The sequence below is a fragment of the Plantibacter sp. MMLR14_011 genome, assembly GCF_001865025.1.
GTDB lineage: Bacteria > Actinomycetota > Actinomycetes > Actinomycetales > Microbacteriaceae > Plantibacter > Plantibacter flavus_A.
This window is the reverse complement of the sequence record NZ_MJGW01000008.1, coordinates 57672-114266: the sequence shown is the minus strand read 5'-3', so window position 1 is coordinate 114266 and position 56595 is coordinate 57672. Positions and strand designations below refer to the sequence as shown.

The window sequence follows — 56595 nt, the reverse complement described above, 5'->3', positions numbered from 1 at the left end:
GCGGTGGTGATCCTGCAGCACGAGATCAGCACCATCACCCAGGCGCTCGCCTCGGTGGACCTCCCCATCGTCTTCGTCGGCCGCCCGATGGGTGAGCACACGGAGGACGTCACCTTCGTCGACTCCGACAACTACGCCGGCGGTCGGCTCGCCGCGGAACACCTGATCGCGCTCGGCCGCACGCGGATCGGCGTCATCTCGGGCCCCGCCGACATGGCCGCGTCCAGCGACCGTGTCCGAGGCTGGCGAGACGTCCTCACCGAACGCGGCCTCGACACCCGTGCGGTCGCCCGAGGTGACTTCACCATGCCGAGCGGGTCGTCGGCCATGGCTCGGTTGCTCTCCCGGTACCCGGACCTCGACGCCGTCTTCGCGGGCTCGGACCTCATGGCGGTCGGAGCGATGCGCGTCCTCGAGGCCAGTGGCCGCACGGTCCCGGACGACATCGCGCTCGTCGGGTTCGACGACACGGTCGTCGCGGCAACCGCGGAGCCACCGCTGACCTCGGTCCGTCAGCCGTTGGAGCAGATGGGCAGGGTCGCCGCGGAACTCGTCATGGAGCTCATCGCCGGCCGGACGACCGCTCCGCGCTGGCTCGACACCACGCTCGTCGTCCGGGACTCAGCCTGAACTTCGGCCCACCGGCCGTCACACCCGCCTCACCGACCGCTTCGGAGGAACCATGTCCGACCGCTCAGCGACGCTCGAACACCGCGTCGTCCATCTGCAGTGCGACGGCGTCTCCGTCGTCCTCGTCCAGCACGGGACCCGCCTCCCGACGATCGCGCACTGGGGTGCCGCCGTCGATGCCGACGACCTCGAGTGGCTTGCCGCGGCCACAGCCACCGTGCGCGGCGACCTCGTCGACGGATCGGACGCGCCGTACGAGCCGAGCCTGCTGCCCGAGCACGCGTCGGGCTGGTCGGGTCTCCCCGGCCTCCGGGCGCATCGCGCCGGGACGGCCTGGTCGTCGCGCTTCGACGTGGTCTCGGTCAAGGTCGACAGAGCGGCCCTCCCGGACGGAGAGGTGCGGCAGTGCGGCGCCGCGCTGGTCGAGGTGACCGCGGTCGACGACCAGACGGGCATCGCTCTCCTCGTGGCGATCGAACTGACACCGAGTGGCCTGCTGCGCACGCGCGTGACGGTCACGAACCGGGGCGACGACCTCCTGGAGATCGAGGGTGTCGTGCCGGCCCTCCCGATCCCGACGTCGGCTCGGGAGATCCTCGACTTCGCCGGTCGGTGGGGCAACGAGAAGCTGCCGCAGCGGCGTCCGGTCACGACCGGGACGCACCTCCGCGAGTCGCGGCACGGTCGCCCCGGTCTCGACGCCACCGGGGTCACCGCGATCGGAACACCGGGGTTCGACAGCCGGACCGGTGACGTCTGGCTGTGCCACGTCGGTTGGAGCGGCAACCACACAATCGGCGTCGAACGCACCGACGGACACCTCGCGTTCCGTGGCGGCGAGCTGCTCCTGCCGGGCGAGGTCCGACTCGGCCCGGGCGAGGACCATCGGACTCCATGGGTGTACGGGGCCTACGGTGTCGGCCTCGATGCCGCCTCGTCGCGGTACCACCGCTGGCTGCGTTCGACCTCGCGGGCGGCTCGGCGTCCGCGCCCGGTCACCCTGAACGTCTGGGAGGCGGTGCTGTTCGATCACGACCTGGAGGTCCTCACCGAGTTGGCGACCCGGGCCGCGGCCATCGGCGTCGAGCGCTACGTGCTCGACGACGGATGGTTCCGCGGACGTCACGACGACACCCGCGGCCTCGGTGACTGGACACCGGACCCCGAGCGTTGGCCGGACGGTCTCGCGCCGCTCGCCGACCGGGTGCGATCGCTCGGCATGGAGTTCGGGCTGTGGTTCGAACCCGAGATGATCAACGAGGACTCCGACCTCGCACGCGAGCACCCGGACTGGATCCTGCGGGCGAGGGACGAGCTCCCGTCGCCCGTCCGGCACCAGCAGGTGCTCGATCTCGGCAATCCGGCGGCCTTCGACCACATCCTGCAGGCCATCGACACACTGGTCGGCGAGCTCGGGATCGCGTACCTGAAATGGGACCACAACCGCGACCTCGTCGATGCCGGACATCCGTCGACCGGGCGGCCAGCCGTGCACGACCAGACCGAAGCCCTCTACCGGCTGCTCGACGAGCTCCGATCGCGGCACCCGCACCTCGAGATCGAGAGCTGCGCGTCGGGCGGAGGCCGCGTCGACCTCGGTGTCCTCGAGCGGTCCGATCGCGTCCACACCTCCGACAACCACGACCCGATCGAGCGGGCCCGGATGCTCCGGTGGACGGGGCTCCTCGTCCCGCCCGAGATGCTGGGATCGCACGTGGCCTCGGCCAGATCGGCCACGACCGGACGCACGCACACGCTCCACACCCGGTGCGCGGTCGCCCTCCTCGGGCACTTCGGTGTGGAGTGGGACCTGCGCGAGCTCGACGATGCGGATCGGACGACCCTCGCCGGATGGATCACCGTGTTCACGCGTCATCGCGGACTCATCGCCACCGGCCGCGTCGTCGGCGACGGTGGGTGGGACGACGACGCTCCGACCCTGCGCGGGGTCGTCGCGGAGGACGGCACCACCGCGCTGTACACCCTCGTGACTCCCCCGCGGTCGGCCGACTCCCGTCGTCGGGTCCGCCTTCCCGGACTCCGCCCGGACGGTCACTACCGCCTCGCCGTCGCGCAGGACGACTCCCTCGGCCCCCGCTGGGTGATCCCCCAGTGGCTCCGGGATGCGCCGCCACTCGACGCCGACCCGGCCACGCTCGCGGCGGCGCCCGTGCTGAGCGGTGGCCAGCTGGCCGTGATCGGCCTCGACCTCCCCACCTTCCAGCCCGACCGCGCGATCACGATCCTCGTGACCGCCGACTGACCCACGACCCGCTGCACAGAACAGGACCACATCACCCATGGACTCCACTGCGACCGTCACCGTCGACCTCGACCGGCCAGGACCCACGATCAGCCGACACGTCTACGGCCACTTCGCGGAACACCTCGGACGCGGGATCTACGACGGCTTCTGGGTCGGCGAGGACTCGCCCGTGCCGAACATCGGCGGCATCCGGCTCGACGTCGTGGAGGCGCTCCGCGAACTGCGCATCCCGAACCTCCGCTGGCCGGGCGGCTGCTTCGCGGACCGCTACCACTGGACGAGCGGCATCGGACCTCGCGAGGACCGCCCGAAGCTCGTCAACACGCAATGGGGCGGGACGAGCGAGACCAACGCGTTCGGCACCCACGAGTTCATGGAGCTGTGCGAGCTCCTCGGTGCCGACGCCTACGTCTCGGGCAACCTCGGTTCAGGCACGGTGCAGGAGATGGCCGACTGGATCGAGTACCTGACCGGTGCCGGGGAGACCCCGATGGCCGAGTTGCGTCGCGCGAACGGCCGGGAGGAGCCCTGGGACGTCCCGTTCTGGGGGCTGGGAAACGAGCCCTGGGGGTGCGGTGGCAACCTGCGGGCCGGCGCGTACGCGGACCTGGCACGCCGATTCGGTACCTTCTGCGAGAGCGGCGGGAAGGTCCCGCTCTACCGGGTCGCCGCCGGCGCCGACGGGTTCGACGTGGCCTGGACCAAGACGCTGATGGAGGTCGTCGCCGACGTGGCCACCCACCCGTTCTCGGCGACCCCCTGGGAAGCCGTCTCGGTGCATTACTACACGATCGGCGGCAGCTGGAAGGCGAAGGGCAGCGCGACCGGGTTCGACGCCGCGGAGTACTGGAGCACGATCACCGCAGCACAGGGCGTCGAGCAGCTGCTGTCGTCGCACGCCGCCGTCATGGACGTGTACGACCCGGAGGAACGGTTCGGCATGGTGCTCGACGAGTGGGGCACCTGGTGGGACGTCGAGCCGGGCACGCACCCCGGGCATCTGTTCCAGCAGAACACCATCCGCGACGCCATGGTCGCCGCCTGGCACTTCGACGTGTTCCACCGATTCGCGGGCCGGCTGCGCATGGCCAACATCGCGCAGACGGTCAACGTCCTGCAGGCGATGCTCCTGACCGATCCCGACGGCGGCGAGATGGTCCGGACGCCCACCTTCCACGTCTTCGAGATGAACAGCCCGCACCAGGACGCCACGTCCCTCCCGACGCACGTGGTCGGACCGGTCCGCGACGCCGACGCCGCACACGCGGGTGGCATCCCGACCGTCTCCGCGTCGGCGAGCGTCAAGGACGGCGTCCTCCATTGCTCGTTGACGAACGTCGCCCTCGATGCTCCACTCGTCATCGAGGTCGACGTCCGTGGCGGGTCCGTGGTCGAGCCGCACGGCCGGCTGCTCACCGCTGCGCGGCCCGACGCCCACAACCGTCCCGGTGAGACCGACGCCGTGTCACCGCGACCGCTCACCGGTCTCGACGTCACACCGACGGGTCTTCGCGTCACGCTCCCACCGCACTCGTTCGCAACCATCACGGCTCAGGTCGTCGCGCCATGAGCGAGGTGGAGATCGCAGTCACCGAGGTGCGTGCAGCACGTCGGGCGCGGGCGGACCGCCCGCCGATGGGCTGGAACAGTTGGGACTGCTTCGGAGGGTCCGTCACGGAGGCCGAGGTGCTCGCCAACGCCGCGTTCCTTGCCGAGCACCTGCTGCCCGTCGGCTGGGACACGGTGGTCGTCGACATCCAGTGGTACGAACCGGCGCCCGGCGCCGGCGACTACGAGCGCGTCTCCCAGCCGACGCTCGACGCTTGGGGCCGACCGCAACCCGCGCCGAACCGGTTCCCGTCTGCGGCGTCGGGCGGCTTCCGCGCGCTCGCCGACCGCGTGCACGCGCTCGGGCTCCGCTTCGGGGTGCACCTCATGCGTGGCGTGCCGCGTCTGGCCGTCGACCTCGACCTACCGATCCTCGGTTCGACCGCCCGCTGCGGGGAGATCGCCGATCCGTCCAACGTCTGCCCGTGGAACCCCGACAACGTCGGCGTCGACATGACGACCCCGGGCGCCCAGGCCTACTACGACTCGGTCATGGCACAGCTCGCGGACTGGGGTGTCGACCTCATCAAGCTCGACGACGTGCTCTATCCTCCGATCCAGACCGCCGAGATCGAGGCCATCTCGCGGGCGATCGACGCGACCGGTCGACCGATGGTGCTCAGCCTGTCCCCGGGGAAGCGACTCTCGACCGAGCACCTCGACACCCTTCGATCGACGGCGCAGCTGTGGCGGATCTCCGACGACCTCTGGGACGACTGGTCGGCGGTGCTCGAACAGTTCCAGCGCCTGGCCCGCTGGGCACCCCTCCAGCGTCCGGGGGCGTGGGCCGATGCCGACATGCTCCCGCTCGGGCGGATCGGCATCCGGGCCCACGTCGGTTCGGACCGGCTGAGTCGCCTCACCCTGGACGAACAACGGACGCTCATGACCCTCTGGTGCATCGGCCGGTCGCCGCTCTTCTTCGGCGGCCACCTCCCGGACACCCCGGCGCACACGCTCGCGCTCCTGACCAACCCGGACGTGCTCGCACTGCTCGGCAGCGACGGGAGCCGGGAGATCATCCGCGACGGCGACCTCGTCGTCTGGGCGGCGGAGCTCGGCGAGACCCGGTGGCGCGCGGTGTTCTGGCTCGGCGATGCGGACACCGAGCTGCGGGTGCACCTGGCCGATCTCGGTTGCGCCGATCGATCGGCCGTCACCGAGCTGTGGAGTGGTCGGCCGTTGCCGGTCGTCGACGGCGCCGTCGACACGTCCCTGCCCGCGCACGGTGCCGTGCTGCTCCGACTCGACCACTGATGGATCACCGACAGCAGCGCGTCGAGCGTCATCGAATCGAACTCGACGGACCGGCCACCCGGTTCGTCGATCGGTTCCTCATCGGGAACGGGACGTTGGGCGCGGCGCTCGACATGGCCTGGGTCCTCTGCCTGGCCGCACGACTCCGTGATCCAGGGCTCGCGTCCGAGGCGCTCGACACGCTGCTCGGTCCGCTGTCATCGGCCTCGCTGCTCGACCTGCACCCGATGGGCGACCTCGACGACGTGTTCCAGATCGACGGCAACCTGGGTGGGACGGCCGGTGTCGTCGAGCTGCTCGTCCAGGGGCACGGCGGTGTCCTGTCGCTGCTGCCGACCCTCCCGGCCGAGTGGTCGGCGGGACGGTTCCGAGGGTTCCGGGTCCGTGGTGGACACGTCGTGGATGTCGAGTGGAGCCGTCATCGCCCCGTCGCGGCGACCCTGATTCTCACGGCCGGCGGCGTGCTCGTCGAGCTGCCGGACGACGGCTCGATGATGACCGTCGCGGGCCCTGGCGGCGCACTGCCGACACGGCTGGAGGACGGCGCGCCGGCCGGGCGGCGGCGGATCAGGCTCGACGAGCCCGGTGTCCACCGGCTCGAGTTCGCGCGTCCACCCGGCGATCCGGAAGACTGACCGCCTCCTCCGGACGTCGGCTACTCGGCCTGTGCCTCGGCCTTCGCCGCTGCGATGGCGGCGTGCACTTCGGACATGTCGAGACCGCGCACCTGCGAGATGAGGTCCTCGAGTGCCGGCGCGGGGAGGGCGCCGGCCTGCGAGAAGACGAGCACGCCGTCGCGGAACGCCATGAGCGTGGGGATCGACGTGATCTGCATGCCGCTCGCGAGCTCCTGGTTCGCCTCGGTGTCGACCTTGGTGAACACGACGTCCTGGTGCTGCTCGCTCGACTGTTCGAAGACGGGGCCGAAAGCCTTGCACGGGCCGCACCACTCGGCCCAGAAGTCGACCAGGACGATGCCTTCGGCCGACACGGTGTCCTCGAAGTTCGAGATGGTCAGTTCCTGCGTGGTCATCGTGTGCCCTTCGGATCGGTGGTCGGACGCGTCGCCTCCGACTGACGAGCCTACCGGCGGACGACCGGTCGTCCTCCCCTTGTGCCGTGCCGCGGTCAGCGCCCGGGCGGCAGATCCGGGAGAAGGAGGAGCCGGCGCTGCATCCGCGACATGATCAGGAGCACCCCGCCGAGGACCGCGAACAGGACGCCGCCACCGGCGACGATGCCGCCGATGATCCCTCCGAGGAAGCCGTAGCTGTCGCCGCTGCTGTTGACGAGGATGACCACGCCGACGGCCAAGGCGAGCACACCGATCCCGAGGACGGCCCAGGACATGACGAGATAGATGCGGAACGCGCGCGCTCCATGGAACGTCGGCCGGATGCCGTACTGGGTTCCGACGTACTGGGCCCAGCGTGAGCCGGTCCACCACCTCGTCCCCCGCGGCGACACGGAGTACCAACCGGCACCGGGACCGTCCTGCTCACCCGGCAATGGACGGACCACGTCGATGACCACCGGGGCGGCGACCGGCTGCGGGATCCGCCGCACCGCCGTCGTCTGGGCGGCGATACCGAACCAGAGCAGCGTCAGGAGGAGCATCGGGAATCCGTTGACCGACAGGTGGCTGGACAGCGCGCCGAGGCTGAACTGCGCGATCGCGAGCACGAGGAAGACCGAGCCGAACACCCAGGCCAAGCTCGGTTGCTCGGTGGTCGCCCAATCGGTCCCGGGCTTCCCGTTCTTGACCCTGAGCCCCGTCCAGTGCGAGCCGTCCCACCATCGGAGCTGATCCGGCCCCGTCGGATACCAGCCCAGCTGCGGTCCGGACGGCAGCTGCGACGGCGACGCCATGGGAGTCGGTGCCAGCAGTGTGACCGGCACCTCCTGCTTCACCGGTGGCGCGGCATCGGCCTCCTGAGCAGTCCACTGCGTTCCATCCCACCAGCGCAACTTGCCCGGCGTCCCCGCCTCGTACCATCCCGGTGCAGCGGTCATCGCTGCTCCTTCCCCCGAAGATCACGCTCATGACGTCCATGCAGCGACCCCAGTGTCCCGTCTGCGAGCCATCGCGGCAAGCCACCGTTGTCGAACATCGTGCGAGCCAGGTAGGTTGACGGCGACGTGATGAAGGGACCACCGTGGCCAGACGCAAGACGCCGGAGCAGATCGCCGACGAGGAACGTCGCTACGAGCTCGCGCGATCGGCGAGCACGTTCGAGGAGTTCTCCGTCCTCGCGAACGACCCCAATCAGGCGATCCGCGCCGCTGCGGCCCACAACCCGGCAGCCGACCCAGCGGCGTTGGAGCTCTTCCTCGAGGACCGCTTCTGGGGTGCGCGCATCGAGATCGCGCTGCACCCGAACACCACGGACGAGCTTCTGATCCGCCTCCTCGAAGCCGATCCGCGCAAGCGTGGCGTCGTCCACCACGAGGCGGAACGCCGGCTGGCGGCGAAGGGCTTCCGCTTCGACGACGACGGCCTCCCGCTGATCGGCGACGCCGGCACGAGCGCTCGTTGAGCCCGTACAGCCAGGTCGACTGGGACGCGAGCCCCGAGCATCCGTCATCAGTCGCCGAACCGTATCTGATGGGCACCGGCGTCGTCACCGACGAGGACACCGGGAGTCGACCGCTCTCGCCACCGCATCGTCATCCGGACGCCATGCTCGCCTGGTGCTACCGCGGCACCGTGTGGGTGCACCTCCCGAACGCGATGTGGCGCCTCGCACCGGGTCAGGGCGTGTGGATCCCGGCACACACGCCGCACACGGCGCACCACGAGCGCGACTCCACCGGGTGCTACACCTACCTCCCCGCCGCCTCGCTGATCGCGCCCGTCGAGACCGTCACCCAGGTCCTGGTCCCGCGTGCGGTGCAGGAGATGTTGCTCCACCTCGGGATCAACGACATGCCGACCGACCTCCGGGTCCGTGCGCAGGCGGTCCTCATCGAGATGCTGCAGCAGCCCGCGCCGGAGACGGCGGACGGCTGGGGCGAGATCCCGATGCCGTCCGACGATCGTGTCCGTCCGCTCGTCCGTGCGATCCTCGCCGACCCGGGTGACCTCCGGGGCGCGCGCGAGCTGTTCGACGTGCACGGCCTCCACGAGCGCACCGTGCTGCGGATCTTCCAGCATGACACCGGGATGAGCTTCGCCCGGTGGCGAACGGGCGTCCGGATGACGCTCGCGGCGCGGCTGATCATCGACGGCATGCCGATCGGCGCTGCAGCGCACCGGTGCGGGTACGCGTCCTCGAGCGCCTTCTCCGCGAGCTTCCGAGCCCGGTTCGGTATGACCCCGCGGGAGTACGTGGAACGGGTGCAGGCGGACCCCGCCCACCAGCTCTACTGGCGCTGATCCACCCGGGCACGCATCGTCCTGTCGGATCGGCGACAGAACTCGTCGGTTCCTCGACACTGTCACGCCGTGAAGCACCCTACGATCGTTCTGTTAGGACATGCTTACCTAACTTCCGGATCGCCAGCGGTGATCCCACTCCCCCCCCTCTTCAAAGGAGCCCCATGCCGCACGCTTTCGCGCGCCCGAACGTCCGCCGAGGATCCACCCTCCTCGCCGCCGTCATCGCCACTGCTCTCGCTCTCGCCGGATGTTCGGCCGCCACCGGCGACACCGGATCGACGACGGCATCGACCGACGGCGTCGTCATCGAACACGCCCACGGTGAGACCGTCATCCCGCAGAAGCCGGAACGGATCGTGGCCCTCGGGTGGATGACGCCCGACATCGTCGCCGCCCTCGGCACCAACCCCGTCGGCATCGAAGAGGTCTGGGGAGCCGGTGAGAGCGGCTACCAGCCCTGGTTCGAAGACTACGTCTCCGAGGCGTACGGCGAGATGCCCGAGATCATCCCCTTCACGGACGACGGCCCGAACTACGAGGCGATCAAATCCCTGAAGCCCGACCTGATCCTCAGCCTCTACTCCGGTGTCACCGACATCGAATACGAGCGGCTCACCGAGATCGCCCCGACCGTCCCCTACATCGAGGGACCCTGGAACCCGGGCACCTGGGAGGGCATGACCCGCACCGTCGGGAAGGCGATGTCGGAGGAGACCAAGGCCGAGGAGCTCATCGGCGAGACCGAGGATCTCATCACCTCCCTCGCCGACGCACACCCCGAGTTCGACGACAAGAGCTTCGTCTGGGGCCTCACCCTGAACGAGGGCGGGACGGACCTCGGCGTCTACCTCGAGTACGACCCGCGGGTCCGCATCACCGAAGCACTCGGCTTCACCTCGACCTCGGCGATGGACGGCTTCCTCGCGAGCGCCGAGGGCGACAACTGGTACACCGGCGTCAGCCTCGAGCAGCTCTACGACGTGGACGCCGACCTGTTCGCCGCATGGGGCGGAAGCGCCGAGGAAGGGACGTACACGGTCGAGAACGCCGTGGTGTCGCGCTGGGCGCCGATCGCCGCCGGGTCCTACGTGATCTACGCCGACGCCGCCAAGGCCTCTGCGATCAGCGCGCCGACCGTCCTGTCCCTGCAGTACGTCCTGCCCGGCTACGTCGACGACCTCGCAGCGGCCCTGCAGGGCGAGCCGACCATCGACGGCAAGTGACGTCGGAGATGTCCCGGTCCGCCGCCCCGTCAGCAGCGCCGGCTGCGGGCGGGGCGGCGGACGTCCCGACGCCCGGTGGGGCCGGACGCGCGGACGTTTCGCCCCACCGCACCGGGACCCTCGCCGTCGGGCTCCTCGTCGCCACCGTGGTGCTGATCGCCGCAGCCGTCGCCTCACTCGCCATCGGCAATCGGGCCATCGACCCCCTGACCGTCGTCCGCGCGCTCGTCGCCTACGACGACGCGAACCCCCTGCACCTCATGGTCATGGAGCTGCGCGTCCCACGGACGCTGCTCGGCATCCTGGTCGGTGCGGCGCTCGCCGTCTGCGGCGGGCTCATCCAGGCCTTCACCCGCAACCCGCTCGCCGACCCGGGCATCCTCGGGGTGAACGCCGGTGCGTCGTTCGCCGTGACCTTCGCGGTCGGTGTCCTGGGACTGACGACTCCCGGCACCTACGTCCCGTTCGCCCTGGCGGGTGCGTTCATCCTCACGGTGATCGTCTACACGCTCGGATCCGTCGGGGCTTCGGGTGCGACCCCGATGAAACTGACCCTCGCGGGGGTCGCCCTCGGTGCCGCCTGCACCGGTTTCACCACCGCGATCGTGCTGCGGGACGAAGGCACCCTGCAGGTCATGCGGTTCTGGAGCGTGGGATCCATCGGAGGCCGCACCCTCGACCAGCTCACCTGGGCTGCTCCGTTGATCGTCGCGGGCCTCGTGATCGGCCTGCTCTGCGCCCGGTCGCTGAACGCGCTGACCCTGGGAGACGAACTCGCCCAGGCGCTCGGGGCGCGAGTGCGCAGCACCCGGGTGTGGGTCGTCGTGGCCGTGACCCTCCTGGCCGGTACGGGCGTCGCAGTCGCCGGTCCCATCGCCTTCGTCGGACTCATGATCCCCCATGTCGTCCGGTGGTTCACGGGCCCCGACCAGCGCTGGGTGCTGACGTACTCGATGGTGATCGGCCCCGCGTTCCTGCTGCTCGCAGACGTCCTCGGCCGGATCGTGCTGCCCTCCGGAGAGCTCCGGGTGGGGATCGTCACGGCACTCCTCGGCGCCCCCATCCTGATCATGCTCGTCCGTCGGAAGCGGGTGAGCGGACTGTGAGCGTCGTCGACCACGGCCGACGCCAGATCCGCGTGGAGACCGTGCACATCGCGACGCTCGTACCGGTGCGGTCCGTCCTCGTGTGCCTCGGACTCGTCGTGGTGATCATCGGAGCAGGGCTGTTCGCGACGACGATCGGCGCGTACGAGATCGGCTTCGACGCGGTGATCCGGGCGATCGTCGACCCCGCGTCCGACCCCGACGTCCGCCAGGTCGTGACCGAGTGGCGACTCCCACGGGTGCTGTTCGCGGTGCTCTGCGGAGCGGCACTCGCGCTCTCCGGAGGTATCTTCCAGTCGCTCACCCGCAACCCGCTCGGCTCACCGGACATCATCGGGTTCGGTGTCGGCGCACAGTTCGGCGTCACGCTGACGATGCTCGTCCTCGGGCTCAACACCTACCTGTTCAAAGCCGCCGGGGCACTCGTGGGCGGTCTACTGACCGCCCTGCTCGTCGCCGTCCTCGCGAACCGCCACACCATGTCGTCCTTCCGGCTGATCATCGTCGGCATCGGCGTCTCGGCCGGGCTCGGTTCCCTCACCTCCTGGATCCTCATCTCGGTCAGCGTCGAGCAGGCGATGATGGCGGCCACCTGGGGTGCAGGATCCCTCGCCTCGCTCGGCTTCGATCAGCTGCTCCCCGCCGCCACGGCGTTCGTCGTGTTCGCCCTGCTGGCTCGGCCACTCCGGCGTTCCCTCCCCGTGCTCGAGATGGGAGACGACGCCGCCATGGCCCTCGGCGTGCGTCCCGGACGCACTCGCCTGATCGCCATGGTCGTCGGTGTGGCCCTCGTGGCGCTCGTCACCGCCGCGGCCGGCCCGATCTCGTTCATCGCCTTGGCCGCCCCGCAGATCGCTCAACGGCTCACCCGCTCGAACACCCCGATGGGCCTCGCGCCGGTGATGCTCACCGGAGCCGCCCTGGTCGTCGTCTCCGACGCCGTCGCCCAGCTGCTCGCGGTCCCGGTCGGCGTGGTGACGCTCTCGGTCGGTGGCATCTATCTGACCTGCCTGCTGGCCGCCCAGTTCGTGCGCCGCACGTGAAAGGAACTCCCATGACCACGTCGCTCCTCGCCCGCGACCTCACCCTGGGCTACGGCGATGCTCCGATCGTCTCCGAGCTGTCGCTCGAGGTGCCGGACGACTCGTTCACGATCATCATCGGACCGAACGCCTGCGGCAAGTCGACCCTGCTCCGCGGACTCGCACGGCTCCTGCGCCCGACCGCCGGCGCCGTCCTCCTCGATGGTGCTGACATCCGTGCGTCGAAACCGAAGGACACCGCTCGCCGACTCGGGCTCCTCCCCCAATCCGCCATCGCCCCCGACGGGATCACCGTCGCCGACCTCGTCGGGCGCGGCCGGTTCCCGCACCAGAGCGCGATGCGGACGTGGAGCCGGGCCGACGAAGCGGCGGTCTCGGAAGCGATGGCCGCGACGGGGGTCACGGAGCTGTCCCGCCGGCTGGTCGACGAGCTCTCGGGCGGCCAGCGGCAACGCGTCTGGGTCGCGATGGCACTCGCCCAGCAGACGAAGCACCTGCTGCTCGACGAGCCGACGACGTTCCTCGACATCGCGCACCAGATCGAGCTGATGGAGCTGTTCACGGATCTGCACCGCAGCGGCACCACCCTCGTCGCGGTCCTCCACGACCTCAACCACGCCGCCCGCTATGCGACGCATCTCGTCGCGATGCGCGACGGCGCGATCGTCGCCCAGGGCGATCCGCAGGAGATCATCACCGCCGACCTCGTGGAGGCCGTGTACGACCTGCCGTGCCGGGTCATCACCGACCCCGTCTCCGGTACCCCGCTGGTGCTCCCGCTCGGACGGCGGAGCCGGTGAGCGGGACGACGACGAATACGCCGCGGCGCCTCTTCGGCATCGCGCTGGGAGCGGACGGTCGCGGCGCCATGCTCGTCGCCGCGACCGGCCTCCTCATCGTGCACGCCCTGTCGGAGGCGGCGATCCCCGTGATCATCGGGGCGACCATCGACCGCGCGGTGGTGCCGTCCGATCCGGTCGCCCTCGGGGTCTGGATCGGTGTCCTGGTCGGAACCTTCCTCGTCCTGACGGTGAGCTACCAGTCGGCGTCGCGCCTCATGGTGTCGATCTACGGGCACGGCGAACAGGCGCTCCGGCACCTCACGCTCTCCCGGATGCTCCGGCCGCAGCTCTCACGACAGAACCTTTCGGCGGGTGAGGCCCTGACGGTCGTCACGTCCGACACCTACCGGGTGGCCGGCGTCGCCTGGTCGGTCGCGCAGCAGTCGGCGACCATCGCCGCGATCATCGGAGCCGCCCTGGCGATGTCGGTGATCTCGCCCGTGGCGACGATCGTGGTGTTCGTGTCGACCATCGGGATGATGCTCGTCATGCGCGTCGTGTCCCGCCCGCTGGAGCGCCGAGGGTTCGCCGAGCAACGGGCGGCGACCGAGGCCGGAGCGGTGGCCGCCGACTTCATGAGCGGGTTCCGAGTGCTCGTCGGCATCGGCGGGCGGGCTGAAGCCGTCCGGCGATATGACGCCGCCAGTGATGTCTCACGACGCGCAGCGACGGCCGCCGGGCGGTCCCTCGCCCTCTTCGACGCCGTGAGCGGCACGCTGGCGGCGTTCGTCATGGCCGCACTCGTCGGCTTGTCCGCCTGGTTCGCTGCGGATGGGCGGATCAGCATCGGTGAGCTCGTGACGGTGCTCGGTCTCGCGCAGTTCATCAGCGGGTACCTCGCACAGGCGGGTTCCTTCCCATCGAACTGGATCCACAAGCTCGCGTCCGCCAAACGCCTGGCCGCGGTCGTCGACGCCGACGACCTACTCGAAACGGGCGGTCGGCTGGACGAGATGTCCGACTCCGGCCCTGCGTCCGACGTCGTGCTGTCCTTCCGCCCGGAACACCAGGACCGACCGGTGGACGTCCATGCTGGTGAACTGCTCGGCGTCCGGCCGCCCGACAGCGACACCGCGCGCGCCCTCTCCCGCCTGCTCGGCATGCGGACCCCCGCGGAGCGCGGCAGCGTCTCGCTCGCCGTCGACGGTACACTCGTCGACCAGCTGGACCTCGACCCGGTGGCGTACCGCCGTCGTGTGGTCGCGCCACCGCACGGCCAGCGCATCATGAGCGGCACCCTGGCGGAAGCGGTCCGCGGTCATGACGCGACCGGCGACCCGGATGCGGTGTTCGTCGGCATGGCGGCGCTCGACGACGCGGTCGTGCAGCTCGGCGGTTGGTCGTCTCCGGTCGGTGAGGCGGGCAGACGGCTCTCCGGCGGGCAACGCCAGCGCGTCGGCATCGCCCGGGCGCTCCATGCCGGTGCGGACGTGCTCGTCCTCGACGAACCGACGTCGGCCGTCGACGTCCTCACGGAGACCCGCATCGCCCGAGCACTCGCGGCGCACGAGGGCACCGTCGTCGTCATCACCACCTCGCCGGTCCTGTTGAACGCCTGCGACCGCGTCGTCGAGCTCGCCCCCCGTTCGGAGACCCGCCATGACTGATCCCGCCATGGAGCCCACCACCGCCGAGATGCTCCCCGTCGCCGACGGCTCCCGCGTCCGAACCGTCGTCGGTGCCCTCCTCAGACGCCACCGCGGACGGACCGCCGCCGTGGTGGTCCTCTTCCTCGCCGCCGCCGCACTGGGCGTCGTGATGCCCGCGTGTCTCGGGCGGATCGTGGACGCCGTCGCTTCCGATGCCGGGCTGAGCGTCGTCTCAGGCTGGGTGGCCGCAGCAGCGGTCGGCGCTGTCGGGGCGGTCGCGGTGACGCTGTGGGCGACTCGGGTGCTCACGGGGCTGGTGCAGGACCTGCTCGCCGAACTGCGCGAGGACGTGTTCGCCTCGGCCATGCGGCTCCCGGTGAGCACCGTCGACGACGGCGAGCGTGCCGATCTCCTGTCCCGGGTCACCGGCGACGTCGACGCGGTCGCGGAGGCCGGCGGGAACGTCGCCCCGACCCTGCTCTCCGCCGGGTTCGCGATCGGGGTGTCGGCCGTCGCCCTGGCAGCCGTCGACCCGTGGCTCGCGCTCGCCGGTCTCGCCTCGGCGCCGTGCTACGTCCTCGGGACCCGTGCGTTCCTCCGGCGATCCCGAGTGGTGTTCCGCACGGTCCGGATCCGCGAAGCGTCGCGCAGTCAGGCCGTGCTGGACGCGGTCGACGGCGCGGAGACCCTCGCCGCGTTCGCGGGCACGGACCACGCGCTCGAACGCGTCCGGGAACGCGCGGCCGCCTCCATCGACGCGCAGATCGAGGGCGTGCGCGTCGCGAACCGTTTGTTCCGATGGATCAACTCGGGTGAGCTCGTCGGGCTCTCGGCGATCCTGGCGACCGGCTTCCTCCTCAACCTGCAGGGCACGATCACCGTCGGACTCGTGACCACCGCCGCGCTCCTGTTCCACCGGCTGTTCGATCCGGTGGGCCGGCTCATCTTCGGGCTGGACGACATCCAGCGGGCCACGGTCGGGCTGGCTCGGCTCGTCGGGGTCATCGACCTCGCAGCAGCGTCGTCCGCGATGCCGGAGTCTCCCTCGCCCGTCGGCGGTACCGCGGACGATGTCGCCGCACCGCCGGCGATCCGAGTGCACGACCTGACGTTCCGGTATCCGACCACGGACCGTGGGGTCACGCAGGTCACCCTGGACGTGCCGCCCGGGACGACCACGGCGCTCGTCGGCACGTCCGGCTCGGGCAAGAGCACCCTGGCGCGGGTCGTCGCCGGACACCATCCCCCGACGTCGGGGCGGGTGCTCGTGGGCCACGCCCCGTACTACCTGTCGCAGGAGCTCCACCACTTCCGTGGCTCGATCGCCGACAACCTCAGGCTCGGCGCGCCGGACGCCAGCCGGGACGAGATGGTCTCGGCGCTCCGTGCCGTCGGAGCCGAATGGGCGGTCACCGCGTTGCAGGACGACCCGGCGGCGGACCCGACCGACTCGCGGCCGTCGCCCGTGCCGCTGGACGAGGGACGCATCCAGCAACTCGCGGTCGCTCGGGCGTTCCTGGCGGACCCGGCGATCGTGATCCTCGATGAGGCGACGGCCGACGTCGGCTTGCACCATCGCGACGCCGTCGAAGCGGCGATCGCCGCCCTTCGGACGGACCGGACCGCGCTGCTCATCGCGCACCGGTTGGAACAGGCCGCCACCGCCGACCGGATCGCGGTCTTCGCGGACGGTCGGATCGTCCAACACGGCACGCACGCGGAGCTCCTCGCCTCGCCCGGCCCCTACCGCGAGTCCTGGCTCGCGCACAGCCCGCACCCGACCCAGCACACCGAACCGACCCGAGAGGCCGAGACTCCATGAAGATCCACCGCGGCATCGTGACCGCAGCGACACCCCTGAGTCCGAACCTGATCCGCATCACCCTCGGCGGTGCGGGCGTCGAGGACTTCGAGAGCACCGGCACGGGTGATGAGTACGTCCGCGTCTTCTTCCCCCACGGCGCCGACCCGACGGAGGTCTCGCTCCCGGTACCGGCAGGCGACTGGTGGGAGACGCCGGAGGGCTCCCCGCAGGCACCGATGCGGACGTACACGATCAGCGCCGTGCGGCAGGATCCCGTCGAGATCGACATCGACTTCGTCGTGCACGACGCCGGGGTCGCGGGGCCGTGGGCGGCTCGCGCCCAGCCCGGGCACGTGCTCGGCCTGAACTCGCCCACCGGTCTGTACGCGCCGCCCGCCGACATCGGTTGGCAGGTGCTCGTCGCGGACCTCAGCGGCCTTCCCGCAGTCAGGCGCATCGTCGCACAGACTCCGCGCGGACTGCGGACCCGCGTGGTGCTCGAGGTGCCGAGCGAGCGGGATCGGGTCGCGGTCGAGACGAACGACGACGTGACGGTCACCTGGGTGGTGGGCGGCAACGGACACGGCCCGAGCGCGCTGGGCCGACTCGTCCGGAGTGTCGTGGACGAGCGCCTCCCGCTCGATCACGGCTACATCTGGGTGGCCGGCGAGACGGTGGCGCTCCGCGACGTGCGCAAGTATCTGCGCAAGGAGCTCGGGCTACCCGCCACCCGGTTCAAGGTGGTCGGCTACTGGACGCCGATCGCAGCATGGGACGAGAAGTTCGCCGCCCTCCCGGCCTCGGTCCAGCGGGAACTCGAGGCGATCTGGGCGCCGATCGACGGCGTCGAGCCGGAGGACGTACAGATCCGGTACGAGGAGCAGCTCGAACGGCACGGGCTCTGACCTCTCGCCGGTCCACGGGTTCGGGTGTCCGGCCCAATAGGCTGAGGGCGAAAGGACGACACGGCCATGACCTCACCTGCCGGGCGCCGGAGACACGGCCGCCCCACCATCTCCGATGTCGCCGCGCTCGCGGGCGTGTCGGCCGGAGCGGTCTCGAAGGTCTTCAACGGCACGGGTCGCATCTCGCCGCCGACAGCCGAGCGTGTCCGGGAGGCCGCGCGCAAACTCAACTGGACGCCGAACCCGGCTGCGATCGCTCTCCGGACCTCGCGCGCCCAGGCGATCGGGCTCGTCCTCACCAGTTCCTCCCCGGTTCCCGAGGTCGGTGCGGCCAATGTCGGACTCATCTCCGGGATCGAGTCCCTCCTCAGTCCCCGCGAGTACGGGCTCCTCCTGAACGTCTTCCTCACGGGACAGCACGACGAGTCGGCGTTCTACCGGTCCCTCGCTGAGCGCCAGCGGATGGACGGCGTCATCCTCACCAATTCGGTGGTCGGCGACACCCGCTTCGACCTCATGCGCGACCTCGGTGTGCCCGCGGTGCTCGTCGGCACCCCGTGGAAGCCGGGCGTGGTCGACTACATCGACGCGGACCCGCCGAGCGCCGGCATCCCCGAGACGGTCGACCACCTCGTCGGTCTGGGCCACCGCGACGTCGCGTTCGTCAGCGGCCCCGCCGGGTTCGTGCTCCCGAACATCCGACGCGAGGCGTTCACTGCCCGGCTCGCCCATCACGGGCTCACCCCGCACTCCGTCTCGAGCGTCGGCTATTCGCCGGCGGCCGCCGCCGAGGAGACGAGTCGGCTTCTCGACGGGGCGGCACCGCCGACGGCGATCCTCTACGGCACCGACACCATGGCGATCGCCGGGATGCGGACGATCCAGAGCCGTGGCCTGCGGGTCCCCGAGGACATCTCGGTCGTCGGGTTCGAGGGGCTCGAGGTCGGCGAATGGGTCGACCCCCAGCTCACCACCGTCCAGCGGTTCGCGTTCCAGCGTGGGCGGGCGGCGGCGGCGAAGCTCCTCGGCCTTCTCGGTGAGACCATCGAGGAGGACGTACCGCTCGAGAAGCCGGTGCTCATCGTCCGTCAGTCCACCGCCCCGCCGCGCGGCCGCTGACGCGAGACCGGGACGCGTGGGGGTCGACACCGTGCGGTGCCGACCCCGATCAGCGGGCGTGAGCCCACCACCCCCTCAGAAGCTCAGTCTGACCATCCCGAGCTCTCGGACGGTCGGGAGCTCCACGATGATCGTGCCGTCGGCCACGGCCACCGGAGCCGGCGTCCGCCGATCGTCGAGGACCACCTCCGCCATGAGTTCGGCCGGGACGACGGGACGCCCTGTGGCCTCCGCCAGTCGCGCGGCGTCGATCTGCACCCGGATGCCGGTGAGCTCGGTCACCGCACGTTGCTGGCCCCGCATCGCCAACGGGTCGGTGAGATTGGCGAATGCCAGCATGAACGCCGCTCCGTCCGTCCATACCGCCGCATCCAGGAGCCCCGGGCCGTCGATCCGAACCAGACTCGATCCCCCGAGCGCGGCCTCGATCGTGTTGCCGAGCAGGGTGAGGTGATCACCGAGGAGTGTCTCGTGGTACAGCTCGGCGAGGTTGAAGCCGATGACCTGGACCGTCCCGGCGCCCGCCTGCACCGTCCCGCCGTCGTCCGACGCCGCCAGCGACGCACGGAACACCGCGGGGTCCACGGCTTCACCTCGCGGGTAGACCTCCTCCATGGGGAGGTCGGGGTGATCGGGCACGAACCGCCAGTGCACGACGGCTTCGGTGTTCGGCGCGAAGCGGGCCAGACGGGTTCCACCGATGATGCGGTCCGCGCCGTCCAGACCGGCGGCGAGTGCGCCGTCGGACGCGCGTTGCACGTAGTTGTTCCGGACGACCCCGGCCGAGCGGGCGGTCAGCGGTGCGCCCGTGAGCTCGGTCACGAGCGGTGTACCCCCGTCGATCAGGGGCCCGGCTCCGGTCACCACGAGCTCACCGCCGCCCTCGACGAAGGCACGCAATGCGGCGGCGGACCGTTCGTCGATCTCGTCGATCTCCGGGAGGACGACCACCCTGGTCTCAGGCAGTCCGAGCCGATGCAGGCCACGGGGGCCGACGAACTCGAACGGCGTCCGCAGCTCGACGAGTGCTTGGTACATGCCGGAGGCGGCCCGTCGCGTCCGGGCGTCGGCGAAGGCGTTGTCCACGTCCCAGACGCACACTTCGGCGACCGGGCGCGACTGCTGCCAGATCGCACCGATCTCGCGATGCAGCGTGAACGCCCGCTCGACCGCTGGAATCCAGCGCGTGTCGTGGATCCGCGCGGCGAACTTCGTGAACCACGGGAACGCTCCGTGCACGAAGCCGTCGACGATCCAGCCCACGGTCTCCTGACCCGCGTTGACGGAGTCCTTCCAGCGGTAGCCGTGCGACTCGGGCCCGACGGAGGTGATGAGCCCCACCGGCTTGTCGGGGTGGATGGACCGGGTCCGTTTCGCGTCGCGGCCGGCCGCCCACTGGGTCTCCCCCTCGTTGCGCGCCTGGTGGTCGACGAGGAAGAACGGGACATGCAGGCGGGCGACGTCGTCGCGAAGCTCGCCCGCCGCGAACGAGCCGAGGTTGGGGATGAAGCGCACCTCCGGCTTCACGTCCTGGACCGCCGCGTCCCAGTGGGCGACCAGGTCGCTCAGCCGCTCCCGGCGCCATCCCCGGTAAGCCCGCCAGGACTCTCCGTCGACGGCGTCGCGTGAGGTCGGCAGGGCGAGCCCGGACGCCGCGCGGAAGAGTCGCTGCGCGGTCTCGGTGTACCCGGGTCCGTGACCCTGCCACCGGTTCGCGAACACCGCGTCGATGTCGTAGTCCGAGGTGACCTCGCGTGCGACCTCGGTCGTGAACTCCCAGTTGTAGTCGCCGAACGCGTCCGTCACGAAGGTGCCCGGGTGTGCCCAGTGCTCCTGCAGTGCCCCGTCCTCGGTCCGGGCGATCCACTCCGGATGGGCGTCACGGACGTCCCGATGGACGGCGTGCGGGTCGATCCGAGCCATGACGACCATGCCACGACTCCGTGCGAGATCGACGATCTCGCCGAGGAGATCGCGGTCTCCGAGGTGCCGGCTGCGGTAGTGCAACGGGATCGAGGTCGGATAGAACGCGATGTACCCCCCGGCGCTGATGCAGATGGCGGTCGACGCGGTCCGGTCCAGGACGTCGGCCCACGCGTCGAGGTCGAAGTGGAGCGGGTCGTCCTCGACGAACGTCAGTTGTGTCCAGCGCTGGTCGCCGGAGAACCAGGCGATCGTGTCGGTTCCGGTCGTGAGCGGCTGTGTCGTCGTCATTTGATTCCCGTCGTGGCGATGCCCTTGATGATGTACTTCTGCGCGAAGAGGAAGAAGAGGAGGATCGGGACGAGCGAGATGAGCGACATCGCGAACATGATGCCGATCCCGCTCTGCGTCTCCGTGTCGACGAGCGATTTGAGCGCCACCGGCACGGTGTACAGCTTCGTCTTCGTCAGGTAGAGGAGCGGTCCGAAGTAGTCGTTCCACGTCCAGATGAAGGTGAAGATCGTCGTCGTGATGAGTGCCGGCTGCATGAGGGGCAGGATCACCGACCAGAAGATGCGGAACGGGCCGGCACCGTCGAGCATCGCCGCGTGGTCGAGTTCCCGCGGGATGGTGCGGATGAACTGCACCATGAGGAAGATGAACACCGCGTCGGTCGCGAGGAACTTCGGGATGAGCAGCGGGGCGTAGGTGTTGATCCACCCGAGCTCCGCGAACAGGATGTACTGCGGGATGATCAGCACATGGAACGGCAGCATCATCGTCATGAGCGTGAGGCCGAAGTACAGCTTGTTCGCTCGGAAGTTCAGCCGGGCGAGCGCGTACGCCGTCACGGAGCAGGAGAACAGGTTCCCGACGATGGCCCCCACGGCGATGAGACCGGAGTTGAGGAGGAACGCCGTGAAGGGCGTCCCCAGGGAGTCCCATCCGTCCCGGTAGTTCGACAACGTCACCTCGCTCGGGATGAGCCCCGTCTGCGACAGGATCAGGTTGCTCGGCTTGAAGGAACTCACCACCATCCACAGCAACGGGTAGAGCATGAGGAGCGCGAACACCACGAGGAGGATGTGGCGGACGATCCGTCGCGGTCGGCCGGCGTCCCGCTTGCGCCGGGTCGGCGTGCGATCGGGGTCGGCTGGAAGGGCGTCGAGGGTGGTACTGGTGATGGCCATCATTCGTCTCCGTAGTGCACCCAGCGGCGCGAAAGGATGAAGTTGCCCGCCGTGGCGATCGCAATGACGATCAGGAGGACCCACGCCATGGCAGCGGCGTAGCCCATGTCGAAGTTCACGAATCCCTCCTGATAGATGTAGAGGGTGTAGAACAGCGTCGAGTCGAGGGGTCCACCCGTGCCGCCACTGACCACGTGTGCTTGGGTGAACGCCTGGAACGCGCTGATCATCTGCAGGATCAGGTTCAGGAAGATGATCGGCGTGAGCAGCGGGATGGTGATCGACCAGAAGCGTCGCACCCGGCCGGCACCGTCGACCTCGGCGGCCTCGAGGAGTTCGTCCGGGACCTGACGCAGCCCGGCCAGGAAGATCACCATCGGCGAGCCGAAGGTCCACACGTTGAGGATGATCAGCGTCCACGGAGCGGTCGCGGGGTTCTGCAACCAGCTGTCCGCCTCGATGCCGAAGAACCCGAGCACCGTGTTGATGAGCCCTGCGTCGCCGAACAGCTGGCGCCACAGGATCGCGATCGCGACGCTGCCACCGAGGAGCGAAGGCAGATAGAAGGCGCTCCGGTACAGGGAGAGCCCGCGGATCCCCTTGTCGAGGATGACCGCCAGGAAGAGCGCGAAGGCGAGTTGCAAGGGCACGGAGACGAGCACGTACAGGCCCGTCACCCGTGCTGACGCCCAGAACCGCTCGTCGCCCATCATGCGGGTGAAGTTGTCGAACCCGATGAACGACGGTGCGGTCAGGAGGTCGTAGTCGGTGAAGGCGAGGACGGCGGACGCGATCAGCGGTCCTGCCGTGACGGCGATCATCCCGAGCATCCATGGGAGGAGGAAGACGTGTGCCACCCAGCCCTGCCGCTGGTGGGAGGCCCGACGCCGCTTCCGTCCGGTCGTCGTCGCGGATTCGGCCGTCCCGGTCCGCGCCTCGGGCTCGCGTTTCATGGTGAGGGTCATCAGTCGCCCACCGAGGAGGAGACGGCCGAGACGAAGTTCGACGCGGCCTGTGAGACCGAGGTGTTCCCGAGGGTCACGCCCTCGAGTTCGCGGATCATCACGGTGCGCCATGAACCGGAGCCCGCGGGAGCCTCGTATCGGGGCCGCTGCTCCTTCGCCGCGATGTCGCGGGTGGTCGCGATCACCTTCTGCTCGTCCGGGGTGGCCGACGGCTCGTACTCGTCGAGGAGCGCCAGGCTCGGTGGCGCCCCGGCCGACAGCCCCACCAGCTTCAGCAGGTCGATCGAGTTGAGGTTGTAGCTCATCAGTGCTCCGGCCGCGTCGACGCGGTCGTCCTCGATCCCGGCGTACATCGCGAACCGGCTGAAGTAGGTGAAGTGGTACCCGGGCGTCGCATCGGCGAGTGCCGGGACGTCCCGTTGCCGGAACTCGTAGTCGGGGAACGCTGCGGCCTCGTCGACGATGTGGTTCGAGTTGGCGAAGGTGGCGAGGACCTTGGCGCCGGTGTCGGACCAGCCGGGCTCGATGCCGTCCTGCTCGCTGATGCTGGTGGTCGCGCCCGCTTTGCGGAGCTGCTCCCACCAGTCGATCCACGCGGCGACGCCGTCCTCGCTCGCGGCCAGTCTGCCGTCCTTCGACCACAGGTCCTCGCCACGCTGACGCAGGAACGACTCGAAGGGCATGTCGTGGTAGGCGCCGTAGGTGGTGCCCTTCCGGCCGGCGGCGTTGTTCTTCGAGTAGTCCGTGAGGAACTCGGCCAGGCTGTCCCAGGTGAGCGTCTCGGGGAGCGCGATGCCGTCCTCGTCCATGAAGGTCTGGTTGTATCGGAGGACCGGGGAGAACATCGACTTCGGCAAGGTGTTGAGCTCGCCGTCGATCCGGAAGAGGTCGAGCTCCGCCTCGCTAAACGCCGAAAGGTCGAGGGTGCCGACGTCGTCGAGTGGCCGGTAGATCTTCGCGTCCCGGTAGGTCAACACCGCGGGCGAGGGGATCCAGAAGACGTCAGGAACGTCGCGCGCAGCCATCTGCGTGGTCATGCGCTCCTGGTAGGCGGTGTAGTCACCGAACTCGGGCTCGATCGTGACGTCGCTGTTCTGCTTGCTGAACAGGTCCATCCCGGCCAGATAGGCCTTCTGGCGTTCAGCGCCTCCCCACCAGGCGAACCGGATGGTGGTGGCACCGCCGGCTCCGGAACCGCCTCCGATGGAGCAGCCGGCGAGGGCGAACGCTCCGAGCGAGAGGGCGCCGACCCCGGCGTAGGTGAGGAATCGGCGTCGGCTGACGTCCTGCGGCATGTTCGACATGGTGTCCTTCTTTCGATACGGCGTTGTATGAGTGATGACGGTGCTGCGTTGACGGCGTCCCCAGGACGCCGGTGTTCAGGCGAGGGAGTTCGGGTCGACGCGGTTGACGAGCGGCTCCTCGGTGACCCGACGTCGGAGGTTGTCGAGGAAGATCGCGGTTCCGCGATCGGCGGTGGCGTTCGTTGTGGCTCCGTTGTGCGGCGTCACCACCACGTCGTCGCGCGACCAGAACGGCGAGTCCGCCGGCAGCGGCTCGACCGTGTGCGCGTCGAGACCGGCTCCCGCGACGGCACCGGAGTCGAGGGCTGTCAGGAGGTCCGCGTCGACGACGATGCCCCCTCGGGAGACGACGACGACGGTGGCTCCCGGGCGGAGCGCAGACAGGACGCGGAGGTCGATCGCTCCGCGCGTCTCCACGGTGAGTGGGGCCGTCACGACCAGCACGTCGCACCGCCCGGCGAAGTCGAGGACCTCCTCCGGTCGGTACAGGCGGTCGACGGCGGCCGGGGGGCGACCGACGTCACGGCGGAGGCCGATGACGGTCATGTCGAAGGCGCTCGCGCGCGGCGCGAGGGCGGCGCCGATGTTGCCGAAGCCGTAGATGCCCATCGTCTTGCCGGCGAGCTCGCCGTGGACGAACCGGTCCCATCTGGCCCCGCGGGCGGCATCCGACCAGCGATGTCCGCCTCGGTCGAGCTGGAGGGCCAGCAACATCGCGTGCTCCGCGAGCGGAACCGCCCCGTTGCCCGCCGAGGACGTCACCGTGACGCCGCTCCCGCGGAGCACCGGTCCCACCTCGGACTCGACGCCGGCGGCCCAGGAGTGCACCCAGGCGAGCGCCGGCAGCCCGGGCAGCTCCTCGTCGCGCACCCGGCCTGCGATGATCGTGGTCGCGGGGTGGGCGGTCTCGTCGTCGAGGACGCGGACCTCGGGGAAGTCGCTGCGGATGCGCGAGCGCACGGCGTCCGCCTGGCCGCCGCGGATGAGGACCACCTCAGGCGTCATCCCGCTCACCTCCGTCCGGGACGACGACGACCGCTCCGTCCACGACCTCGACGATCTCGACGAGGAGATCGTCTCCGACCGTCGACACCGTGGCGTCGACGTCGCCGGCGGTCACATGGTGGACGCGGGTGCCGACGGCGTCGGCCGCCCTCCCGGGGAACCGCAAGCGGGTTCCACGGACCGGGACGGTGGGACCGAAGGAGTTCCGACGTTGACCGGAGTGGTTGAGCACGTGTACGACGAGACCCGCTCGGGAACGACCGACGGACACCTCCACGTGTTCGCTCGCCTCGACCCCCACCGTTCCATCCTCCCCGACAGCGTCGACCACGAGATCGGCGATCAGGTCGCGGATGGCCGTGAGCCCGAGTTCGCGATACGCCGCGCCGACGGTCCACGGGACCTGCGTGGCCCGTCCACGACCGAGCGTGAACACCCCGCAGGCCGATACCGGTCCCACCACGTGACCGTGGGCCTTCTCGGGCGGTCCGTACGGTGCTCGCGGGACGAACGGGTGGCGCAGCTCCGCGCCGGAACGCCACGCCAGGGTGTGCAGCCGCCCACGCACGGGCACGAGGTCCGAGCCTTCGACCGACGGCCCACCGCCCCGTTGGACGTAGCTCGACTTGAGCGCCTCCGCGTCGTCTTCCAGCGACCGTTGCCGCGCTCCGGGGAGCCAAGCGACCACGGAGCCGTCCGCGTGGATGCCCGACCGCCCCGTCGCGACGACCCGCCCACCGGCGCGCACGAACGCCTCGAGAGCGGCGTCCTCCTCCGCGGTCGGGGCGATGAGATCCGGGAGGACCAGCACGCGGAAGCGTCCGAGGTCCACGACGGGCAGCGACTCCGCCGGCACGACGTCGACGGCGACGTGCCGCTCCAGCAGGGCGGAGAACAGGCCGCGGAACTCGGCGACCGACGCGAGCTGCACCTCGGCGGGCGCCGCGAGCGGGTTCGGTCGGACGATACCCACGTCGGCCGCGGGCGCCAGTCCGGCGTACATGTCGGCGTGATCCCGGTGGAAGCGCGTCACGACCCCGGCCAGAGCGAGACAGGCATAGTCGATGAGCCCGGCCGGCCCCATGATGTACGTCGACGGGTTCGCCCCGCGCGACACCGCCTGGAGGAGGTACTGCCCGAACATCTCCGGCTGTTCACTCGCCAGCCGGTACGGCATGTCGATGAAAGCCACGGCGTTCACCAGGACCGGTTTGCCTGGCTGCGCGACCCGGAACGCGCTCACCGACTCACTCGTCGCGTGTGGCCAGAGCGGGCGGCCGAGGGCGTTGTTCGCCTCATGGAACAGGATGTCCGCCGAGCGGCCCAGGATGAGCCCAGCGTGGGGTGCTCGTTCGGCGATGTGCCCGCGGATGCGCGCCGTCAGGCGGTCGATGGTCGCCGCGGCGAACCGTTTCCACTCCAGGTAGCCGGGATCACCCGCGAACGACGGCAGCTGCTCGATCCCGGTCTCCCGGACGAAGGCCTCGGCGCAGGCGTCGCAGTGACAGACGCCGTGGACCCGTCCTCCGTAGTCGACCTCGTTGAACCCGAACCAGTTGAAGAAGAATCCGTCGACGGGATACGCGTCGAGGATCTCGTCGATGATGTCGAGCGACCGGTCCTGGTAGTACCCCGCGCTGGGGCAGACGCTCACCAGCCCCTCGTAGACCTGTCGTTCCCCACTCGGTGACCGGAAGCACCACTCGGGGTGCTCGTCGGCGACGCGCGCGGCGACCTTCGAGAAGTCCATGCGGGCGAGGAGTCGGACGCCACGACGATGCGCGGCTTCGATCGCGTCACCGACGAGGTCGCCCCCGGGGCGCTCCTCGAGCAGTGGGTTCCTCGACTGGAACGGCAGCGTCGACGGGAAGTGCGAGAGGATGCCTCCGACGTTGAGCAGCCAGACGCCGGCACCGTGCTCCTGGATGGCGTCCAGGACCGTCTCGACGTCGAGCAGCGCGTCGATCTCGCGCAGGTTCGTCTGGAACATGTCGAACGGCTCGTGCCACCAGCCCGGGCGGACGTCGGCGGTCTCGACGGCCGCGCGTGGTTCCGTGACGGTCATGCGCCAGCCCCGCCGTTCATCGAGCGGGCGAGCTCGACGAGCGCGGAATGGTCGGAACCGCCCTGGCCGCGGGCGACCACCGAGCGGAGCAGCTGCGCGACGAGTCCGGTCGCGGGAAGACCGACGCCGGCGGTTCGCGAAGCCACTTCGACGATCGCGAGGTCCTTGGCGTGGAGCTCGGACCGGAAGCCGGCGCGGAAGTCGTCCGCCAGGACCGAATCGGTCTTGCGTTCGAGGACGGTGCTGCCTCCGAGACCCTTGCGGATCACCGAGAGCGCCGTCTCCACGTCGACGCCCTGGGCCTCGAGGAAGACGACAGCCTCGGCGAGGGCCTGCAGATGGAGTGCGACGACCAACTGGTTGGCGGCCTTCACGACCTGGCCGCTACCGCTCGGGCCGACGTGCACCACCGAGGCGCCGAACGTCTCCAGGACGGACCGCCAACGCTCCAGGGTGGACGACTCACCACCGACCATCACGGAGAGGGTGCCCTCGCGCGCGCCTGCCTCACCACCGGACACCGGGGCGTCGAGCGCGCCGTGGCCCGCCTCGATGAAGGCGGTGGCCACATCACGAGCCGTCTCGGGTCGGATCGTCGAGAGGTCGATGTAGTCGGCCCCGTCGGCGAGGTGCGCGAGGATCCCGTCCGTGCCGAGCGCGACCGATTCGACGTCCGGCGAGTCCGGCAGCACCGTGATGACGAGTTCGGCACCGGTGACGGCCTCGGCGACGGAGTCGGCCACGCGGAGGCCGGCGTCCCGGGCGGCCGATCGGCTCGCATCGCCCCGGCTGAACCCCGTCACGTCGTGTCCGGCTGCGGCGAGGTGCTCCGCCATCGGGCGCCCCATCACGCCGAGTCCCACGAATCCGATGGTCGTCATCGTCTCTCTTCCTGTCCGTTGTCGCCCGGTCGATCGAGCTATCGATATACCAAGACAAGAAGCGAGCTCCATCGCCCCGGCGTTGCGTTCGAGTATTTCGATATACCAAACTGGTGTCAAGCACCCCGATCAAAAAGGAACGAACAATGCAGTTCTCCGCAAACCTGTCCATCTTGTTCACCGAGGTGCCGTTCCTCGAGCGGTTCGCCGCTGCGAAGGCCGTCGGGTTCGTCGACGTCGAGTGCTGGTGGCCGTTCGCGACACCCGTCCCCGAGGAGGCGGAGCTCCAGGCCTTCCTCGCTGCGATCGAGCGGGCGGAGGTCTCGCTGCGGGCGATCAACCTGTACGCCGGCGACATGCCCGCCGGAGACCGCGGCGTGGTGTCGCACCCCGGGACCGAGCAGCTCGTCGCAGACACCGTCGACGTGGTGGCGACGATCGTCGAGGCGACCGGGTGTCGTGCGGTCAACGCGCTCTACGGCGTCCGGCCGGCAGGCGTCTCGCACGAGACCCAGCTCGCCACCGCCGTCGCGAACCTGGGTCGTGTCGCCGAGCGCCTCGATCCGCTCGGCGTCCGGGTCCTCGTCGAACCGCTCACGAGGGGCGAGAACGGCGACTATCCGGTGACGACGATCGACGAGGCCCTGGAGGTGATCGATCGGGTCGACCACCCCGCGGTGCGTCTGCTCTTCGACGCCTACCACCTGCACAACAACGGCGCCGACGTGGGGCAGGACGTCGTGGTGTGGGCCGATCGCATCGGCCATGTCCAGATCGCGGACAGCCCGGGACGCGGCGAGCCCGGTTCCGGGACGATCGACTTCGACGCGTTCTTCACCGCCCTGGAGGTCAGCGGGTACGACGGGTTCGTCGGGTGCGAGTACCGACCGACGACCACGACAAGCGAGAGCCTGGCCTGGCTCACCGAGCTGCGCGGGGCTCAGGCCCCGGCGATGCGATCCGGGGCGTAGACGCGGTCCGCGGTGTCGTGGAAGATCGCCCGCTGCTGCGCCGCCGACAGTGACGCGGCGGCGTCGAGGTACGCGTCCAGGAGCCCCGCGTAGTCGGTGAACATCCCGTCGACCGGGAAGTTGCTGCCGAACATCACCCGATCGGCGCCGAAGAGCTCCACCAGCGTGAGCACGGGCTCACGCACGAGCTCGCTCGACCACGGGACCCCGGCGACGCAGAGCCCGGACGCCTTCACGACGACGTTCGCGTGCGCCGCGAGTCCGGCCATCGCCTCACGCCAGCCGGCCACCGTGGCCGGTTCGCGGTCGAGGAGGACGCCCGCGTGATTGACGACGATCAGTGTCTCGGGCACTTCGGCGGCGAGGTCCGCCGCCTCGTGGAGGTTCCACCAGGGCGTCTGGAGTTCGAAGTGGAGACCGTGCGTCGCGAGAGCCGCGTACCCGCGCCGCCACAGCGGGTCGCTCAGGAGCGTCCGACCACCGAGCCGCGCCTCGTCGGCGGTGGCCGGTCCCCCGGGCTTGTGACGCACACTGCGGACGATCGGCGAGGCCGCCTGGGCGGCGACGACCTCGGCGGCCGTCGGAGCGTCGAGCCACGCCTGCGCGGCCATCGCGCCCGGTACGCCGCCCTCGGCGGACAGCTCCTCGACGTAGCGCGTCTCGCCCAGCGGATCCGCCGGGTTCCATTCGGCCTCCATGTAGACGCTCGCGACGACGCCGAGACCGGCCGTGTCCCGCCGGTACTCGGCGGGCAGGTAGCTCCGCTTGACGGCGCTGTAGTCGCCGTAGCGATGCGGGACGAGGACGTCGGGCAGCAGCCACGGGTACCGGTTCCGCTCGAGGTCCCACACGTGGTGGTGCGCGTCGATCACGGGGCCTGCGTACCGTCCGGCCGCCAGACCCGACGACTCAGGCACGAGCCGGCTCCGCCGGCGTCGGCTTCGCGACCCCGGAGAAGTTGATCATGAGCGACGCCGCGAGGTAGACCGCGGCTGCGATGGCGAGGAAGACGAGCACCGCGGTGTAGCCACCGGTGACGTCGAGCAGCACACCCGCGACGATCGGTACGACGATGCCGGCAGACGTGCCGGCGAAGTTCATGACCCCGCCGACGAGTCCGACCTTCTCCTTCTTCGCGAGCATCGCCGGGATGGTCCAGTAGAGACCCCCGAAGAGGTTGAAGAAGACCCCGATGCAGAGCAGGGTGACCGCGAGTGCTGCGTCGGTCACGAACGGGAGCGAGATCAACGCGATGAGGCTGAGCGCGCCGGAGCCGCCGAAGAGCAGTTTGAACGAGCGGTTCCGGCTGAAGACCCGCTGCAGCCGGTCCGCGAGGAACCCGCTGAGGATCTCCCCGAGGGCGCCGCAGAGGAAGATCAGGAAGGTCGCGAAGCCCATCGCCTGGAGGTCGAGCCCACGGGCGTTGCTCAGGTAGCTGGGCCCCCAGGTCACGAGGCCCCAGAACACCATCGCCCAACCGAAACGGCCGATGACCATCGCCGTCGCGTTACCCCGGGTCACGCCGGGCTTCTCGTCCTCTGGACCACCGGCGACCGTGATGAGGTCCACTTCAGCGCGGTTCACGAGACGGTGTTCGCTCGGCAGGTTGCGGATGTACAGGTACACGCAGAACCCGATGACGACCGTGGAGACGCCGATGATGATGAACGACCACCGCCACGAGCCGGTCGCGGTGATGAGCCAGGCGACCAGGAGACCGCCGAAGGCCGCACCGAGTGGTGCGCCGGAGTCGATGAGCGTGACGCCGGACGCGCGACGCTTGGGCGGCATCCAGTTCGAGACGAGCTTGGATGCCGCCGGCATGTACGGCGCCTCGAAGGCACCGAGTCCGAGGCGCGCGAGGATGAGCATCACCCCGTTCACAGCGAGCCCGGCGAACGCGGTGAAGGTGCCCCAGACGGCCGAGGCGATGCCGATGATCCGCCGTGGACCGAAGCGGTCCGCGGCGAGACCGCCTGGGATCTGCATGAGGCAGTACGTCCAGAAGAATGCGCTGAGGATGACGCCCTGCATCGTCGGGGTGAGCTCGAACTCCCCGACGATGCTCGGCATCGCGACCCCGAGCGAACTCCGGTCGATCGAGTTGATCGTGTAGAAGAGGAAGAGGACGACGACGACGCTCCAGCGGATGTTGGTCGCTCGACCGCCACCACGCTGCTGATCGGGTGCGTTCGCGGTTCGGCGGCTGTCGGCGGTCATGGACGGTCTCCTTCGACGGTGACGAGCTTGGGGATCTGGGCGTCGCCGCGGCGGGCCGAGCGGACGGTGAGGACGAGGACCGCGCCGAGGACCATGAAGCCGGCCGAGACGACCAGGGCGATGTTCGGGCTCCCGGTGGCGTCTCGGACGAAGCCGATGAGGTACGGCGCGGCGAAGCCGGCCAGGTTCCCGGTCGAGTTGATGAGCGCGATGCCGCCCGCGAGAGCGGTGCCGGTGAGCATGGCGGTCTGGAAGCTCCAGAAGATCGCCGGGATCGCGAGGGCGCCGGCGTTGGCGAGGCTGAGGCCGATGATGCCGAGCACGGGGTTCGGACCGGCGATCACGCAGATCGCGAAGCCGATGAAGCTCAACCCGAAGGCCGCGGCGATGTGCTTCTTGCGCTCCTGGTGACGGTCTGAGCTGAAGCCGAAGACGACCATCGCCACCATCGCGGCGATGCTCGGGATGGCCGAGATGAAGCCGATCTGGAGCGTGCCCTCGACGCCGAGGCCCTGGATGAGACTGGGGAGCCAGAAGCTGATGCCGTACAGCGCGAAGTTGTAGGAGAAGTAGATGAGCGCGAGGAGCCAGATGATCGGGCTGCGGAACACGTCGCGCAGGGGGGTGTGCCCTGCGGGTGGACGCTCCGCTTCGAGCATCTCGCTCAGGCGGGCCTTCTCGGCGTCGTCGAGCCACGGCGCGGTCCGGTGGTCCTCCCGGAGGAACTTCAGGATGACGAAGCCCAGGATGACCGTGGGGACCGCCTCGATGATGAAGAGCCACTGCCAGCCCTGCAGGTCGAGCGCCAGATGCGTGCTGTTCAGGATGATCCCGGAGAGCGGTCCTCCGACCACCCCGGAGAACGCGAGGGCGAGGTAGAACACGCCCCAGGCGCGGCCCCGGCGGCTCGCCGGGAACCACTGCGCCATGTAGAAGAGCACCCCGGGGATGAAGCCGGCCTCGGCGACACCCAGGAGGAAGCGCATGAGGTAGAACATCCACTCGGAGTCCACGAGGAACATCAGACCGGAGATGATCCCCCACGTGATCATGATGCGCGCGATCCACACGCGCGCTCCGACTCTCGCGAGGATGAGGTTCGAAGGGATCTCGAAGATGAAGTAGCCGATGAAGAACACGCCGGCTCCGAGGCCGTACACGGCGTCGGAGAAACCGAGATCCGAGGACATCTCGAGTTTCGCGAAGCCGACGTTGACGCGGTCGAGATAGGAGAGGAAGAACCCCATCATCACGAGTGGGAGGATTCTGAATGCGATCTTGCGGAACAGTTTGTCGTCGTTGACGCCCATGGGGTGGTCCTTCGGGTTGCTGCGGATCGGGGGTGGTGGTGCGGGTCAGTCGTCGAGCGGGACGCGGTACACCCGCGCTGCCGTCCGGGCGAAGAGCTGGTCGAGATCGTCGTCAGAGGCGCCCGACAGACCGCTGAGGACGGTGTCGACGACCTCGCCGAAGCTCGGAGCGGTCAGCGTGGCGACCGGGAGGTTCGAAGCGAACATCGACCGGTCGACTCCGAAGACCTCGACGGTCTCCGCGACGACGCGTTCGTTCGACTCGCGCTCCCAACGGTTGCGCGGCAAGCCGAGCTCGGACACCTTGACCGTGGTGTTGGGCAGGGCTGCGAGCGCACGCATGCCCCGGCGCCAGACGTCGAGTCCGGCCTCGGACCGGTCGAGCGGCAGCCCGCAGTGGTTGACGATCACGGGGATCCCGGGCAGCTCGCGGACGATGTCCGCGGCCTCTGCGAGGTGCCAGTAGGGCACCCGGAGGTCCCAGGAGAAGCCGTACCGCTCGAGTTCGGCGAGACCGGCGAGCCACACGGGGTCCTGCATCGTCCCCGGGGTTCCGGCGATCGTCTCGGCTTCCGCCGCGGTGGCCGAGGTCACGGGCTTCGAGCGGATGCCTCGGATGAGCCCGATCTCGGCGTGCTCGGCGAGCACGTCGCCGAGGTCCGGGCGTGCGAGCGACGCGTGGGCCACGGCTGCGGCCGGGAACCTCGGGTCCTCGCGGTGCAGGCGGTCGAGGAACCGGCTCTCGTCGACCTCCTGCTCGCGGGAGCGTTCGGCTTCGACGTGCACCGTGCCGACGACGCGATACCCCGCTGTCGCCTCCCGGTACTGGGCGGGCAGGAAGGTGTGGAGCATCCCCGTGTAGTCGCCGAGGAAGAACCGGTCGTTGTACTCACCCTGGAGCCAGGGGTAGTAGCCGGGGCCCTCGAAGTCCCAGAAGTGGTGGTGCGCGTCGAGGATGCGGATTCCGCGCGGGTCGACATGCGTCATGCGCCGAGCTCCCGGCCGACGGCGAAGGCGTCCCAGAGGCGCTGGTCGAACCCGTCGATGTCCTGCAGGGTGATGAGTTCGCCGGCCGCCACGGGGCGGACGAGCCTGGTGCGGTCGAGGAGGTAGAACGGCGCGACGTCGGGAGCGGTGTCGGCGGTCGCCCGCAGCACGGGTGCGACGCCGTCGATCTCGTGGTGGTGCCCGGCGACCTGGAGCGCCGCGCCCGCGGGGAGGTCGCGCTCGGCACGGCCGGTGAGGGTCGAGTACTGCCGAGGCTCGGCGGGCACGCGGTGTCCGGACACCGCTTCGAGGACGGACAGCGGGGTCTCGACGCCCATCAGGTGGTATGGCGAGAAGATGCAGGCGTATCGTCCGTCGCGGCTCACGACGTGCCCCTTCTGCCGCAGCGTCTCCCAGGTGACGGCGTCGCCCGTCTCGACGATGACGAACTCACCCCCGGCGAAACTGGCCTCGCCCGGGAGCCGGAGCATGCTGAAGACGTCCGCGGCCCCGGTCCGGCTGAGGAGTCCCCCGTGCTCGCGGAGGGCGTAGACGTCGGCCAGTTCGTCGGGCCGGGCGACGGGGTAGTGCATGGTCTCGACGTCGGGCACGTGTCCCGAGTACTGGGAGACGACGGCCATCTCGCAGGAGTCGGCCGCGGCCGCCCGCTTGAACCCGGCGACCGCCTTCGCGCGGGCGTCGAGGGTCGCGGTGCGGTCGTCACCGAGGGTGAGCAGCTCGGCGAGTTCCGGCGCGTGCAGCTCGGCGTCGAGCTGACGGACGACACCGGTCGATGGATCGAAGACGAGGTCGTACTCGCTGGACTTGCCGACCGCGACGACCGGCAGGCCGACGGCCTTCACCCATCCGAGCAGCGCGAGCAGGTTCGCAGGCTGGTCGCCCATTCCAGGGAGGTAGGCGACACCGGCTTGCTTCGCCCGGTCGGCGAGGTACACCCCGGACAGGCTCTCGACCTCCTTGCTCACCATGATGACGTGCCGGCCCTGATCGATGGCACGCTCGGCGAACGTGAACCCGGCCCGGGTGCTGCCGGTGGCCTCGACGAGGACGTCATACGCCTCCGCGGTGAGGAGCTCGATGTCGTCGACGAGCGCGAGCCGGCCGCCCGCGACGGCGTTGGACACCTCGACCGCATCGCGACAGATCGACCAGGAGGTGTCCGGGTACCCGAGCTCGTTCAGCAGCGATGACGCCGCTTCGAGGTCGAGGTCCACGAGAACGGAGGCGCGCATGGTCTCGAGTCGCTTGAGCTGCGCGAGGAAGGTCCGACCGAACCCACCGCTCGCGCCCGTGATGGCGACCGCGATGGGTCCGCCGTCGGTCTTCGTGATGGTGGAAGCTGCTGGGTGAGACATCGTGTGTCGGGTTCCTCTCTGAACGACGTCGCGCGAACATCACGCTTCACATCGATTCACACAAACTATGACTGATTTATACTATTGTCAATTATCGACACAGATATTCACACCGACGCGGGCCGTGACCAACCCACCACCGCGCGGAGGACGAGAGGCACCGGATGACCCACCTGGGCGGTATAGCCGACGATTTCACGGGAGCGACCGACCTCGCGACCAACCTCGCCGGACACGGCTTCGACGTGGTCGTCGTGACCGAGCGCGGACTCGACGCCATCGAACAGGATCCGAGCGTGCGCGCACGCCTGAGCGAGTACGAGGCGGTCGTCGTGGCGTTGAAGACGCGGACCGCCCCCGTGTCGGCGGCCGTCGACGCCTCACTGCGGGCTCTCGGAGCGCTGCGCACGCTCGGCGCGGAACGCATCTACGACAAGTACTGCTCGACGTTCGACTCCACCGACGCCGGCAACATCGGACCGATCCTGGATGCACTCGCCGAAGCCCTGGAGATGGACCGGACCGTCGTCGTCCCGTCCTTCCCCGACAACGGGCGCACCGTCCGCGACGGCATCCTGGAGGTGCACGGCGTCCGGCTCGAGGACTCGTCCATGCGCACGCATCCCCTCACCCCGATGACACGGTCACGGGTCTCCGAGCTGCTGCGCCCGCAGACCACCCGGACGATCGCCGAGATCCACACCGCGACCGTCGACGCCGGCGCAGGAGCGCTGCTCGAGGCCATCGCGGCCAGCGACGCCGACTACCTCGTCGTCGACGCGACGTCCGACCACCACCTCTCGACCATCGCGGCAGCGACCGCCGACGCGCGACTCATCTCCGGCGGGTCCGGTCTCGCTCTCGGGCTCGAACCGCAGGCGCCGCGGTCCGCCGCGCCGATGGCGGTGACCGCCGGCCGCCGGCTCATCCTCGCCGGGAGCGCCTCGAGCGCGACCCAGGGCCAGGTCAGGCACGCCGCAGAGCGCATGCCGCACCGGAAGGTCGATGTCGGAGCGCTCGCCACCGACCCCGACGGCGAGCTCGACGCGATCGCCGCCTGGGCGGTGCAACAGCCCGAGGACGGCCCGGTGCTCGTCCACGCGGTGGCCGAGCCCGCGGACGTGGTCTCCTCCCCCGAGGCCGCCGCGGCGGTCGAACGGCTGCTGTCCGCGCTCGCCGTGCGTCTCGTGGGCGCGGAGGCGGGCTTCACCCGGCTCGTCGTCGCCGGTGGCGAGACCTCCGGCGCCGTGGTGTCGGCACTCGGCCTCGACGAACTCGTCATCGGACCGCGCATCGCTGCCGGGGTCTGTTGGGCGTCGGGCGTCACCGATCGGGCCGGTACCGGCATCGCCGTCAACGTCGCCTTGAAATCGGGGAACTTCGGTGACGAGGACCTCTTCTCCGCCGCCTGGAAGGAACTGCACGCATGAGCCTCGGCCTCCACGATCCCGTGTCCACCACCAGGACCCAGCTCGCGTCCGACCTCGTCGCCGCGGGCGCCGCCGTCGTCGCCGCCGGGCTCAGCCCGGGCAGCAGCGGCAACCTCAGCGCTCGCGCGACCGACGGCACCATACTCATCACGCCCGGTGGTGCCGTTCTCGGCGCACTGGACCCGGACCGGCTCGCGGTGCTCGACGCCGACGGCGAATGGGTCGGCGGCGACAAGCCCTCCAAGGAGGCGTCGCTGCACCTCGCGCTCTATCGCAAGAACCCGGAGCATCGCGCCATCGTGCACGTCCACTCGCCGCAGGCCGTCGCCGCCTCCTGCCTCGAGCCGTGGGCTCCGCACAGCGCGCTCCCGCCGCTCACTCCCTATTTCGTCATGCGCGCCGGCCAGACCCCGCTCGTCCCCTACCGCGCGCCGGGTTCGCCGGAACTCGCCGATCTCCTGACCGCCCTCACGTTCCCGTTCCACGCTGCGCTGCTGCAGAACCACGGGCAGCTCACGAGCGGACGCGACCTCGCCACCGCCATCGATGCGGCGATCGAGGTCGAGGAGGCGTCGCGTATCACCCTCATGACCGCCGGTCAGCGACGTCGCCTGCTCGACGAGGCGGAGATCGCGGACCTCACCGCACGCTTCGGATCGTCGTGGACGCCCGACAGCCGATAACGTGGACCGCACGCCGACGGATGACGAGGAGACGATGACCACCGACACCGGAGATCTCGCCCATCTCATCCCCGAGCAGCGACGCGAGCTCATCGTCAAACACCTGCGACGCGAGCAGGTCCTGAGCTTCCCCCAGCTGGCGAGCCTGCTGGAGGTCAGCCACATGACGATCCGGCGCGACGTCGCGGCGCTCGAGGAGGAGGGCCGCGCGCTCTCCGTCCCGGGTGGTGCGAAGATCGCCAGTCGTCTCCTCGCCGAGCCGAGCCACGCCGAGAAGGCGCTGGTCGACGCCGGCGAGAAAAGCGCGATGGCAGCGGCGGCCGCGGAACTCGTGACCGACGGGTCGACGATCTACCTCGACGCCGGCACGACGATGCTCGCGATGGTGCCGCATCTCGCCGTACGCCGGGATCTGACCGTCGTGACCAACGACTTCGCGATCGTGCGCGAGCTCATCGACCACCCGTCCATCGAACTCATCAGCGTCGGGGGTCGCGTCGACCTCGCGAACCAGTCCACCGTCGGGCGACTCGCCGCGGAGATGATCCGTCAGCTCGCCGTGGACGTGGCCTTCGTCTCCACGAGCTCGTGGGACCTGAAGCGCGGGCTGACCACTCCCGCGGAGTCCAAGGTCGAGGTGAAGCACGCGGCCATGTCGGTCTCGTCCGAGAACGTCCTCGTCGCCGGGAGTTCCAAGTACGGTTCCTTCGCCAAGTACAAGGTCGTCGACCTCTCCCGGTTCGACCTCATCGTCACCGACTCGGGTCTCAGCCCGAACGTCGCATCGGGCATCCAATCGCTCGGGGTGACGGTCCGACGCGTCGACTGAGCGCGTCACTCCGACAGGACGCCGGGCATGGTCCACACGGTGGACTCCCCCGGGACCGAACCGGCTTGGAGGGAGCCCAGCACGACGGCGTCGTGTTCCGCCTCGAGCGGGAACGGCTCGGTCCCGAAGTTCGTCAGGACCTGCCAACCGTTCGGCCGCACGAATCGGACGACGTCCGGCCGCCCCGTCTCGATCCACTCGAGGCGCTCCTCGTTCTGCAGCAGTCGTCGCAGCCGGAGTGCCTCACGGTAGAGCGAGAGCGTCGAGTTCGGATCCGCAGCCTCGACATCGACCGCGTACTCGGCGAACCAGGTCGGTTGCGGCAGGTGCGCGACCGCACCTCCGAATCCGAACGACGGACCCTGCGCCGACCAGGGCAGCGGTACGCGGCAGCCGTCGCGACCCAGCCCGTCGTACTCGCCGCCGCGGAAGAACGCGGGGTCCTGGCGCTGCTCCGCGGTGATCGCGGCGACCTCCTGCAGACCGAGCTCCTCGCCCTGGTAGAGGTAGGTGCTCCCGGGAAGCCCGAGGAGCAGGAGCGTCGCCGCTCTGGCGCGTCTGAGGCCCTGGTCGCGATCGATGTCGGACTCGGGACCACCCGCCGCGACCCACTCGGTGCCCTGCTTCACCGGCCGCCCGGCCAGGGGTGGGAGTCCGTACCGCGTGGCGTGACGGGTCACATCGTGGTTGGACAGCACCCACGTCGTCGACGACCCCGTCTCCGCCGCCTGCGCCAGGTTGTCGGTGATGACCGTGCGGAACTCGGCGGCATCGAAGTCCGCCTCGAGCAGGTCGAAGTTGAAGGCCTGGCCGAGTCCCTCCGCCGATGCGTACTTCGCCCGACGCTCGGGCGAACCCACCCACGCTTCGGCGACGGCGGTGCGCGGCGGGTCGTACTCCTCGAACACCCGCCGCCACTCGGCGTACACCTCGTGCACGTCGTCGCGGTCGAGCAGCGGATGGTTGCCGTCCTGTGGCATGAGATCCAGTTCAGCGCGACTCGGCAGCGGCTCGGAGAGATCCTTCGTGAGCATGTGCGCGACGTCGATCCGGAAACCGTCCACGCCGCGATCCGACCAGAACCGCAGGGTCTTCAGGAAGTCGGCGCGGACCTCGGGGTGGTCCCAGTTGAGGTCCGGCTGCTCGGTGGCGAAATTGTGGAAGTACCACTGGCCGTCCTCGACCCGCTCCCAGGCGGGGCCGCCGAAGACCGACTCCCAGTCGGTGGGCGGTTCCTCGCCTGATGCGCCCTTCCCCTCGCGGAAGACGTACCGGTCGCGAGCCACCGACCCGCGACCGGCGGTGAGCGCCTCCTGGAACCACGCGTGCAGATCCGAGGTGTGGTTCGGCACGATGTCGACGATGACCCGGATACCGCGCTCGTGCAGTGCGGCGATGAGTTCGTCGAAGTCCTCCAGTGTGCCGAGCCGCGGGTCGACGTCGCGGTAGTCCGCGACGTCGTACCCGCCGTCGGACAGCGCCGAGGGATAGAACGGACTGAGCCAGATCGCGTCGATCCCGAGCTCGGCGAGGTAGTCGACCCGGGAGCGGATGCCCGGCAGGTCGCCGAGACCGTCCCCGTCCGCGTCGGCGAAGCTCCGCGGGTAGATCTGGTACACGGCGGCCTGACGCCACCAAGTGGCGTCGGCCGTCCGCCGGGCGTCGGCGGACTCGGTGTCGGTGTCGGTGTCGACGAGTAGTGCGTTGGTCATGACGGCGTGGTCCTCGGGCTTTCTCGTGGTGGATGGGTCCGGTGTCTGTCGGTCGGTCGGACGGGTCACCCCTTGACGGCACCCTGGGTGACGCCCGACATCACCCAACGCTGCGCGAACAGGTAGGCGATGATCGCGGGGGCCATCGCCATCAGGTACGAGGCGAAGGCGACGTTGTAGTTGCTGCTGAACTGGGTCTGGAAGAGGTTCTGTCGCACCGGGAGGGTCTGGAGTCCCGCGTCCGAGATGATGAGCGACGGCATCATGAAATCGTTCCAGGCGTAGAGGAACGCGAAGATGCCGACCGTGGCACTCATGGGAGCCAGGAGCGGGAAGATCAGCTTCCAGAACGTCTGCCAGGTGCTCGCACCGTCGATGCGCGCACTCTCCTCGAGTTCGATCGGGATCGACCGCAGGAACGCCGTGAAGAGCAGCACGCTGAAACTCAGCTGGAACATCGTGGCGAGGATGATCACCCCGAACGGGTTGTCGAGTCCGACACGACCGGTCAGCTGAATCTGCGGTAGGGCGACGACCGGGAACGGGATGAACATCGCGGCGAGCAGGTAGAAGAACGAGAAGCGGAACAGTCGGCGATCCCAGTTGCGCACGATCGCGTACGCGGCGAAGGAGGCCAGGATGATCGTCGCGACCACGGTCCCTGCGGTGACGAGGAGCGACATCGCGAAGCCGACCGGGAACTTCGTGAGCGTCCACGCCTGGACGAAGCCGTCGATGCTGAACGGTGCCGGGAGCGAGAAGGCGTTGCCGTCGACCGACTGGGTGTCGGTCTTGAACGCCATCGAGATCGTCACGTAGAGCGGCAGCAGGACGGTCACAGCGCAGAGCAGCAGGATGATCGTCGTCGACCAGCTCACCCGCTCTCCCCTGGTCCGCTGCTTCGGGGTGGCGTTCGCCGTGGTGATGGACTGGGTGCTGAGCACGGTTGGCGTGGCCATCAGAGTGCGTTCCTTCCGCGCGTCGCCAAGAGTTGCACGAGGGCGATGATGATCGTGATGATGAAGAACAGGGTGGCCGTGGCCATCTGGTAGGCGTAATCTCCGGTCTGGAACCCGCGGATGATCGTCATCGAGATGCTCCGTGTGGAGGTGCCCGGGCCACCGTTGGTCAGGCCGACGATGATGTCGTAGGCGTTCAGGTAGTTCTTGAAGCCGAGGATCACGTTGATCACGACGTATCCCATCACCAGCGGCAGGGTGATCCGCAGGAGCTGCTGGCGCTTGTTCGCGCCGTCGAGCGACGCCGCCTCGTAGACGTCACCGGGGACCGCGAGCAGACCTGCGATGTAGATGAGCAGCGTGCCGGGGATCGACTGCCAGGCGGTCACGATCACGATGCCGAGCCAGGCGAGGTCCGGGTTCGAGAGGATGCTCGTCTCGAGGAACGGGATCCCGAGCGCCGAGCCGGCGGCCGGCACCGAGTTCATGAAGAGGAACTGGAACACGTAGGCGATGATGATGCCCGAGATGACCATCGGGATGACGAAGATCCCGCGAAGTCCCATCTTGAAGCGGATCTTCGCGGTCAGGCCGACCGCGAGCAGGAACGCGATGACGTTCACCGCGATGACCGTCACGAGCGAGAACCCGAAGGTGAAGAGGAAGCTCGTGAGGATGGCCGGATCGCTGAACGCGGCGATGTAGTTCGTGAAGCCGATGAACTCCCAGTCGCCGATCCCGATGGAGTCGGTGAAGCTGAAGAAGATGCCGACGACGCCGGGGAGCGTGATCGCGAGCGTGAACAGGATGACGGCTGGGAACAGGAAGAAGTAGTAGATCGGTTCGACCCGTTTGGTGCTGCGTCGGACCTTCGGGTCGCCCCCGGTCACGATCGATGTGGTGGCGCTCATTCGGAACCCTCCTTGCTCGCGACGGGCGGCTGTCGGAACGCGAGTCGTGCCCAGTCCGCGTCCATGGTGCGGAGCATCGAAGCCGCGTTGGTGCCGAGGACCAGCGACTGCGCGTAGTTCTCGGTCGGGATGGCGCGGGGGTTGAGCACGCCCGGGCCCTGGTAGAACGCGCCGGCGTCGTAGTACGGGATCATGCCTGCGACTCGCGGGTCGTCGGGAGCCTTGCCGTCGTCCGTCGGGACGAACCCGAGCTGCGATTCGTTGTAGGCCTGGATGACCTCCGGCTGGAACAGGTACTCGAGGAAGTCGCGGGCACCCTCGGGGTTCTTCGCCTCCTCGGGGATGATGGTGACGAGGTCGAGGTTCACCCGGACCTTGAGGTCCTTCGGGTCTTCGGTCATCGGCAGCGGGAAGGTCCCGAGGTCGAGGTCCGGTGCGGTGAGTGCGATCTGGCTGAACGCCCACGGGCCCTGCAGGTACATGGCGCCCTTGCCCTCGGCGAAGGCGACGTTACCGGCGTCGTAGGTGCGACTCGGCGCATCGGCCTGCGTGTACTCCTTGGCCAGCAACTGCATCTTCTCGACGGGCTCCAGGAAGTCCTTCTCGAAGGAGACCGGAGCATCCGGTCCGACCTCGGTGCCTTCCTCCGCGAGCCGGTCGTAGAAGTCCGGGATGTCGACGGCGCCGCCGACCGAGTAGTCGAACCAGCCCTGGTTGGCGGTCCAGGCATCGGCGAACGTCGCGTAGAACGGCGCCACGCCGGCCGCCTTCAGCGTGTCGGAGACGGCGATCAGTTCACTCCACGTCGTCGGCACCTCGAGGCCGTACTCGGCGAAGATCGTCTTGTTGTAGATGACGGAGGCGGCCATCACCGAGTAGGGCAACGCGCTCGTGCGTCCCTCGCAGACGCCGTACTGGTCGAGCAACGGCTGGAGGTCGTCGCGGATGGACGCTGCCGCCGTGGTGTCGGACAGGTCGGAGAGCGCGCACCGTTCGACGAAACGCGACACCTCGTGGTTGTAGTTCGAGAGCATGAGGTCCGGCGGGTTGCCACGGACGAAGCTCGCCGCGAGCGGATCGGGCCCCGAGGTGTCCATGACGACCTCGTACTGCTGCTGCGAGGCGTTGTAGTCCGCGACGGCCTGGTTCATGAAGGTGAACGCCTCACGCTTGCTGAACGTGAAATGGATGGTCTCCCGGCCATCACTCGAGCAACCGACGAGGACGCTGGCCAGGAGCGCCACACCCGCCACTCCGGCCGTGGCGCGTATCGCGCGTTTCAGTGGGTTCGACATCATTGTCCTTCCGCGGAGCCCTCGATGGATCCGCTGACTAAATACAGAGAGTAAATCAACTGATGACGGAAACTCTGCCATCCGTTCGACGTCTGGTCAAGCACCGGTTCCATCACGACAGCCATTGGTCGGAACCCGTGATCGTTCACGGTTCTGCGCGCCGTGCCGCTCTCCCCCGGCTCGGCATCCGCGCACGACCTCGGGATCGTGGATATCGTTGTCGGTCATGGAAGCGACGACGACGGAGCGGGCAGTGGAGCCGCGCTCCTCCAGCATCACCGCCGTCCTCGATCACGCCTGGGCGTCGTCCGCGTTCACCGCAGCCGACGTCATCTCCGCCACCGGCTTGTCACGATCGACGGCGATCACGCTCTCCGACGAACTCATCGGACTGGGTTGGCTGACGGAGCTCGATGACGCGCGTCAGGCCGGTGCCGCCTATCGGAAAGGTCGACCCGCCCGTCGCTACGAGCTGCGCATCGATGCCGGGATCGTCGTCGGTGTCGACGCCGGAGCCCACTCCATCACCGCCATCGCCGCAGACCTGCGCGGTCGGGAACTCGCGAGGTCGCACCACACCGTCGATCCGGCGGCCACCGCTGAGGCCCGGGTCGACGCCGTCGACGCGGCGATCGATGAGGCCATGCGGCAGTGCGGCACGAAGCCGCCGCTCTGCATCGTGCTCGGCGTCCCGGCCCCCATCGACGCGCTCGGGCGGTCCCCCCAGGGCAACGTCTTCTGGGATCGGATGAACCCTCGGCTCGGTGAGCGCATCCGCGACCGTGGCTGCGCGGTCGTCACCGACAACGACGCGAACCTCGCCGCCGTCGCCGAGGGCGCGATCGGTGCCGGCGTCGGCGTCGACTCCTACATCACGGTGGTCACGGGCGAGCGGCTCGGCGCCGGATACGTCGTCGACGGTCGCCTCGTCCGCGGTCGCGGCCGGGCGGGCGAGCTGCACCTCCTCGATCTCGTCGACGGCGTCGGCTCATCGCTAGGCATCGCCGCGCTCCTGCGCGATTGGGGTCGCGAGTACCGCGAGAGCGGCGGGCTTCCGGAGAGCAGCCCACTCAGCCGCATACCGGTCGCGCAGGTGGATGCGCAGTCGGTCCTCGCTGCGGCGGACCAGGGCGACACGGTCGCGCTCGACCTGGTGCGCCGGATGGGTGATCGCATCGCGCGGATGAGCGCCATCCTGGGCGGGTTGCTCGACGTGGAGCGCATCGTGTTCGCCGGTGGGATCTCCCCGTCGATGTCGCAGCTGCTCGCGGTCGCGTCGGAGCGTATCCCCGGCTACATGAGCGCCGAACCTCCCCAGCTCGTCGCGTCGGAGCTCGGCGCCGACATGGTGGCGCAGGGCGCGGTCGCGACCGCGATCGACGACGTGCGTCGCAACGCACTGCGGATCGACCTCGCCCGACCAGTACGCTGACGTCGTAGCCAGCCGGAAGGAGCACCATGGCCGATGCGATCGTCCTCGTGTCAGGGGGTGCGGCCGTGACCCCGTTCACGAGTCCGGACCATGCCGCCGGCTCCGGCCTCGCCGCCGGGAACACCCTCACCGCGCTGCGTGCCCACCTGCTCGGGCGGGAGGTTCCGGTCTTCACCGCACCGGCACGCATCGGTGCCGGTGAGGTGCACGAGGACACAGGTTGGCAGGGGTTCGCCGACGTCCCGATCGCGCTTCCCGCCGCGGTGACCGTCAACGCCGTCGGTGGGATCGACGCCGGCGGGACAAGCCTGGGCGCGTTCCTGCGGTGGCTGTCCGAGGAACACGGCTTCGCGGGCGTCGATCTCGTCGCCCACTCCATGGGCGGTCTCTTCTCTCGTGCCGCGATCCGCGAGCTGCGCGACTCCGGCCCGTCGATCGGCCGGCTGGTCACCCTCGGCACCCCCTGGGAGGGGTCGCTCCTCGGCGACGTGCTCACCGGCGAGGTCTCGGTCCACGACGCCCACGGCGATGCGGGGACCGCGACGATCCTCGAGCGGTCGAGGGGCTATGCCGCCGAGCATTCACAGGGCGCTGCCGACGAGGTCTCACGCCGGTTCCTGCGCGAGTGGAACACGACGCAGCTCGGGTTCCTCGACGACGTCGCCGTCACCGCGGTCGGTGCGGGTCACTTCCACACGGCAGCCGAGCCTCGGCAGCTCTGGCCACACGACGGCCTGGTGGCCCTGCGAAGCGCCCGAGCCGACGACGTCCCGGTCGACGTCCTCCCCCGCGTGGTCCGCCGTTCCTTCGAAGACGACGTCCACAGCATCTTCTTCGCCGACGCCTTCGACCTCCCATGGGAGCGCGCGCTCACCTGGGATCCCGAGGTCTTCGCCGTGGTCGACGAGGCGCTCGCGTTCTGAGCCAGCGTCGATGTCCGTGCAAGCGGACCAGCGCTTCGGAATATACCCCGGAGGGGTATCGTTCGGCTTGCTGAACGAACCGAAGGAGTACTCATGAGCGACCACACCCACCACAGTCACGGCCCAGCAGCCGACAATGCGACCTCCTGGCGGATGGCGGCCACCGCCACCCTCCACTGCCTCACCGGTTGTGCCATCGGCGAGGTGCTGGGCATGGTGATCGGCACCGGCCTCGGACTGCACAATCTCGGCACCGTGGTGCTCTCGATCGCACTGGCCTTCGTCTTCGGCTACGCGCTCACGATGCGTGGCGTGCTCCGCGCGGGCCTGTCCTGGCGCGCCGCCATCGGTGTCGCGCTGGCCGCGGACACCGTGTCGATCGCGGTCATGGAGATCATCGACAACACCGCGATGCTCGCCATCCCCGGAGCGATGGACGCCGGCCTCACCAGCGGCCTCTTCTGGGGGTCCCTGGTCGCCGCTCTCGCCCTGGCCTTCATCGTCACCACACCGGTCAACCGTTGGTTGATCAGCCGCGGCAAGGGGCACGCCGTCGTCCACGAACTCCACCGCTGAACCAGTCCGGGAAGCCGGACAGCCGGGCCGAGTCGTCGTGATCGGAGGGCGCAGTACGATCGTTGCCATGCGAGTCGTCTTCATCTCGTGGCTGGTCGTGATCGTGGCAGGCCTGCTGTACATGTTCCTGATCCCGCTCATGGGGAGGTGACGTGATGTCAGCCGTCCGCCGTCACAGTCTGAGCCTGTTCTTCGGGCTGATCTTCATCCTCGCCCTGTTCGGGCAGTCGATCGCCGGTCTCGTCGCGTACAACGAAGACCAGCTCGCGCACGGTCAGGCGACCGTGGACTATCTGCACTTCATCACCTCGTCGGCGTTCGTCGTCGACGTGGCCGAGAACTGGCAGTCGGAGTTCCTCCAGTTCTTCCTCTTCATCCTCGCGACGGTCTGGTTCGTGCAACAGGGGTCTCCGGAGTCGAAGAAGCTCGGCGACGAGGGCCTCGGGAGCGACGAGGATCAGCTTGTCGGACGACACGCGCGCCCCGACTCGCCCCGTTGGGCGCGCGCGCACGGCTGGCGTCTCTGGCTGTACTCCAACTCACTCCTCCTCGTGATGGGTGTCATCTTCGTGTTGTCCTGGTCAGCGCAGGCCGTTGCCGGCACGGTCGTCTACAACGCTGAACAGGCGGAGCACGGTGAACCGTCGGTGACCGTCATCGGATACGTCTCGTCGGCCGACTTCTGGAACCGGACGCTGCAGAACTGGCAGTCGGAGTTCCTCGCAGTGGGCTGCATGGTCGCCTTCTCGGTCTACCTGCGTCAGCGAGGATCGTCCGAGTCGAAACCCGTCGGGACACCGCATCACACCGCCTCCGTCGAAAACGAGTGAGCGCGTGCCCGATCAGCAGGTGATCGTCAGCAACGCTGTCCGCAGCGGCGGCCCGCCTGCATCATCGTCGGCGGGGGTCGCGCGGTGTCTCCGGCGAGGGGGTGAAACTGCCGACGATCTCGCCGAGGCTGCTGATGACCGGCTGACGTCGATGCGAGGGCGCGTCCTGGTGACCACCGTCGAATCGCAGGAACCGCACGTCGAGTGCTTCGGCGATCTCCTCGTCGTGATTGGTGTCGCCGACCATCAACACGCGCCGGGGATCATGGCCCGAGTCCTCCAACCACGCGGTCACGACATGCTCCTTCGACGCCGCATAGACATCGGTGATGCCATGCACGTGTGCGAAATGGCCGTGCAGCGAGTGGGGAGCCAGCCGACGCTCCAGGGTGACCTCTGGGGTCGCCGAGATGAGGACCTGCTCGACGCCGAGCGAGTCGATCGCCGCAAGGGTGGCGCGGGCCTGCGGTTGGAGTGACGCCGCTCCCACGCCGGCCGCGAACAGCGCGAGGTACTCGTCGGCCGCCTCCAGGAAGTCGGCTGCATCGACACCGAGCCGGGCGTAGAAAGCCCGGATGGGGAAGCCGAACACGGCCCGATACGCCTCCTGGTCGGATATCTCGGCAAGACCCCGCTGCCGGAGGACGGTGTTCATCGCGGCAAGCGCCACCTCGACATCGTCGAGGAGCGTGCCGTTCCAGTCCCAGCACACCGCGTCGATGGTCGTCGATCCGTTCTCGCGCACGAGGTCGAGTCTCACACGGTCGGCTGACATCGGCCGGGTCCGACGAGGCCGATGGCTCCTGCTCAGATGATCCCGACGCCGACCGCCAGTCCCTCCAGGACGTCCGCGAGCGCCACCGCACCGGCCTCCGCGTCGGCGTCTTCGGCGTACTCCTCCGGCGAATGGGAGACACCGGTCGGGTTCCGGACGAAGAGCATCGCGGACGGTGCGTGGGACGCGAGCACTCCGGCGTCGTGCCCCGCACCGGTGCCGAGCACGGGCGCCTCCGGCAGCATCCGTTCGAGGCGCCCGCGGAGGAACGGGTCGAAGTCGGTGGTGGCGCTGAACGACTCCTCGGTGATCGCGGCCTCGCATCCCTCCTCCGCTGCGACGAGCGACAAGCGTTCGGTGATCGCCGCCACGATCGCGGCGGTCACGACGTCGTCGGGATGACGGACGTCGATCCAGAAGTCCACGCTCGATGCGATCACGTTCGTGCCTCCCGGCAACGGGAGCACCCGGCCGACGGTCGCCCGAGCGTCCGGCGTGGCCCGTCCGATCGTGCGGATCTCGGTGATCATCCGCGCAGCTGCGACGAGCGGGTCCCGTCGATCCTGCATGAGCGTCGTCCCCGCATGGTTCCCTTCACCGCGGATCGACGCCCGCCACCGTCCATGGCCCAGGACGTTCGAGCCGATCGCGACCGGGCGATCGAGGTCGACCAGCGCCCTCCCCTGCTCGACGTGGAGCTCGACGAACGCGTCGATCGCTCCGAGCCCGCCCGGATCCGGGCCGACACCCCGTGGGTCGACACCATTGCGTGCGAGGACTTCGGCGAACGTGTCGCCCTCCACGTCGCGCAGGGCCAGCGCCCGCTCCGGACTGATCGCACCGGTGAGGAGCCGCGAGCCGAGGCAAGCGACGCCGAAGCGCGAGCCTTCCTCCTCCGGGAAGACCGCGACGACGATCGGCTTGGCCGGCTCGAAGCCACGCGAGCGCAGGTGATCGATCGCGACCAACGCCGATGCGACCCCGAGTGGTCCGTCGTAGGCGCCACCGCCGGGGACCGAGTCGAGATGGCTCCCGGTGACCACCGCACCCGCCGTCGAACGTGACGGCACATGCCACCAGGCGCGGATGACCCCGTTCCCGTCGACGTCCACGTCGAGGCCACGGCGCTCGGCCTGACCGACGAACCACTCCCGCAGCTCGAGTTCGGCCGTGGAGTAGACGGGCCGCGAGTAGCCTCCCCGACGCGCATCCCGACCGATCCCCGCGATCTCGTCCAGGAGGGAGACCACGGTGTCGCGGGTCACCGGACCGCTGCCAGGCTCGGCCGGAACATCGCCGGCACGGCGTCTCGACCCTCGACCAGCGCGAGGGCGTACTCGCCGACGAGCGGGGCGAACTTGGCACCGTGGCCGGAGCAGGGCGCCAGGACCGTGATCCCGTCGACCCGGTCGATGACGAAGTCCTCCGTCGGGGTGTTCGTGAACAGGCAGGTCGTCTCCGCATACGGTTCCGGGACGAGGCTCGGGAGGAAGTCTCGGACGTAGGCGACGACCCGTCGGCGGTTCGCGTCGTCGACGACGCCGTCATGATCGGCGGCCGAGGGGATGCGCCTGCCGCCGTTGTACTCGGCGACCTTCTGTCCACGCCACTCGGCGTCGCGCCCGCCGGGGAGCCCGTAGACCTGCATCCGCTCGGACTTGTGGATGAAGGTGGGCCACACCGATCCGGATCGTGCCGGGCCTTCCGCGTCGACGCCGATCCGCTCCCGATACGGGAAGTGGTACGCCTGCTCCTGACGGACCTCGAGGGCCGGGAACGCGTCGAGGAACCCTCCCGGCAGCGCGAGGTCGCCGAGCAGGTCCGGAAGCCAACCCCCGGCTGCGACCACCACCTGCTCCGCATCGAACGCCCTCCCCCCATACCCGAGTACCCGGTACCCGGTGGCAGTCCGCTCGACCCGCTCGACCGGCAAGTCGTTCAGGACCGTGGCCCCGGCGCGGACGGCGGATTCGAGCATCGCCATCACCGCCTGCTCCGCGTCGATCACGCCGGCTCCCGGATGCCACAGGGTGGGCGTGTCGAAGCCGATGTCCCAACGGGCACTGGCCTCGTCTCGGGAGAGCAGCTCGTGATCGATGCCGTGCTCGGCCAGCACCGACGCGAGGTGCTCCGGGCGACGGGTCGTCCCGAAGTCGAGCGCACCCGTCCGCGTGATCAGTGGACGCCCGTGCTCCAGGCCGAGCTCGTCCCACCCTGATGCCGCCGCGAGGACGAGTCGGGTGTAGGACGCCTCCGGGTAGGCGTAGCGGAAGATCCGGGCCGATCCGTGGGACGATCCCCACTCGTTGGCCGGACGACTCCGCTCGAGGACGGTGACGTCGTGCCCGGCCTGGGCGAGGCGCCAGGCCGCCGCGGCACCGGCGAGCCCGGCTCCGACGACGATGACGCTGGTCATGCGCGTGCTTCCAGGTCTTCGTCCTCGTAGGCGCGCTCGGCGTGGGCGTGCTCGTCGATCCCGGCGACCTCGTGCTCCTCGGGGATCCGCAGACCGATGGTGATCTGGATCAGCTTCGCGATCACCCAGGTGACGATGAACGAGTAGGCGAGGACCGCGACGGTCGCGATCGTCTGCACGCCGAGCAGTTCGAACCCGCCGCCGTAGAGCAGACCGGAGCGTCCGTTCGGAGCCGCATCCGTCGCGAACACCCCGATGAGGAGCGTCCCGATGATGCCCCCGACGAGGTGGACCCCGACGACGTCGAGGGAGTCGTCGAACCCGAGCCGGAACTTCCACTCGATGGCGAGGCAGCAGACGACGCCTGCGATGGCCCCGATGATGATCGCACCGATGGGCGAGACGGCGCCGCAGGCGGGGGTGATCGCCACGAGGGCGGCGATGATGCCCGATGCGCTGCCGAGGCTCGTGACCGTTCCGTGGCGGAGTCGGTCGACGACGGACCAGCCGATGAGGCCGGCACAGGCCGCGACGGTGGTGTTGAGGAACACGACGCTCGCCGCATTGCCGGCTGCCAGCGCTGAACCGGCGTTGAAGCCGTACCAACCGATCCAGAGCAGTCCGGCGCCGACGAGGACGAGCGGGCGGTTGTGCGGACGGAGCTTGCCGCCCCAGTCCTTGCTCTTACCGAGTACCAAGGCCAGTGCGAGCGCCGCGACTCCGGCGTTCATGTGCACGGCCGTCCCACCGGCGAAGTCGACGGCACCGAGGGTGTTCGCGATCCATCCACCGGTCGCCGTGTCGTTCGAGAAAGCGAACACCCAGTGCGCGACCGGGAAGTACACGAGCGTCGCCCAGAGCCCGGCGAACGACAACCACGCGCCGTACTTCATGCGGCCGGCGGCGGCACCCGCGACGAGTGCCGTCGTCACCCCCGCGAACAGCAGTTGGAACGCCGCGAAGAGTGCGAGCGGGATGCCGGCATCGGGGTCGTCGGCGAGTGCCTGGTCGAGCCCCGCGAACTCGAACGGGTTCCCGATGAGTCCGAGCCCGCCGACGGAGTCACCGAAGACGAGCGAGTACCCGAAGGCCACCCAGAGCAACGCGACGAGGCTGGCCCCGCCGAAGCACATGATCATCATGTTGAGGATGCGGCGGGACGAGACCATCCCGCCGTAGAACAGAGCCAGGGCCGGGATCATGAGGGCGACGAGCGCCGAGCTCGTCAGGATCCAGGCGACGTTTCCAGCGTCCACAAATCACTCCATCGTTCGAGGTGCACAGCGGCCGGGCGGCCACAGCGTCGGGTTCGGGTGGAACAGGTGTCGGTGCCGGTCGGCGGTCAGGCCAGGTCCGGGGCTTCCCAGAGGTTGAGCTTCGTGCCGATCCCCTGCTCGACGGCGTTCTCGTAGATCGTCTTCGCCCACGCGACGTCCTCGACGCCCATCCCACCGACGCTGAAGAGCACCGGCTGCTCGGGGAACTCGCGCCCGACGGCGTTGCCGTCGAAGACGTCTCCGATGTTGACCACGCGGGACTCGTCCAGCTCACCGGTCCCGATGAGGTCCTGCCAGTAGAGGCCGATCATGCCGAACGCGGTCTCGTGCGACGGCGCAGGGTACTCCTCGGCCCATGCCTCGTAGATCTTCTTCGCGTCCGCGATGAGGCGCGCCTTGCCGGAGAGGGTGTACTCCTTGTCCATGCGCAGGTTCGCGGGCAAGCTCAGGAAGGCGCCCGGCTTGATCCAGTCGCCGTCGATGAACGGGTAGTTCTCCGAGCCGACCAGGCCGGTGACGGCTTCGGAGACGATGTCCGAGTCACGCACGGCGGCCTCGACCGTCTCGGCGATCTCGATCGTCGTGAACTGCGGGTAGTGCGCGCGGACGTAGTCGGCGAACGCCTCGGACGTCGACCGTCGGCGCCCGTGGATGCGGATGGTGTCGAGCGAGGGACGGGCGGTGGTCATGGCGTGCAGAGCGCTCTTGTTCATGGCGCCGGGCCCGATGATGCCGAGCGACTTCGCGTCCACCGGTGCCAGGAGCTTCGCGGCGGCTCCAGGCACGGCAGCGGTGCGGTAGGCGCTCTCGAGGTTGCCGGACATGATCGCGTAGGGCGCGCCGGTGTTCTTGTCGTTGAGCACGATGAGGTGGATGGAGCGCGGGAGGCCTCGCTCGCGATTGTCGACGTTCGACCCGTACCATTTGACGCCGGCGGTGTCGAAGCGTCCGCCGAGGTAGGCGGGCATCGCCATGAACCGGCGGTCGGCGGCGTCGAGCGGCATGCCGGGGAACGGTGAGGTGGCGGGGAACCCGATCGGTGCTCCGTGCGAGTTGGCGGTCGGGCCGGCCATCCGGTAGTCACCCTTCGCGACGAGCACCAACACCTCCTCCATGACCTCCATGCAGTGGGCCATGTCCTTCATGCCGGCGGCGATGACCTCCGGTTCGCTCAGGTAGAGCATGTCGATCCGGGTGTTCGGGGAAGCGTCTGCGGTCACGGGTGGTCCTCCAGGTCGGGGTGTGTGGTCCTCAGCGAACACGGTCGCGATCGTCCTGGTCAAATACCGATTCGACCCTCGATTGAGAGCGTTTCGCTCGCAATCTGGACGAAACAGCGCGGTAATACGAGGGTCGTATCGTCGATGGGATGGAGCTCCGCCAGCTGCGCTACTTCCTCGCCGTCGCCGAGGAGCTCCATTTCGGTCGTGCCGCCCGACGGCTGCACATGTCGCAGCCACCGCTGAGCGTCCAGGTCGCACGACTGGAGCAGGAGGTCGGCACCGCGCTGTTCGACCGTTCGACGAGGCGGGTGGCGCTGACCCCCGCCGGACGACATCTCCAGGCGCGGGCACGACACATCGTCGAGGAGCTCGATACGGTCCGGGGTGAGATGCGCGACTTCGTCGACGGTCTCGCCGGGGAGCTCACCGCGGGGTTCGTGAGTTCGGCCAACTACACGGTCCTCCCAGGTGTCGTGCAGCTGTTCCGGGCGAGCCGCCCCGGGGTGACGCTGCGTCTGGTGCCATTGACCTCAGGAGAGCAGTTCGACCGGCTCCGCGACGGCACGCTCGACGTCGGGATCGTCCGTGACGAGGTCCCGCAGGCGCCGTCCGACAGCTCCCCCGCGCTCACGACCGAGGTCGTCTTCGAGGAGCGTCTCGTGGCATGCCTCCCGGTCGGTCACCCGTTGGCAGGGCGACCGGAGGTCACCGCGGAGGAGCTCTTGGAGGTCCCGATGATCTCCTATCCGCGGGCGCTCATGCCGGGATTCGTGGACCGCGTCGCAGAGGTCCTCGGCACGTCGAGTCGGACCCAGGTGGTCGAGGAGGTCGTCCATCAGGAGACCGCCCTCGGGTTCGTCGCGGCCGGCGTGGGTACGACGATCCTGCCCGAGTCGGTACGGCAGCTGGTGCCGCCGTCGATCGTCGTCGTGCCGCTCGCCGGGTCGCCGACGACACGCCTGCTGGCCGCTCGCCAGGAACGGACGGACGACAGCCCGGTCCACGACGCGTTCATCGCATGTCTCCGCGACGCGGCCGCACAGCTCGGGTGAGGGCCCACTCGAACACCGCGCGTCCGCTTCCCGTCTCGACGGCGTAGCCCCGGTGTTCCTGTCCGACCTGGACAAACGAGTCGACCCTGTCCAAGCTGGAACCGATGACCGACACCCGCGACGACTTCACCATCCGACGAGCCACTCCGGACGACGTCCCCCTCCTGCAAGCGTGGAGCTGCGAAGAACCCGTCGCCTGGATCGACCCGGAACGGCTGACCGCCGAACTCGCGAGTCGGAACGATCGACCGGAGTGGTCGTGGATCGCCGAGCAGGACGGTCGCCCGATGGCACGAGCACTCTGGTGGGGCCAGGCGGATGCGAACCGGCCCGCCACGCTCGACTGCCTCACCACCTCGGTCGAAGTCGCGGAGCCCGAACGTGTCGGCGCTGCGCTCATCCGCGCCGGACTGGACGCCTTCGGCGCGGGACCGGCACTGGAGTTCAACGTCGACGTCTCCCCTGCCTGGGCGGATGACGCTGCGAGCGTGGAGGCGGTGCGGTGGCGCCACGAGGCTGCACGCGCCGGTGGGTTCTCGCGCACGACCGAGCGGGTCAGTTTCGCGAGGTCCACCTCCGATCCGGTGCCGGCACGATCGCAGCGCCTTCGTTTCGACGCCGCCCCGGACGACGCGTTCCACGAGCTGTTCGCCCTGGTCGCGACCGGCACCCTCGATGCGCACACGCAGGACATGGTCGCGCGCGAAGGACTCGAGGCGCTCGCGGACGACGATCTAGCGTTCTACCGATCGCTCCCCGGCGAACGGGATGCCTGGCGGGTCGCAGAGCTGCTCAACGGGACGATCGTGGGATTCATCATCCCGACGAGGACGGCGTACGACGCGAGCATCAGTTACCTGGGCGTGCTCCCCGAGCATCGCAGACACGGTTACGTGCACGACCTCTTGGCGGAGATGGTCCACGTGCACCACGGGTCGGGACAGGACCGGATCGTCGGCACCACGGATGCCGCGAACACGCCGATGCGTGGCGCGTTCGAACGAGCCGGTTTCTCGGTCACGCGCGTTCGGATCGTGCACGAGCAGTAGGTTCGCCCCGGGCTCGGTTCCGACCGTCTCAGTTGAGCACCGCGACACGGTCGACCGCCGCGCTCGTCAGACCCGCGACGACTGCAGCACGCGGACGACCCCGGAGCAGACCGCGAGCCAGATGATCAGCTGCAAGACCGCAGCGACGAGGAGCGGCAGCACGAACGATCCGCCTTCGGCGGAGGACAGCCAGACCATCACGACGACGGTTGCGGCGATCCCTGCGCCCGAGACCGCCAGGAAGAGGGCGCGCAACGCCACTGCCTCCCGACGGTCGACGGTGTCCTCCGCTCCGGTCGGCGCTTCCTGCGGGTCGGTGGTCAGCGGTGTCACGTCGGTCCACACGGAGATGGCGCGGATGATGCGGTTCTCGGAGACCTGCAGCCGGAGCAGGATGACGACGCTCGTCAACGCGACCGCGAACCCGATGAGGACCACGAAGCCGAAGAGCGCCCCGCTCTCCCCCACCCAGAACGGACCGAGGGCGGTCACGGTCGCGACGGAGAGGGTGGCGGCCACGACGAGTGCCACGGACGAGACGAGCCCGAGCGCCAGGCGGGCCGGGCGACGGTACTCCAGGAGCAGGACCTCCAGAGCGACGTCGCCGACCTCAGGCTGTCGCTGTCCAAGCTCGGTGGCACTGATCCACGCTCTCGCCTCAGGTCGGAGCAGGAAGGCGTTCCAGGCTGCCGCCGTGGATGACGCGGCCGAGGGCTTCGAGAGCGCTCGCCTCCGTTCAGGCTGCGGGGGTTGCTCGAGGGGCATGCGACGACCTTACGCTGACGGCGGGGCCGGCGAGATGGGCCCGACCTGATGCGGTGCGTGTCATCTCACTGCGCATCGATGAAGGTGCGGAGCGCCTCGACCCACTGCTCATGCGCGTCAAGGTGCGCATCATGCGATGCACCGCTGAGATCGACGCGACGTGCGCGCCTGCCCCGGCCTGCGAACGCCGCCTTCTTCTCCTCGGTGAACATTCCTCCGTCTGCATAGACCACGAGGGTTGGCACGTCGATGCTCTCCCACTCGCGCCAGCGTGGCTCCCCGACCGCCTCGATCGTCGTCTGCATGACGTCCGCGTCGAACCGAGGGACAACCCGTCGACTGTTTCCTCCAGGTCTTCGGCCCAGGCACGTTCGAGCGGTCCGTCACCAAGCTGAGCCGCCGCTTCCGATCGACTTGCGAAGGGGACGTTCCACGACCGGAAGAAGTCGCCGAGGGCTCGGTGATCATCCGCCGTGCCACTGCCCTGGTTGCCTTCGAGCATGACCAGCGCGCGAACGAGATCTGGCCTACCGGCAGCCAGGAGCATCGCGGTGTGCGCACCCATCGACTGCCCGATGACGATCACCGGTTCTGATGTCTCGGCTTCGATCACCCGTGCAGCATCCGTGACGTACGCCGCTCGAGAGGTGTCCATCGGCCGCCTCGTACTCTCCCCGTGGCCTCGCTGGTCGATGAGGACGACCGATCGACCGGCGAGCGCTCGAGCCGTTGGAAGGAACTCCCGACTGCTTCCGGCGAGCCCGTGGAGGATGACCGCCGCCGGCTCGGAACCCTCGAACACGGTGTACGAGATCGTGACCCCGTCATCGACGATCAGCTGCTTCCGTGTCGAGACCATCAGTCCAGCCTAGGAGGCGTTCGTGCGCAGCCAGGCCGGGAGCGGCCACCGCTAGCCTTACGTCATGCAACGCAGGGGTGTGGGCGCATGACGATCGACGATCTTCTCGCGGAATCAGACGACGGATGGTCTCGTAAACCACGGACCGTGCGTCAGGTGCTGGGAACGCTCGGGCTAGCCATCGGCTGTATGGCCGGCTTCGTCGTCCTCGTCGTCGCGCTACTGGGGTCGTTTCAAGGCAGCTACAGCTCGTTCCTCGAAGGTGACGTGTCCGTCTGCGGCTACGCAGGCGTGGATTCGGTCTGCCAGCAGGAGCTGCGGGAGCAGGTGCGCACCACGATGCACATTCCGCTCGCCGAGGACGTCCGCGTCGGGAAGCTGCGTCGCTACGGGTTCCCCGATCCGATCTATCAGGCCCGGTTGTCGTACCCGAGCGCCGCCGATGCGAGGGCTGCCGGTCACACCGTGCTGGAGGTGCTACCGAGCGGCGCGGCCATCGTCATCATGAAGGCGAACGGCTGACTCCCGACCCATCCTCGCTCACCTGCCGGCGGCGCCGCCGTCACCGCGCCGCGAGCATCCGGTCGGCGGTGCGCAGCGACAGGGCCATCTGTGCAAGACCCGGGTTCGC

The 56595-nt window shown here is 69.3% G+C and carries 52 protein-coding genes and 1 pseudogene (2 of these 53 running past the window's edge); 26 read left to right on the top strand and 27 right to left on the bottom strand.

All coding sequences use genetic code 11. From position 1 onward, the window contains the following. The 5 genes in view from BIU99_RS04990 to BIU99_RS04970 are tightly spaced (at most 52 nt apart) and all read left to right on the top strand, a layout consistent with a single transcriptional unit that may run on beyond the window. Positions 1-630 carry the 3' portion of a LacI family DNA-binding transcriptional regulator gene (locus BIU99_RS04990; RefSeq protein ID WP_071260028.1) on the top strand. Its footprint begins 369 nt before the window's first position, so 630 of the gene's 999 nt are visible here — the last part of the coding sequence; the start codon falls outside the window, past its left edge; the stop codon is at positions 628-630. 52 nt (positions 631-682) lie between these two features. Next, positions 683-2893 carry an alpha-galactosidase gene (locus BIU99_RS04985; RefSeq protein ID WP_071260026.1) on the top strand — a complete coding sequence of 737 codons (2211 nt, stop codon included), beginning with the start codon at positions 683-685 and terminating at the stop codon, positions 2891-2893. A 37-nt stretch (positions 2894-2930) separates the two neighbouring features. Beyond that, the gene (locus BIU99_RS04980) at positions 2931-4466 is read left to right on the top strand and encodes an alpha-N-arabinofuranosidase (protein WP_071260024.1); all 1536 of its coding nucleotides are present in this window, start codon (positions 2931-2933) and stop codon (positions 4464-4466) included. Then, positions 4463-5761, top strand: coding sequence for a glycoside hydrolase family 27 protein (locus BIU99_RS04975; RefSeq protein WP_254773572.1), 1299 nt, complete (start codon positions 4463-4465; stop codon positions 5759-5761). The genes BIU99_RS04980 and BIU99_RS04975 overlap by 4 nt, the downstream gene beginning before the upstream one ends. After that, complete coding sequence (locus tag BIU99_RS04970; protein WP_071260021.1) at positions 5761-6396, top strand: glycoside hydrolase family 95-like protein; 636 nt, start codon at positions 5761-5763, stop codon at positions 6394-6396. The genes BIU99_RS04975 and BIU99_RS04970 overlap by 1 nt, the downstream gene beginning before the upstream one ends. Positions 6397-6416: 20 nt before the next feature. On the opposite strand, the gene trxA is transcribed toward BIU99_RS04970, so the two are convergent. Then, positions 6417-6794, bottom strand: coding sequence for a thioredoxin (gene trxA / locus BIU99_RS04965; protein ID WP_056006082.1), 378 nt, complete (start codon positions 6792-6794; stop codon positions 6417-6419). Between the two features lie 95 nt (positions 6795-6889). After that, positions 6890-7774, bottom strand: coding sequence for a DUF2510 domain-containing protein (locus BIU99_RS19900; protein WP_071260018.1), 885 nt, complete (start codon positions 7772-7774; stop codon positions 6890-6892). Between the two features lie 143 nt (positions 7775-7917). Between BIU99_RS19900 and BIU99_RS04955 the strand changes: the two genes are divergently transcribed. From BIU99_RS04955 to BIU99_RS04910, 10 genes are all read left to right on the top strand, one after another. Then, positions 7918-8298 carry a hypothetical protein gene (locus BIU99_RS04955; RefSeq protein WP_071260015.1) on the top strand — a complete coding sequence of 127 codons (381 nt, stop codon included), beginning with the start codon at positions 7918-7920 and terminating at the stop codon, positions 8296-8298. Next, on the top strand, positions 8295-9137 hold the full coding sequence (locus BIU99_RS04950; protein ID WP_071260012.1) for an AraC family transcriptional regulator: 843 nt from the start codon (positions 8295-8297) through the stop codon (positions 9135-9137). Before BIU99_RS04955 ends, BIU99_RS04950 begins: the two co-directional genes overlap by 4 nt. Positions 9138-9301: 164 nt before the next feature. After that, complete coding sequence (locus tag BIU99_RS04945) at positions 9302-10363, top strand: ABC transporter substrate-binding protein (protein ID WP_071260010.1); 1062 nt, start codon at positions 9302-9304, stop codon at positions 10361-10363. 8 nt (positions 10364-10371) lie between these two features. Continuing rightward, on the top strand, positions 10372-11469 hold the full coding sequence (locus tag BIU99_RS04940) for an iron ABC transporter permease (RefSeq protein WP_083397221.1): 1098 nt from the start codon (positions 10372-10374) through the stop codon (positions 11467-11469). Beyond that, entirely contained in the window at positions 11466-12512 is a 1047-nt protein-coding gene (locus tag BIU99_RS04935; protein WP_071260006.1) for an iron chelate uptake ABC transporter family permease subunit, read from the top strand. The genes BIU99_RS04940 and BIU99_RS04935 overlap by 4 nt, the downstream gene beginning before the upstream one ends. Positions 12513-12523: 11 nt before the next feature. Then, complete coding sequence (locus tag BIU99_RS04930; protein WP_082915814.1) at positions 12524-13312, top strand: ABC transporter ATP-binding protein; 789 nt, start codon at positions 12524-12526, stop codon at positions 13310-13312. Continuing rightward, positions 13309-14961 (top strand): ABC transporter ATP-binding protein, encoded by a 1653-nt coding sequence (locus BIU99_RS04925; RefSeq protein WP_071260003.1) that lies wholly within the window; start codon positions 13309-13311, stop codon positions 14959-14961. The genes BIU99_RS04930 and BIU99_RS04925 overlap by 4 nt, the downstream gene beginning before the upstream one ends. After that, positions 14954-16765 (top strand): ABC transporter ATP-binding protein, encoded by a 1812-nt coding sequence (locus BIU99_RS04920; RefSeq protein WP_071260000.1) that lies wholly within the window; start codon positions 14954-14956, stop codon positions 16763-16765. Before BIU99_RS04925 ends, BIU99_RS04920 begins: the two co-directional genes overlap by 8 nt. Next, a complete protein-coding gene (locus BIU99_RS04915) occupies positions 16762-17652 on the top strand; it encodes a siderophore-interacting protein (RefSeq protein WP_071259997.1) in 891 nt (296 codons plus the stop codon). The genes BIU99_RS04920 and BIU99_RS04915 overlap by 4 nt, the downstream gene beginning before the upstream one ends. Before the next feature lie 66 nt (positions 17653-17718). Then, positions 17719-18771 carry a LacI family DNA-binding transcriptional regulator gene (locus tag BIU99_RS04910; protein ID WP_071259994.1) on the top strand — a complete coding sequence of 351 codons (1053 nt, stop codon included), beginning with the start codon at positions 17719-17721 and terminating at the stop codon, positions 18769-18771. Positions 18772-18846: 75 nt separating this feature from the next. On the opposite strand, the gene BIU99_RS04905 is transcribed toward BIU99_RS04910, so the two are convergent. The 7 genes from BIU99_RS04905 to BIU99_RS04875 form a co-directional block, all read right to left on the bottom strand. Beyond that, positions 18847-20985 carry an alpha-amylase family protein gene (locus tag BIU99_RS04905; RefSeq protein ID WP_071259991.1) on the bottom strand — a complete coding sequence of 713 codons (2139 nt, stop codon included), beginning with the start codon at positions 20983-20985 and terminating at the stop codon, positions 18847-18849. After that, positions 20982-21884, bottom strand: a complete 903-nt coding sequence (locus BIU99_RS04900) for a carbohydrate ABC transporter permease (RefSeq protein WP_071259988.1) — start codon at positions 21882-21884, stop codon at positions 20982-20984. The genes BIU99_RS04905 and BIU99_RS04900 overlap by 4 nt, the downstream gene beginning before the upstream one ends. Continuing rightward, positions 21884-22849, bottom strand: coding sequence for a carbohydrate ABC transporter permease (locus tag BIU99_RS04895; RefSeq protein ID WP_064293720.1), 966 nt, complete (start codon positions 22847-22849; stop codon positions 21884-21886). Before BIU99_RS04895 ends, BIU99_RS04900 begins: the two co-directional genes overlap by 1 nt. After that, on the bottom strand, positions 22849-24153 hold the full coding sequence (locus BIU99_RS04890; protein WP_071259985.1) for an ABC transporter substrate-binding protein: 1305 nt from the start codon (positions 24151-24153) through the stop codon (positions 22849-22851). Before BIU99_RS04890 ends, BIU99_RS04895 begins: the two co-directional genes overlap by 1 nt. Before the next feature lie 75 nt (positions 24154-24228). Next, the gene (locus BIU99_RS04885) at positions 24229-25158 is read right to left on the bottom strand and encodes a D-2-hydroxyacid dehydrogenase (RefSeq protein ID WP_071259982.1); all 930 of its coding nucleotides are present in this window, start codon (positions 25156-25158) and stop codon (positions 24229-24231) included. Further along, the gene (locus tag BIU99_RS04880; RefSeq protein WP_071259979.1) at positions 25148-27223 is read right to left on the bottom strand and encodes a beta-galactosidase trimerization domain-containing protein; all 2076 of its coding nucleotides are present in this window, start codon (positions 27221-27223) and stop codon (positions 25148-25150) included. Before BIU99_RS04880 ends, BIU99_RS04885 begins: the two co-directional genes overlap by 11 nt. Beyond that, positions 27220-28104 (bottom strand): NAD(P)-dependent oxidoreductase, encoded by an 885-nt coding sequence (locus BIU99_RS04875; RefSeq protein ID WP_071259976.1) that lies wholly within the window; start codon positions 28102-28104, stop codon positions 27220-27222. Before BIU99_RS04875 ends, BIU99_RS04880 begins: the two co-directional genes overlap by 4 nt. A gap of 146 nt (positions 28105-28250) precedes the next feature. Between BIU99_RS04875 and BIU99_RS04870 the strand changes: the two genes are divergently transcribed. Next, complete coding sequence (locus BIU99_RS04870) at positions 28251-29075, top strand: hydroxypyruvate isomerase family protein (RefSeq protein WP_071259974.1); 825 nt, start codon at positions 28251-28253, stop codon at positions 29073-29075. Here BIU99_RS04870 and BIU99_RS04865 read toward each other — a convergent pair. The 5 genes from BIU99_RS04865 to BIU99_RS04845 are packed head-to-tail and all read right to left on the bottom strand — an operon-like array spanning position 29045 to position 34968. Continuing rightward, the gene (locus tag BIU99_RS04865) at positions 29045-29947 is read right to left on the bottom strand and encodes an amidohydrolase (RefSeq protein ID WP_254773571.1); all 903 of its coding nucleotides are present in this window, start codon (positions 29945-29947) and stop codon (positions 29045-29047) included. The two genes, BIU99_RS04870 and BIU99_RS04865, sit on opposite strands and share 31 nt — an antisense overlap. Before the next feature lie 37 nt (positions 29948-29984). After that, positions 29985-31295, bottom strand: coding sequence for an MFS transporter (locus BIU99_RS04860; RefSeq protein ID WP_064293714.1), 1311 nt, complete (start codon positions 31293-31295; stop codon positions 29985-29987). Next, the gene (locus BIU99_RS04855; protein ID WP_064293713.1) at positions 31292-32605 is read right to left on the bottom strand and encodes an MFS transporter; all 1314 of its coding nucleotides are present in this window, start codon (positions 32603-32605) and stop codon (positions 31292-31294) included. Before BIU99_RS04855 ends, BIU99_RS04860 begins: the two co-directional genes overlap by 4 nt. A 45-nt stretch (positions 32606-32650) precedes the next feature. Continuing rightward, positions 32651-33592, bottom strand: a complete 942-nt coding sequence (locus tag BIU99_RS04850; RefSeq protein WP_064293712.1) for an amidohydrolase — start codon at positions 33590-33592, stop codon at positions 32651-32653. Further along, positions 33589-34968 (bottom strand): homoserine dehydrogenase, encoded by a 1380-nt coding sequence (locus BIU99_RS04845; protein WP_071259972.1) that lies wholly within the window; start codon positions 34966-34968, stop codon positions 33589-33591. Before BIU99_RS04845 ends, BIU99_RS04850 begins: the two co-directional genes overlap by 4 nt. A gap of 164 nt (positions 34969-35132) precedes the next feature. On the opposite strand from BIU99_RS04845, the gene otnK reads away from it, so the two are divergent. Genes otnK through BIU99_RS04830 form a run of 3 tightly spaced genes read left to right on the top strand, consistent with a single transcriptional unit; the run spans position 35133 to position 37910 of the window. Next, positions 35133-36398 carry a 3-oxo-tetronate kinase gene (gene otnK / locus BIU99_RS04840; RefSeq protein WP_071259970.1) on the top strand — a complete coding sequence of 422 codons (1266 nt, stop codon included), beginning with the start codon at positions 35133-35135 and terminating at the stop codon, positions 36396-36398. After that, complete coding sequence (locus BIU99_RS04835) at positions 36395-37081, top strand: aldolase (protein WP_064293709.1); 687 nt, start codon at positions 36395-36397, stop codon at positions 37079-37081. Before otnK ends, BIU99_RS04835 begins: the two co-directional genes overlap by 4 nt. Before the next feature lie 34 nt (positions 37082-37115). Beyond that, positions 37116-37910 (top strand): DeoR/GlpR family DNA-binding transcription regulator, encoded by a 795-nt coding sequence (locus tag BIU99_RS04830; protein WP_064293873.1) that lies wholly within the window; start codon positions 37116-37118, stop codon positions 37908-37910. A gap of 5 nt (positions 37911-37915) precedes the next feature. Here the strand turns inward: BIU99_RS04830 and BIU99_RS04825 are convergent, their stop codons facing one another. The 4 genes from BIU99_RS04825 to BIU99_RS04810 all read right to left on the bottom strand — a co-directional run bounded on the left by BIU99_RS04825 (position 37916) and on the right by BIU99_RS04810 (position 42787). Beyond that, positions 37916-39622 (bottom strand): glycoside hydrolase family 13 protein, encoded by a 1707-nt coding sequence (locus BIU99_RS04825; RefSeq protein ID WP_071259968.1) that lies wholly within the window; start codon positions 39620-39622, stop codon positions 37916-37918. Between the two features lie 65 nt (positions 39623-39687). Next, entirely contained in the window at positions 39688-40581 is an 894-nt protein-coding gene (locus BIU99_RS04820; protein WP_064293707.1) for a carbohydrate ABC transporter permease, read from the bottom strand. Then, on the bottom strand, positions 40581-41492 hold the full coding sequence (locus BIU99_RS04815; RefSeq protein WP_071259966.1) for a carbohydrate ABC transporter permease: 912 nt from the start codon (positions 41490-41492) through the stop codon (positions 40581-40583). The genes BIU99_RS04820 and BIU99_RS04815 overlap by 1 nt, the downstream gene beginning before the upstream one ends. Further along, entirely contained in the window at positions 41489-42787 is a 1299-nt protein-coding gene (locus BIU99_RS04810) for an extracellular solute-binding protein (RefSeq protein ID WP_064293872.1), read from the bottom strand. Before BIU99_RS04810 ends, BIU99_RS04815 begins: the two co-directional genes overlap by 4 nt. A 226-nt stretch (positions 42788-43013) precedes the next feature. Between BIU99_RS04810 and BIU99_RS04805 the strand changes: the two genes are divergently transcribed. The 4 genes from BIU99_RS04805 to BIU99_RS04790 all read left to right on the top strand — a co-directional run bounded on the left by BIU99_RS04805 (position 43014) and on the right by BIU99_RS04790 (position 46548). Beyond that, on the top strand, positions 43014-44219 hold the full coding sequence (locus BIU99_RS04805; RefSeq protein ID WP_071259964.1) for an ROK family protein: 1206 nt from the start codon (positions 43014-43016) through the stop codon (positions 44217-44219). Between the two features lie 26 nt (positions 44220-44245). Continuing rightward, positions 44246-45142: a triacylglycerol lipase gene (locus tag BIU99_RS04800; RefSeq protein WP_071259962.1), complete on the top strand. Its 897-nt coding sequence runs from the start codon at positions 44246-44248 to the stop codon at positions 45140-45142. Positions 45143-45235: 93 nt separating this feature from the next. Beyond that, the gene (locus BIU99_RS04795; protein ID WP_071259960.1) at positions 45236-45718 is read left to right on the top strand and encodes a DUF4396 domain-containing protein; all 483 of its coding nucleotides are present in this window, start codon (positions 45236-45238) and stop codon (positions 45716-45718) included. A gap of 155 nt (positions 45719-45873) precedes the next feature. Continuing rightward, a complete protein-coding gene (locus tag BIU99_RS04790) occupies positions 45874-46548 on the top strand; it encodes a DUF6766 family protein (RefSeq protein WP_064293870.1) in 675 nt (224 codons plus the stop codon). Positions 46549-46609: 61 nt separating this feature from the next. On the opposite strand, the gene BIU99_RS04785 is transcribed toward BIU99_RS04790, so the two are convergent. The 5 genes from BIU99_RS04785 to BIU99_RS04765 form a co-directional block, all read right to left on the bottom strand. Next, complete coding sequence (locus BIU99_RS04785; RefSeq protein WP_071259958.1) at positions 46610-47323, bottom strand: HAD family hydrolase; 714 nt, start codon at positions 47321-47323, stop codon at positions 46610-46612. A gap of 32 nt (positions 47324-47355) precedes the next feature. Beyond that, entirely contained in the window at positions 47356-48588 is a 1233-nt protein-coding gene (locus tag BIU99_RS04780; RefSeq protein WP_071259956.1) for an allantoate amidohydrolase, read from the bottom strand. Beyond that, the gene (locus BIU99_RS04775) at positions 48585-49739 is read right to left on the bottom strand and encodes an FAD-dependent oxidoreductase (protein ID WP_071259955.1); all 1155 of its coding nucleotides are present in this window, start codon (positions 49737-49739) and stop codon (positions 48585-48587) included. The genes BIU99_RS04780 and BIU99_RS04775 overlap by 4 nt, the downstream gene beginning before the upstream one ends. After that, complete coding sequence (locus tag BIU99_RS04770) at positions 49736-50995, bottom strand: ammonium transporter (RefSeq protein ID WP_071259953.1); 1260 nt, start codon at positions 50993-50995, stop codon at positions 49736-49738. The genes BIU99_RS04775 and BIU99_RS04770 overlap by 4 nt, the downstream gene beginning before the upstream one ends. Before the next feature lie 86 nt (positions 50996-51081). Next, a complete protein-coding gene (locus BIU99_RS04765; protein WP_254773570.1) occupies positions 51082-52236 on the bottom strand; it encodes a tyramine oxidase subunit B in 1155 nt (384 codons plus the stop codon). Positions 52237-52385: 149 nt separating this feature from the next. Here BIU99_RS04765 and BIU99_RS04760 point away from each other — a divergent pair, with 149 nt between their 5' ends. Both BIU99_RS04760 and BIU99_RS04755 read left to right on the top strand, forming a co-directional pair. After that, on the top strand, positions 52386-53291 hold the full coding sequence (locus BIU99_RS04760; protein WP_071259951.1) for a LysR family transcriptional regulator: 906 nt from the start codon (positions 52386-52388) through the stop codon (positions 53289-53291). 104 nt (positions 53292-53395) lie between these two features. Continuing rightward, positions 53396-54340: a GNAT family N-acetyltransferase gene (locus BIU99_RS04755; RefSeq protein ID WP_071259949.1), complete on the top strand. Its 945-nt coding sequence runs from the start codon at positions 53396-53398 to the stop codon at positions 54338-54340. A 66-nt stretch (positions 54341-54406) separates the two neighbouring features. On the opposite strand, the gene BIU99_RS04750 is transcribed toward BIU99_RS04755, so the two are convergent. The 3 genes and pseudogenes from BIU99_RS04750 to BIU99_RS20235 form a co-directional block, all read right to left on the bottom strand. Then, entirely contained in the window at positions 54407-55105 is a 699-nt protein-coding gene (locus BIU99_RS04750) for a hypothetical protein (protein ID WP_071259947.1), read from the bottom strand. A gap of 65 nt (positions 55106-55170) precedes the next feature. Continuing rightward, a complete protein-coding gene (locus tag BIU99_RS20240; RefSeq protein WP_254773588.1) occupies positions 55171-55410 on the bottom strand; it encodes an alpha/beta fold hydrolase in 240 nt (79 codons plus the stop codon). Positions 55411-55487: 77 nt separating this feature from the next. Further along, a pseudogene (locus tag BIU99_RS20235) lies at positions 55488-55964 on the bottom strand (alpha/beta fold hydrolase); the annotation flags it as partial. An 87-nt stretch (positions 55965-56051) separates the two neighbouring features. Here BIU99_RS20235 and BIU99_RS04740 point away from each other — a divergent pair. Then, entirely contained in the window at positions 56052-56486 is a 435-nt protein-coding gene (locus tag BIU99_RS04740) for a hypothetical protein (RefSeq protein ID WP_139205347.1), read from the top strand. 40 nt (positions 56487-56526) lie between these two features. Here the strand turns inward: BIU99_RS04740 and BIU99_RS04735 are convergent, their stop codons facing one another. Then, positions 56527-56595 carry the end of a GMC oxidoreductase gene (locus BIU99_RS04735; RefSeq protein ID WP_254773569.1) on the bottom strand. Its footprint extends 1479 nt past the window's final position, so 69 of the gene's 1548 nt are visible here — the last part of the coding sequence; the start codon falls outside the window, past its right edge; the stop codon is at positions 56527-56529.

Excerpts from the sequence above, each read along its gene's own strand:
- BIU99_RS04985 (WP_071260026.1), top strand. The coding sequence starts at position 683 with ATGTCCGACCGCTCAGCGACGCTCGAACACCGCGTCGTCCATCTGCAG.
- BIU99_RS04980 (WP_071260024.1), top strand. The coding sequence starts at position 2,931 with ATGGACTCCACTGCGACCGTCACCGTCGACCTCGACCGGCCAGGACCC.
- BIU99_RS04975 (WP_254773572.1), top strand. The coding sequence starts at position 4,463 with ATGAGCGAGGTGGAGATCGCAGTCACCGAGGTGCGTGCAGCACGTCGG.
- BIU99_RS04970 (WP_071260021.1), top strand. The coding sequence starts at position 5,761 with ATGGATCACCGACAGCAGCGCGTCGAGCGTCATCGAATCGAACTCGAC.
- trxA (WP_056006082.1), bottom strand. The coding sequence starts at position 6,794 with ATGACCACGCAGGAACTGACCATCTCGAACTTCGAGGACACCGTGTCG.
- BIU99_RS19900 (WP_071260018.1), bottom strand. The coding sequence starts at position 7,774 with ATGACCGCTGCACCGGGATGGTACGAGGCGGGGACGCCGGGCAAGTTG.
- BIU99_RS04945 (WP_071260010.1), top strand. The coding sequence starts at position 9,302 with ATGCCGCACGCTTTCGCGCGCCCGAACGTCCGCCGAGGATCCACCCTC.
- BIU99_RS04940 (WP_083397221.1), top strand. The coding sequence starts at position 10,372 with ATGTCCCGGTCCGCCGCCCCGTCAGCAGCGCCGGCTGCGGGCGGGGCG.
- BIU99_RS04930 (WP_082915814.1), top strand. The coding sequence starts at position 12,524 with ATGACCACGTCGCTCCTCGCCCGCGACCTCACCCTGGGCTACGGCGAT.
- BIU99_RS04920 (WP_071260000.1), top strand. The coding sequence starts at position 14,954 with ATGACTGATCCCGCCATGGAGCCCACCACCGCCGAGATGCTCCCCGTC.
- BIU99_RS04915 (WP_071259997.1), top strand. The coding sequence starts at position 16,762 with ATGAAGATCCACCGCGGCATCGTGACCGCAGCGACACCCCTGAGTCCG.
- BIU99_RS04910 (WP_071259994.1), top strand. The coding sequence starts at position 17,719 with ATGACCTCACCTGCCGGGCGCCGGAGACACGGCCGCCCCACCATCTCC.
- BIU99_RS04905 (WP_071259991.1), bottom strand. The coding sequence starts at position 20,985 with ATGACGACGACACAGCCGCTCACGACCGGAACCGACACGATCGCCTGG.
- BIU99_RS04900 (WP_071259988.1), bottom strand. The coding sequence starts at position 21,884 with ATGGCCATCACCAGTACCACCCTCGACGCCCTTCCAGCCGACCCCGAT.
- BIU99_RS04895 (WP_064293720.1), bottom strand. The coding sequence starts at position 22,849 with ATGACCCTCACCATGAAACGCGAGCCCGAGGCGCGGACCGGGACGGCC.
- BIU99_RS04890 (WP_071259985.1), bottom strand. The coding sequence starts at position 24,153 with ATGTCGAACATGCCGCAGGACGTCAGCCGACGCCGATTCCTCACCTAC.
- BIU99_RS04885 (WP_071259982.1), bottom strand. The coding sequence starts at position 25,158 with ATGACGCCTGAGGTGGTCCTCATCCGCGGCGGCCAGGCGGACGCCGTG.
- BIU99_RS04880 (WP_071259979.1), bottom strand. The coding sequence starts at position 27,223 with ATGACCGTCACGGAACCACGCGCGGCCGTCGAGACCGCCGACGTCCGC.
- BIU99_RS04875 (WP_071259976.1), bottom strand. The coding sequence starts at position 28,104 with ATGACGACCATCGGATTCGTGGGACTCGGCGTGATGGGGCGCCCGATG.
- BIU99_RS04870 (WP_071259974.1), top strand. The coding sequence starts at position 28,251 with ATGCAGTTCTCCGCAAACCTGTCCATCTTGTTCACCGAGGTGCCGTTC.
- BIU99_RS04860 (WP_064293714.1), bottom strand. The coding sequence starts at position 31,295 with ATGACCGCCGACAGCCGCCGAACCGCGAACGCACCCGATCAGCAGCGT.
- BIU99_RS04855 (WP_064293713.1), bottom strand. The coding sequence starts at position 32,605 with ATGGGCGTCAACGACGACAAACTGTTCCGCAAGATCGCATTCAGAATC.
- BIU99_RS04850 (WP_064293712.1), bottom strand. The coding sequence starts at position 33,592 with ATGACGCATGTCGACCCGCGCGGAATCCGCATCCTCGACGCGCACCAC.
- BIU99_RS04845 (WP_071259972.1), bottom strand. The coding sequence starts at position 34,968 with ATGTCTCACCCAGCAGCTTCCACCATCACGAAGACCGACGGCGGACCC.
- otnK (WP_071259970.1), top strand. The coding sequence starts at position 35,133 with ATGACCCACCTGGGCGGTATAGCCGACGATTTCACGGGAGCGACCGAC.
- BIU99_RS04835 (WP_064293709.1), top strand. The coding sequence starts at position 36,395 with ATGAGCCTCGGCCTCCACGATCCCGTGTCCACCACCAGGACCCAGCTC.
- BIU99_RS04830 (WP_064293873.1), top strand. The coding sequence starts at position 37,116 with ATGACCACCGACACCGGAGATCTCGCCCATCTCATCCCCGAGCAGCGA.
- BIU99_RS04825 (WP_071259968.1), bottom strand. The coding sequence starts at position 39,622 with ATGACCAACGCACTACTCGTCGACACCGACACCGACACCGAGTCCGCC.
- BIU99_RS04820 (WP_064293707.1), bottom strand. The coding sequence starts at position 40,581 with ATGGCCACGCCAACCGTGCTCAGCACCCAGTCCATCACCACGGCGAAC.
- BIU99_RS04815 (WP_071259966.1), bottom strand. The coding sequence starts at position 41,492 with ATGAGCGCCACCACATCGATCGTGACCGGGGGCGACCCGAAGGTCCGA.
- BIU99_RS04810 (WP_064293872.1), bottom strand. The coding sequence starts at position 42,787 with ATGTCGAACCCACTGAAACGCGCGATACGCGCCACGGCCGGAGTGGCG.
- BIU99_RS04805 (WP_071259964.1), top strand. The coding sequence starts at position 43,014 with ATGGAAGCGACGACGACGGAGCGGGCAGTGGAGCCGCGCTCCTCCAGC.
- BIU99_RS04800 (WP_071259962.1), top strand. The coding sequence starts at position 44,246 with ATGGCCGATGCGATCGTCCTCGTGTCAGGGGGTGCGGCCGTGACCCCG.
- BIU99_RS04795 (WP_071259960.1), top strand. The coding sequence starts at position 45,236 with ATGAGCGACCACACCCACCACAGTCACGGCCCAGCAGCCGACAATGCG.
- BIU99_RS04790 (WP_064293870.1), top strand. The coding sequence starts at position 45,874 with ATGTCAGCCGTCCGCCGTCACAGTCTGAGCCTGTTCTTCGGGCTGATC.
- BIU99_RS04785 (WP_071259958.1), bottom strand. The coding sequence starts at position 47,323 with ATGTCAGCCGACCGTGTGAGACTCGACCTCGTGCGCGAGAACGGATCG.
- BIU99_RS04775 (WP_071259955.1), bottom strand. The coding sequence starts at position 49,739 with ATGACCAGCGTCATCGTCGTCGGAGCCGGGCTCGCCGGTGCCGCGGCG.
- BIU99_RS04760 (WP_071259951.1), top strand. The coding sequence starts at position 52,386 with ATGGAGCTCCGCCAGCTGCGCTACTTCCTCGCCGTCGCCGAGGAGCTC.
- BIU99_RS04755 (WP_071259949.1), top strand. The coding sequence starts at position 53,396 with ATGACCGACACCCGCGACGACTTCACCATCCGACGAGCCACTCCGGAC.
- BIU99_RS04750 (WP_071259947.1), bottom strand. The coding sequence starts at position 55,105 with ATGCCCCTCGAGCAACCCCCGCAGCCTGAACGGAGGCGAGCGCTCTCG.
- BIU99_RS20240 (WP_254773588.1), bottom strand. The coding sequence starts at position 55,410 with ATGCAGACGACGATCGAGGCGGTCGGGGAGCCACGCTGGCGCGAGTGG.
- BIU99_RS04740 (WP_139205347.1), top strand. The coding sequence starts at position 56,052 with ATGACGATCGACGATCTTCTCGCGGAATCAGACGACGGATGGTCTCGT.